General features: G+C 59.8%; 34 protein-coding genes and 1 tRNA gene (1 of these 35 running past the window's edge). 25 read left to right on the forward strand and 10 right to left on the reverse strand.

The genetic code is table 11. The features are described 5' to 3' along the window. From AACZ65_RS10900 to AACZ65_RS10915, 4 genes are all read right to left on the reverse strand, one after another. Nucleotides 1-701 carry the beginning of an acetolactate synthase 3 large subunit gene (locus AACZ65_RS10900; RefSeq protein WP_037270901.1) on the reverse strand. It extends 1,054 nt beyond the left edge of the window, so the window shows 701 of its 1,755 coding nt (coding positions 1-701); its start codon is at nucleotides 699-701; its stop codon lies off the left edge, out of view. Nucleotides 702-1,109: 408 nt separating this feature from the next. Then, complete coding sequence (locus AACZ65_RS10905) at nucleotides 1,110-1,757, reverse strand: response regulator transcription factor (RefSeq protein ID WP_339670734.1); 648 nt, start codon at nucleotides 1,755-1,757, stop codon at nucleotides 1,110-1,112. Next, on the reverse strand, nucleotides 1,754-3,181 hold the full coding sequence (locus AACZ65_RS10910) for a cache domain-containing protein (protein ID WP_339670736.1): 1,428 nt from the start codon (nucleotides 3,179-3,181) through the stop codon (nucleotides 1,754-1,756). Before AACZ65_RS10910 ends, AACZ65_RS10905 begins: the two co-directional genes overlap by 4 nt. 47 nt (nucleotides 3,182-3,228) lie before the next feature. Next, nucleotides 3,229-4,491 (reverse strand): SulP family inorganic anion transporter, encoded by a 1,263-nt coding sequence (locus AACZ65_RS10915; protein WP_339670738.1) that lies wholly within the window; start codon nucleotides 4,489-4,491, stop codon nucleotides 3,229-3,231. Between the two features lie 245 nt (nucleotides 4,492-4,736). Between AACZ65_RS10915 and AACZ65_RS10920 the strand changes: the two genes are divergently transcribed. From AACZ65_RS10920 to AACZ65_RS10940, 5 genes are all read left to right on the forward strand, one after another. Then, nucleotides 4,737-5,822 carry a TRAP transporter substrate-binding protein gene (locus tag AACZ65_RS10920; protein ID WP_037270910.1) on the forward strand — a complete coding sequence of 362 codons (1,086 nt, stop codon included), beginning with the start codon at nucleotides 4,737-4,739 and terminating at the stop codon, nucleotides 5,820-5,822. 102 nt (nucleotides 5,823-5,924) lie between these two features. Beyond that, nucleotides 5,925-6,815, forward strand: coding sequence for a TRAP transporter small permease subunit (locus tag AACZ65_RS10925; RefSeq protein ID WP_339670740.1), 891 nt, complete (start codon nucleotides 5,925-5,927; stop codon nucleotides 6,813-6,815). A gap of 14 nt (nucleotides 6,816-6,829) precedes the next feature. Continuing rightward, nucleotides 6,830-9,187 carry a TRAP transporter large permease subunit gene (locus AACZ65_RS10930; protein WP_339670741.1) on the forward strand — a complete coding sequence of 786 codons (2,358 nt, stop codon included), beginning with the start codon at nucleotides 6,830-6,832 and terminating at the stop codon, nucleotides 9,185-9,187. 175 nt (nucleotides 9,188-9,362) lie between these two features. Next, nucleotides 9,363-9,452, forward strand: a tRNA-Ser gene (locus AACZ65_RS10935). 349 nt (nucleotides 9,453-9,801) lie between these two features. Beyond that, nucleotides 9,802-10,638 carry a DUF3883 domain-containing protein gene (locus AACZ65_RS10940; RefSeq protein WP_339670742.1) on the forward strand — a complete coding sequence of 279 codons (837 nt, stop codon included), beginning with the start codon at nucleotides 9,802-9,804 and terminating at the stop codon, nucleotides 10,636-10,638. A gap of 62 nt (nucleotides 10,639-10,700) precedes the next feature. Here AACZ65_RS10940 and AACZ65_RS10945 read toward each other — a convergent pair whose 3' ends face one another. After that, a complete protein-coding gene (locus AACZ65_RS10945) occupies nucleotides 10,701-11,909 on the reverse strand; it encodes an NAD(P)/FAD-dependent oxidoreductase (RefSeq protein ID WP_339670743.1) in 1,209 nt (402 codons plus the stop codon). Nucleotides 11,910-12,440: 531 nt separating this feature from the next. On the opposite strand from AACZ65_RS10945, the gene AACZ65_RS10950 reads away from it, so the two are divergent. The 7 genes from AACZ65_RS10950 (at nucleotide 12,441) to AACZ65_RS10980 (ending at nucleotide 21,830) form a co-directional block, all read left to right on the forward strand. Further along, nucleotides 12,441-14,636 (forward strand): VWD domain-containing protein, encoded by a 2,196-nt coding sequence (locus tag AACZ65_RS10950; protein WP_339670745.1) that lies wholly within the window; start codon nucleotides 12,441-12,443, stop codon nucleotides 14,634-14,636. Nucleotides 14,637-14,949: 313 nt separating this feature from the next. Next, nucleotides 14,950-15,837, forward strand: coding sequence for a LysR family transcriptional regulator (locus AACZ65_RS10955; protein ID WP_339670747.1), 888 nt, complete (start codon nucleotides 14,950-14,952; stop codon nucleotides 15,835-15,837). A gap of 91 nt (nucleotides 15,838-15,928) precedes the next feature. Next, nucleotides 15,929-16,393 (forward strand): formate dehydrogenase subunit gamma, encoded by a 465-nt coding sequence (locus AACZ65_RS10960; protein ID WP_037270920.1) that lies wholly within the window; start codon nucleotides 15,929-15,931, stop codon nucleotides 16,391-16,393. After that, nucleotides 16,390-17,898, forward strand: coding sequence for an NADH-ubiquinone oxidoreductase-F iron-sulfur binding region domain-containing protein (locus tag AACZ65_RS10965; RefSeq protein ID WP_339670750.1), 1,509 nt, complete (start codon nucleotides 16,390-16,392; stop codon nucleotides 17,896-17,898). The genes AACZ65_RS10960 and AACZ65_RS10965 overlap by 4 nt, the downstream gene beginning before the upstream one ends. Further along, entirely contained in the window at nucleotides 17,895-20,789 is a 2,895-nt protein-coding gene (gene fdhF, locus AACZ65_RS10970) for a formate dehydrogenase subunit alpha (protein WP_339670752.1), read from the forward strand. The genes AACZ65_RS10965 and fdhF overlap by 4 nt, the downstream gene beginning before the upstream one ends. 5 nt (nucleotides 20,790-20,794) lie before the next feature. Then, nucleotides 20,795-21,616: a formate dehydrogenase accessory sulfurtransferase FdhD gene (fdhD, locus tag AACZ65_RS10975; RefSeq protein ID WP_339670754.1), complete on the forward strand. Its 822-nt coding sequence runs from the start codon at nucleotides 20,795-20,797 to the stop codon at nucleotides 21,614-21,616. Continuing rightward, the gene (locus AACZ65_RS10980) at nucleotides 21,606-21,830 is read left to right on the forward strand and encodes a formate dehydrogenase subunit delta (protein WP_339670756.1); all 225 of its coding nucleotides are present in this window, start codon (nucleotides 21,606-21,608) and stop codon (nucleotides 21,828-21,830) included. Before fdhD ends, AACZ65_RS10980 begins: the two co-directional genes overlap by 11 nt. 144 nt (nucleotides 21,831-21,974) lie before the next feature. Here the strand turns inward: AACZ65_RS10980 and AACZ65_RS10985 are convergent, their stop codons facing one another. After that, nucleotides 21,975-22,127 carry a hypothetical protein gene (locus AACZ65_RS10985; RefSeq protein ID WP_339670758.1) on the reverse strand — a complete coding sequence of 51 codons (153 nt, stop codon included), beginning with the start codon at nucleotides 22,125-22,127 and terminating at the stop codon, nucleotides 21,975-21,977. Nucleotides 22,128-22,471: 344 nt separating this feature from the next. On the opposite strand from AACZ65_RS10985, the gene AACZ65_RS10990 reads away from it, so the two are divergent. From AACZ65_RS10990 to AACZ65_RS11050, 13 genes are all read left to right on the forward strand, one after another. Next, complete coding sequence (locus AACZ65_RS10990) at nucleotides 22,472-23,332, forward strand: putative selenate ABC transporter substrate-binding protein (protein WP_339670760.1); 861 nt, start codon at nucleotides 22,472-22,474, stop codon at nucleotides 23,330-23,332. Next, complete coding sequence (locus tag AACZ65_RS10995; protein WP_339670762.1) at nucleotides 23,329-23,991, forward strand: ATP-binding cassette domain-containing protein; 663 nt, start codon at nucleotides 23,329-23,331, stop codon at nucleotides 23,989-23,991. The genes AACZ65_RS10990 and AACZ65_RS10995 overlap by 4 nt, the downstream gene beginning before the upstream one ends. After that, nucleotides 23,984-25,495, forward strand: a complete 1,512-nt coding sequence (locus AACZ65_RS11000; RefSeq protein ID WP_339670764.1) for an ABC transporter permease — start codon at nucleotides 23,984-23,986, stop codon at nucleotides 25,493-25,495. Before AACZ65_RS10995 ends, AACZ65_RS11000 begins: the two co-directional genes overlap by 8 nt. Nucleotides 25,496-25,663: 168 nt before the next feature. After that, entirely contained in the window at nucleotides 25,664-25,789 is a 126-nt protein-coding gene (locus tag AACZ65_RS11005) for a hypothetical protein (protein WP_339670795.1), read from the forward strand. A gap of 491 nt (nucleotides 25,790-26,280) precedes the next feature. Beyond that, entirely contained in the window at nucleotides 26,281-27,366 is a 1,086-nt protein-coding gene (locus tag AACZ65_RS11010) for a hypothetical protein (RefSeq protein ID WP_339670766.1), read from the forward strand. Continuing rightward, nucleotides 27,363-28,667: a hypothetical protein gene (locus AACZ65_RS11015; RefSeq protein ID WP_339670768.1), complete on the forward strand. Its 1,305-nt coding sequence runs from the start codon at nucleotides 27,363-27,365 to the stop codon at nucleotides 28,665-28,667. Before AACZ65_RS11010 ends, AACZ65_RS11015 begins: the two co-directional genes overlap by 4 nt. After that, a complete protein-coding gene (locus AACZ65_RS11020; RefSeq protein WP_339670770.1) occupies nucleotides 28,664-32,497 on the forward strand; it encodes a hypothetical protein in 3,834 nt (1,277 codons plus the stop codon). The genes AACZ65_RS11015 and AACZ65_RS11020 overlap by 4 nt, the downstream gene beginning before the upstream one ends. Next, nucleotides 32,494-33,834 carry a hypothetical protein gene (locus AACZ65_RS11025; protein ID WP_339670772.1) on the forward strand — a complete coding sequence of 447 codons (1,341 nt, stop codon included), beginning with the start codon at nucleotides 32,494-32,496 and terminating at the stop codon, nucleotides 33,832-33,834. The genes AACZ65_RS11020 and AACZ65_RS11025 overlap by 4 nt, the downstream gene beginning before the upstream one ends. Next, on the forward strand, nucleotides 33,831-35,870 hold the full coding sequence (locus AACZ65_RS11030) for a hypothetical protein (RefSeq protein ID WP_339670774.1): 2,040 nt from the start codon (nucleotides 33,831-33,833) through the stop codon (nucleotides 35,868-35,870). The genes AACZ65_RS11025 and AACZ65_RS11030 overlap by 4 nt, the downstream gene beginning before the upstream one ends. Before the next feature lie 18 nt (nucleotides 35,871-35,888). Continuing rightward, nucleotides 35,889-38,687 (forward strand): leucine-rich repeat domain-containing protein, encoded by a 2,799-nt coding sequence (locus tag AACZ65_RS11035; RefSeq protein ID WP_339670776.1) that lies wholly within the window; start codon nucleotides 35,889-35,891, stop codon nucleotides 38,685-38,687. Between the two features lie 36 nt (nucleotides 38,688-38,723). Then, nucleotides 38,724-45,164: an RHS repeat-associated core domain-containing protein gene (locus tag AACZ65_RS11040; protein ID WP_339670778.1), complete on the forward strand. Its 6,441-nt coding sequence runs from the start codon at nucleotides 38,724-38,726 to the stop codon at nucleotides 45,162-45,164. A gap of 62 nt (nucleotides 45,165-45,226) precedes the next feature. Further along, nucleotides 45,227-45,883 carry a hypothetical protein gene (locus AACZ65_RS11045; protein WP_339670780.1) on the forward strand — a complete coding sequence of 219 codons (657 nt, stop codon included), beginning with the start codon at nucleotides 45,227-45,229 and terminating at the stop codon, nucleotides 45,881-45,883. Between the two features lie 249 nt (nucleotides 45,884-46,132). Continuing rightward, the gene (locus tag AACZ65_RS11050) at nucleotides 46,133-46,765 is read left to right on the forward strand and encodes a thermonuclease family protein (protein ID WP_339670782.1); all 633 of its coding nucleotides are present in this window, start codon (nucleotides 46,133-46,135) and stop codon (nucleotides 46,763-46,765) included. 154 nt (nucleotides 46,766-46,919) lie between these two features. Here AACZ65_RS11050 and AACZ65_RS11055 read toward each other — a convergent pair whose 3' ends face one another. The 4 genes from AACZ65_RS11055 to AACZ65_RS11070 all read right to left on the reverse strand — a co-directional run bounded on the left by AACZ65_RS11055 (nucleotide 46,920) and on the right by AACZ65_RS11070 (nucleotide 50,397). Next, nucleotides 46,920-48,905, reverse strand: coding sequence for an SEC-C metal-binding domain-containing protein (locus AACZ65_RS11055; protein WP_339670784.1), 1,986 nt, complete (start codon nucleotides 48,903-48,905; stop codon nucleotides 46,920-46,922). Between the two features lie 324 nt (nucleotides 48,906-49,229). Next, the gene (locus AACZ65_RS11060; protein WP_339670786.1) at nucleotides 49,230-49,532 is read right to left on the reverse strand and encodes a hypothetical protein; all 303 of its coding nucleotides are present in this window, start codon (nucleotides 49,530-49,532) and stop codon (nucleotides 49,230-49,232) included. Between the two features lie 24 nt (nucleotides 49,533-49,556). Then, nucleotides 49,557-50,237: a tyrosine-type recombinase/integrase gene (locus AACZ65_RS11065; protein ID WP_339670788.1), complete on the reverse strand. Its 681-nt coding sequence runs from the start codon at nucleotides 50,235-50,237 to the stop codon at nucleotides 49,557-49,559. Further along, nucleotides 50,224-50,397 (reverse strand): hypothetical protein, encoded by a 174-nt coding sequence (locus tag AACZ65_RS11070; RefSeq protein WP_339670790.1) that lies wholly within the window; start codon nucleotides 50,395-50,397, stop codon nucleotides 50,224-50,226. The genes AACZ65_RS11065 and AACZ65_RS11070 overlap by 14 nt, the downstream gene beginning before the upstream one ends. Between the last annotated feature and the right edge of the window lie 859 nt (nucleotides 50,398-51,256).

Here is a 51,256-nt window from a genome sequence, read left to right on the forward strand (position 1 = left end):
GTTGCCGCAACCAATTCGCGCAAGAGGCGTGTGGCCTCTGGTCCAGAGTTGATGACGCCGCCGCCGGTGTAAAAGATCGGGCGCTTGGCCTTTTCAAGCGCAGCCACCAGATCGGTGATACCTTCTATGTCGCCTTTGACTTGCGGTTGGTAATGCGAGACGCGCGCTTGCTTGGGGGCCGTATAGGTAGCCGAAGCGAATTGCACATCTTTGGGAATGTCGACCAGAACTGGGCCGGGGCGCCCGGTCGTGGCGACATGAAAGGCCTGATGCAGCGTATCGGCCAAGCGCGCGGTGTCGCTCACCAGCCAATTGTGCTTGGTGCAGGGGCGGGTGATGCCCACGGTATCGGCCTCTTGAAAGGCGTCATTGCCGATCATGAAGGTAGGCACCTGGCCTGTCAGAACCACCAGCGGAATTGAATCCATAAGGGCATCGGTGAGACCCGTGACCGCGTTGGTCGCACCGGGGCCGGAGGTGACAAGGACCACGCCCGGTTTGCCGGTCGAGCGCGCATAGCCTTCGGCCGCATGGACGGCGGCCTGTTCGTGGCGCACGAGGATGTGGCGAATGTCATTCTGCTGGAAGATCTCATCGTAGATAGGTAGCACGGCACCGCCGGGATACCCGAATACGACATCCACGCCCTGATCCTTGAGGGCCTGGACCACCATTCTCGCTCCGGTCATCTGACGTGTCATGTGCTCGTGCTCCGTATATGACGTCAACTCAGTTCGCATAAAAAAGCCCCCGGTTTTTCCGGGGGCGCATGGGGGACCCTACGGGTGTCCGTTACCGGCCCATGCGCCAATGACCTACAATGAATACTAGTGTGTCCACGTGGGCGACTCCGTTCTGCGTGGCGCGGACATTAGGTGCGGGGGCAGGGGGCGTCAAGCCGATTTGGTGGATAAAATGTCGCAAAACGGGATGAAATCTTTGCATTTATTGCGCAAAATGGGCTTTGGATGTGCGTTTCCCGTTTTGCGTGCCTCCGGGGACCCCGTTTTTGCGGGAATCGCCCCGTGATGCCGGGGCTGCGCGCGGCTTTCATCTGGCCGAAAATACCTCGGGGGTTTGGGGGCTGGCCCCCAATCTGGTCGCTCGGATCAGAGCCGGACGCCCGTGCCCTGCAACACGCCATGTTCCAGCGCATAGCGGGTAAGCCCCGCGGTCGAGGCGATGCCGAGTTTGCGCTTGATGTTCTTGCGGTGGGTCTCGACCGTCCGCACGGAAATATCGAGCGCTTGCGCCACGTCTTTATTGGATTTGCCTTGGGCCAGTTGCAGCAGGATCGTCTGTTCGCGGTTGGTGAGTTGTTCACGCTCGGGGTTCTCATAAGGCGCGAGCGAGCCCTTGGCCCCGGTGCAGAGATAGCGTTGACCGCTCATCACCGCGTCGATGGCGCGCTTGATCTCATCCGTCGGCACGTCCTTGAGCACATAGCCCGCCGCGCCATGGCTGAGCGCCGAAGAGATATATTCGGGGCTGTCATGCATGCTGAGGATCAGGATGCGGGTGTCAGGGCATTTTTCAAGGATGATTTCGGTTGTGGTCAGCCCGCCCAACCCCGGCATGTTGAGGTCGAGCAGGATCACATCGGGGGCAAGCGCTTCGACCCGGTCAATAATCGCCTGACCGTTGCCCAGCGTGGCCAGGATTTCCACGTCATCATAGCTTTCGAGAATGGACTGGATGCCTTCGGCCACCATCGGGTGGTCGTCCACGATCACGATCCGGATGGGTTTGGGGCTCATGCGCGGGCCTTTTCCTTGGGGTTTGGCCGCTCTTGTGGCGGCAAAAGGTGGGTGAGCGGCACGGTGGCCTCGATCGTTGTGCCGGTCTTGCCCGAGATCACGGTGAGGGTCCCGTCGAGTTGTTCGACCCGTTCCTGCATATTGCGCAGGCCAAGCCCGCCACCGGGCGTGCCCGAAGGTTTGGCGCGGTCGAGGCCACAACCGTTATCAGCGATACGCAAGGTAGCCCCGCGCGCATGGCCGCGCACATCAACGGTGACGCGGGTGGCACCAGAGTGACGCTCGATATTGGTAAAGGCCTCTTGCGCCACGCGGTAGAGCGCGATCTTGGCCTCGTCATCCAGCCGGTTGCGAAACACCACTGTACTGAACTCGGTCACAATGCCGGTGCGTTTGCCAAATTCTTCGGCCAGCGTCTTGAGCGCGGGGCCAAGGCCCAGATCATCGAGGACACCGGGACGCAGGTCACGGCTGATGCGGCGCACCTCCTGGATGGCACCCGAGAGGTGCGTGATACCACGCTCCAGCGTATCGGCGGCGCGTGCGTCCCCCGCCGCCAATCGTCGCTTGGCAGTGTCGAGGGCGTAGCGGACGCCAACGAGGATTTGGCTGATGCCGTCATGCAGCTCGCGTGCGACGCGGCCGCGTTCCTCTTCTTGTGCGTCAAACACGCGTTGGGTCAGTTTCTTGAGCTTGGCGTCGGCAAGGCGGCGCTCGCGGATATTGATGAACAGGCCCGAGACGAACACGAGCAATAGCGCCGCCAGCATCGCCGCGCCGATGTAAAAGAAGGTGCGTTCCACCCGCGCCTCGACCTGTCGGCGCGAGGCGGTAACAGTGGCCACAACATCGTCGATGAAAACACCGGTGCCAACAGCCCAGCGCCAATCCTGAAGCCCGATCACATATGTCACCATCTGCGCGCGCTCGCCGGTTGAAGGCTTGGGCCACTCATAGCTGTGATAGCCGCCGCCGCTGCGCGCAAGGCGGATCAATTCATCTGTGATGGGTTGGCCGCCATCATCCTCAAGCCCCGTCCAGTTGCGGCCAATGAGTTCGGTGCGGCGCGGGCTGACGAGATTGGTGCCGTCATAGTCGAACACAAAGAAATAGCCGTCCTGTCCGTAGAGCATGCCCGCGAGGATCTGGGTGACCTGTTCCATCGCGGTTTCGTCATTGGGGGCCGCACGCCCATAGATGTTCACAAAGGCGGTGCGGGCGATGGAGAGGTAATTCTTGAGTTCGGCGCGCTTGGCCTCGATCAGTTGCGCCTCGAGTGTTTCGATCTCGCGTTCCGCCAATTGGCGCGACTGCAGCGTGACCACGACTGAAATCGCCACTGCCGTGAGGATCAGCGGCAGGGTGGCGACCAGAAAGAGCTTTTGGCCGTAATTCAGCCGGATGCGAGCGAGCAAGCGTTGCATGGATCAGCGATAGGGCCAAATGCGCGCCATTTCCAGCGTCTCGTGTTTCAATGCTCTGGCGGGTGCCAATCGGCGGGCGGCACATCCCGGCGACGCAGGCGTAGTGCCAGGCCCAAGGCCACACCGACCCCGATGGCGACCGTCAGGTCGGCCAGCACGGTGAGAATGAGGGTGAGCAAGAGCAGAACCCGATCCGAGGGGTGGTCGGCCATATAGCTACGCCATTTGTGCGGCTCAGACATATTCCACGCGATCAGCATCAAGAGACCGGCAAGGGCGGGCATGGCAAAATAGCCTGCGAGCGGGGCCGCGAGCAGCATCACCAGCAGGATCACGAGCGCATGAACCATACCCGCCACCGGCGTGCGCCCGCCTGCGCGCACATTGGTAGCGGTGCGGGCAATTGCGCCGGTGGCTGGCAGCCCGCCAAAGAGCGCCGAGCCGATATTTGCCACGCCATTGCCGATCACCTCGGCGTTGGGTTGGGATTTGTCGCCGATCATCCGGTCTGCAACGGCCGCAGAGAGCAGCGATTCCACCCCCGCCAGAAAGGCGATGATGAGGGCCGACGGCAGCAGGTCGATCATCCGCTCAAGGCTGAGATGCGGGATGCTGGGCAAGTTGGGTGTGTTGGGCAGAGGCCCAAAGCGCGACAGGAGCGTGTCAACCGGCAGGTGCCACAGCGCCACGGCGGCGGAGGTGAGGCCAACCGCCACGATCAGGCCCGGATAGCGCGGGGCTGCGCGGCGCAGAACCACGATGAGCACCATGGTTGTCAGGCCGATCACCAGCGCTTGCGGGTTGAACGTGTCTCGGGCGTGCCAGAGCGCTTCGATCTTCTCAAGAAATTCAGCCGGCAGGCTTTCGGTGCTGAGGCCGAGAAAGTCCTTGATCTGGCTGGTGGCGATGATGATGGCGATGCCTATGGTAAAGCCGTTGATCACCGCCTCGGGGATATGGCGCACCAGGCTTCCCGCACGCAATCGGCCCGCGACCACCAGGATCACGCCGGCCATAAGTGTGGCGATGATCAGCCCGTCCTGCCCGTGTTCGGAAATGACGCCGTAAACCACGACGATGAAAGCACCGGTCGGGCCGCCGATCTGCACCCGGCTGCCACCCAAGGCCGAAATGAGAAAGCCGGCAATGATCGCCGTTGTCAGCCCCGAGGCTGGGTCTGCGCCCGACGCGATGGCGATGGCGATGCTGAGCGGCAGCGCCACCATGGCCACGCTGATACCTGCGAAGAGGTCCGCACGAAACAGGGCGCCGGTGTAGCCCGGGAGGGTGGAAAAGATTTTGGGTGTCATGCGCGAATCTCAACACCCGCGCCGATCCGGTTTCAAGCACAAAGCGCGGGCTGCGTGCACAATTGCATGCAAAGACCTGTCTAGACCCCGAAAATCATCACGAAAAGTTTGCACCTCGCCCCGGTTTCTACGCAGTAGTCGGTATTTGCAGATGCAGAACCCGTCGTTAAGGTCTGCCCACTACACAGGATCCGGGTGCTGTCAGAGAGGTGGCGGCACTGTCACAATAATGGGGAGGAAACCACATGGATCGTCGCTCTTTTCTGAAAAACACCGCTTTGGGTGGCGGGGCTGCTGTTGCCGCGTCGACGCTGGCGGCACCGCTCTATGCGCAGGGCGTGCGCAATCTGACCATGGTCACGACATGGGGTCGGGGCCTTGCGGGCGTGTTTGACGCCGCACAGCGCGCCGCCGACAACATCAACGGCATGGCCGATGGCAGCATCGTGATCGACGTCAAGGGTGCCGGTGAACTGGTGGGCGCGTTCGAGGTGTTCGACGCCGTAACCGCCGGGCAGGCAGATATGTATCACGGGGCCGATTACTATTTCGTCGGTCAGCATCCCGCCTATGCGTTCTTTACATCGGTGCCCTTCGGCATGACCGCGCAGGAACTGGTGAATTGGTACTACCACGACGGCGGTGCTGCGTTCCATGACGAGCTGGGTCAGATCTTTGGTCTCAAGTCTTTCCTCGCAGGTAACACGGGCGCGCAGGCCGGTGGCTGGTTCTCGAAAGAGATCAACGGTCCCGAGGATTTCAACGGTCTCAAATTCCGCATGCCCGGTCTGGGCGGCAAAGCGCTGGGCAAACTGGGCGCATCGGTTCAGAACATTCCGGGTGCCGAAGTCTATCAGGCGCTTGCATCCGGCGCGATTGACGGCACCGAGTGGATCGGTCCCTGGGCCGATGAAAAGGCCGGGTTCCAGGAGATCACCAAGTTCTATTACACCGCCGGTTTCCACGAGCCGGGTGCGGGTCTGTCGATCGGCATGAACCGCGAAGTGTTCGAGAGCCTGACCCCTGCCCAGCAGAAGATGGTCGAGATCGGCTGCGCCGAGGCGCATCAGTGGAACCTCGCCCAGTTCCTGTCCAACAACTCGTCGGCCCTGCAGCGTCTGCAATCCAACGGCGTCAAGACGCTGGAATTCCCCGACAGCGTCTGGGATGCGTTCGGGCAGGCGTCCGATGCCGTGCATCAGGAGAACATGGGCGACGAGATCTACAAGCGCGTCTATGACAGCTACATGGCGTCGCTGAAATCGTCTTCGGCTTGGATCAACAAGTCGGACGGTGCCTACACCGCGCAACGCGACCGCGTTCTGGGCTGATCCCCGGCGAATGGTTTGATTGGCAGGTCCCGTATGCCGGGGCCTGCCGCTACCGAATGACGGGCCGCGCGGGCCCGCAGCACCGCGCGTGAGGGGGACAGGATGCTGGACGCAATTCTCTGGATTTTCCAGAATATCGGCATGGCCTTTTACAATCTGGCCTATGCCCTCAGCCATCCCGCAAGCTGGCTGAATTGGTCCGACAAAGAGGCGATCATGCGGGTCGTTTATTATGGCGGCTCGGTTGAATTCTTTTTTGTGGTCTTCACGGTGTTTCTGGTGGTTACCGCCGTGGGCATCTGGAAAAACGAATTCATGTGGGGCTGTGTGCGCGGGTTGGAGGGAATGGCCAACACGGTCGGCCGTTTTGCTGCTTGGGCCGGGCTGATCATGGTGATCCAACAGATACTAATTGTATTTATTCAGCGTATCTTTGCCCGTCCCGATATGGTGTTCGGCATCGGTATTCCGCTACAGTTCGACATCAGTTGGTATTCCGAAGAACTCAAGCTCTACAACGCGCTGATCGTCACTCTCTGCGCTACATACACCTTTGTCCAAGGCGGGCATGTGCGGGTGGACCTGATCTATGCCCCTGTGAGCCATGCCACCAAAAAGATCATCGACATGGCGGGCAGTCTGATTTTCATGATGCCGATGGCGGTGTTGACGTGGATGTATGGCTGGTTCTTCATGTGGCGGCACCTGATCGTGCCGAACCCTTCGGCCAGCGAACCGCTGGAACGTCTTTTGATGAAGTCCCGCGCGTTGCGCTGGAATGTGGAAACCATCGGGTTCAGCCCCAACGGGTTCAACGGGTACTTTCTGTTCAAGGTGTTGCTAGTGCTCTTTGCAGGCATGGTGTTCCTGCATGCCATGGCGTTTTTCTGGCGCTCTTATCTGGAATTCAAGGAAGGCCCCGACAGTCTGGGCAAATACCTCGACCGCGACACGCTGGGCGAGGGTGAAGAAGCCTTTGAAGGCACACATTAAAGGGGCAGGGACCAATGCTATTCGGACTGGACGGCGTCGAGATCGGGCTGATCATCGTATTCTTGTGCCTCTTTGGGGGTATTCTATCAGGCTTTCCCGTGGCCTTTGCCATTGGCGGCGCGGGGGTTGTGGCATTTGGCATTATTGCCGGGTTGGACAGCGCGGGTCTGCTCATCCATCAGGCGATCGACACAACGAGCGAAGCCTATAATTCCGTTCTGGCGAGCGGTGTGCGGCCCGATGCCATTTCGATCTTTCGCTATCCGGATTTGCCGCGCGCGGCGCAGCCGGTATTCCCGCTGGGCTGGGAGGTGGCGCTGGATCGCAATGTGTCCTTTCTTGTGAACCGCATCAACGAGCGGGTACTGGCGGGCGCGTCGATCGAGACGCTGCTGGCGGTTCTGATGTTCGTGATGATGGGGATCACCCTGGAGCGCTCCAAGATCGCCAATGATCTCTTGACCACCATGGCGCGGGTTTTTGGCCCGCTGCCGGGCGGTCTGGCGGTGTCGGTCGTGGTGGTTGGAACCTTCCTTGCGGCCTCGACAGGGATCGTGGGGGCCACGGTGGTAACAATGGGCCTTTTGAGCCTGCCCACGATGCTGCGCGCCGGCTATAGTCCGCAACTGGCGACTGGCGTCATCGCGGCGTCGGGCACGCTAGGCCAGATCATTCCGCCCTCGATTGTGATCGTGCTCTTGGGGACTTTGGCGGGCGATCTCTATTCCGTGGCGCAGGAAAACCGGGCGCTGGCGGTGGGGTGCTCGGACGCACTGACCTATTTGGGAGAGCCGGCGGTGGTGTCGGTGGGCACGCTCTTTCAGGCGGCGCTGTTGCCGGGCGTGATGCTGGCGTTGCTCTATGGGCTTTATGCATTCGGGTATGCCTTGGTGAACCCGTCCAAGGCCCCGGCTGTGCAGATCGCCGGGGGCGGGCGCGGTGAGGTGATCACCCGTGGTGAGGGGTTCACGTGGTTTCTGGGTGTACCGACTGCGCTGATTGCCGGAGTGATGTTGCTCTCGACCTTGGGTATGGTCGGCAGTCAAAACCTGATCGTGGACAGCTTCAGCGATCAGGGTAAATCCGCGTCATTGCGCACCAATGTAAGCGCCGAATGTCAGGCGGCCATGATCGAGTTGCACGGGCAGTCGAAATGGGATGCGGCCGTGGCTGAACAACAGACGATTGACGCAGCAGGTGGCGTCACCGCGAGTGTGCGCCTGACGCCAGAAGAGATCGATGCGTTGCGCCTGCAAAAAGAGGCAGACGCAGCCCCGATCGGCACTGGTGTGGCCACGCTGATGGTGATGCTGGGCATGACGCTGGCCGTGGCGCGGGGCGTTTCCCCGTCCGCAAATCCGGCGCCGCTCTTGATCGGGGCGCTTGGGATCGTGTTGGGGATATTGGTTGATATTACGCTCATCCGTCCCTCAACCTCGTCTGGGGTGACGGTCTTGCTCTTGGCCATACCTCTGGCCATGGCCTGCTATGGCTGCGCCCACGGCGCAGCGCGGATGGCCAAGAACGAACTGATCCGCGTGGTCTTTCCGCCCCTCGTGCTGATTGTCGCGGTCCTGGGGTCGATCCTGGGCGGGATAACCAACCCGACCCCGGCAGCGGCACTGGGCGCTGGTGGGGCCATAATGCTCGCGGCCTATCGCAAGCTGCGCGATCAGGATCGGTCCCCCAAGATCATCATCCTGGCCACGCTGGCGGTGGTGCTGTCGATCCTGATCGGTATCAACTTTGATCTTCGGATCAATCAGGACGGGGTCAGCTTTGAATCCTGGGTTGCGTTCTTCTTTGCCTATGCCGCCTATCTTTACGCTGTTTTTGGCCTCTTGTTTGCGTGTTGGGTGCTTTATTCCGGTGGCGTTCTGACGCCCGTGGTGCGTGAAACGGCAAAGGTCACGAGCATGGTGTTTACCATCCTGATCGGCTCGCAGCTTCTCAACCTCGTGGTCATCAGTTTTGGGGGCGAGCATTACATCCAGGAATTTCTCAAGAGCTTTGACAACGAGCTCAAGGTTTTCCTGATTGTGATGCTGGTGCTTTTCGTGCTGGGTTTCGTGCTCGATTTCCTAGAGATCATCTATATCGTGATCCCCATCGTGGGGCCGGTGATCTATGGCGGAACGTTTGATCCGAAATGGGTGACGATCATGATCGCGGTCAATCTTCAGACCTCGTTTCTGACGCCGCCTTTTGGGTTCGCGCTGTTCTACCTGCGCGGGGTGGCCCCCAAAGAGGTTACAACCGGCCATATCTATCGCGGCGTGATCCCTTTCGTGCTGATCCAGCTTGGGGCACTTGGCCTTTTGTGGTTCGTCCCATCGATTGTCACGATTGTGCCCGCCTTGATGGCAAACTGAGGCTGCGCCGTGCCCTGCGGAGATGATCCGCAGGCCCCGGCGCCGGATGTGCATAGGTCTGGCCGCCCCCGGTTTGGGGCGGCTTTGACCTTTTTCGGTACAGGCACAAAGGATCGGATAAACAGTCGAAATTTTGCCTTGTAACTCTCCCACAGGGGCGGCTATACGCGTCAACGGAGCTGTGGCCGAGTGGTCGAAGGCGCTCCCCTGCTAAGGGAGTAGGCCCGGAAGGGTCTCGTGGGTTCGAATCCCATCGGCTCCGCCACTTGCACATTGCAAACCCGAAAACAGGTCCCTCGCGGGGCCTTTTTCTTTATGTGCCAATGGGGTTTGCGAAGGCCATCCGCGCGTCGGAGACTGGCCAGCTGCGTGAGATCGGTCTCCGAACGCCCACCGTCCCTTTCCACCCGCCCTCAGCTCTCGGCGAGACGGGTTCAAAACCCCCATAGATTTCAAAGAACTGACCGGATCGCGCTGCGCCCGTGTCTCGCTGGTCCCGGCTTGTCTCAAAGCAGATGGAGACGCGACACGGGCGGCGTAGTCGTTGGTATGTCTTGGGAGTTTTGCGCGAAGTCTCTGATGACAAACGAAGTTTCAGCCACTAGCCTGGCGCAATGTCGAACGGGCCTTGGACAGATCACGAGAACGACCTGATCGTCGCGGATTACTTCGCGATGTTGGCCGACGACGTCTCTGGTCGCCGCTACAACAAGGCCGAGCATCGACGGGCGCTACTGCCGTTGTTGAACGATCGGTCCGAGGGATCGGTCGAATTCAAGCACCAGAACATCAGCGCCGTGCTGAAGGGGCTGGGTGAGGACTGGATCTCGGGCTACAAGCCCGCCTTCAATTTTCAGATGACGCTGGTGGATGCCGTGGCACGATGGCTGGCGCTAAACCCGGCATGGCTCGGACGCCATTCGGGTACCAGAACGCCGACAGGCCTCGCGGAGGCGCGGCCGATCTGGATCGGGCCGCCGCCCACGTTGTCGAACCAGCCGCCTCCGCAGGAGCTGGAGCAGATGCAGCATATCGCCCGCAAATTCGATGTCGCGGCGAGAGACGAGCGAAACCGCGCCCTCGGCCGTGCCGGAGAGGAGTGCGTCCTAGCGCATGAGCGTGCATCCCTGAAATCAGCGGGCCGCGACGATCTTGCGCGCAAGGTCAGGTGGGTATCGGAGGAGGACGGCGATGGTGCGGGCTACGATATCGCCAGCTTCGCGCCGGATGGCCGCCCACGTCTGATCGAGGTGAAGACGACGAATGGCTGGGAGCGCACGCCTTTCCATATCAGCCGCAATGAGCTGGCTGTGGCCGAGGAACGGCGTTCGGAATGGTCGCTGTTTAGGCTTTGGAACTTCGCGCGCGAGCCGAAGGCGTTCGAGCTGCATCCGCCGCTGGACGCGCATGTCTCGCTGACCGCGACGTCCTTTCAGGCGAGTTTTCATTGAATACTATAGCAGTTCCTTTGCGCCGCTTGATCGTCTTCAAAGGTTTATAAAGCTTCACGGTCCTATCCATGGCTATTCTTGCCGGAAATCTCGGTTAAGAATCTGCGAGGCAGTAGAGGCAAATCTGCGCCGCGTATTGGTGGCAGCAGGTCACCTCGAACCAGCGAGGTCAGCGTCCATGAGATCGGTGGCAGTATGCTTGCCGGGAAGAGGAGTGTGTCGCGCAGCCAGGGCAGCAGACGGCTCTCACTCTGATAGAGCGGTGTGAACACCCGGCTGGCAAGCTGATAAAGACCCACATGCCGGTGGCGGGAAGCCGCGTAGCGCTCCAATGCGGTCGTGGGCGGTTCGTGCTCAAGCCAATGGGCCAAGGCAAAGGCGTCGAGCAGGGCCATGTTGGCCCCTTGGCCCAACTGTGGGCTCGCGCGATGCGCGGCATCCCCGATAAAGGCTGTGCCGGGCCCAATCGGGCGCGTCAGGGTGCCGTGGCTATAGCGGGCCATTGTCATTCGCTCGGGTGCGTCGATCTGTGCAACAAACGGGGCCAAGGCTGGCCAGAGGTCGCAGGCTTCGGCTTTCCAGGCCGCGAGACCCCGGTCGAGCCATTCGGCGTGCCCATCATGGGGCAAAAGCCAGAACAGCGCGGCCTTGGGGATGTCATCGCCGGGCATGCGCCCGACGGGTAGTATGCCGGTCATGCGATTGGCCTGCCGATAGCGTTGGGTCAGCATGTCGGAGGGCAGAGCGCCGTCAACCCAATCCACGGTTCCCCAAATTGCGCCAAAAGCCAGAGGGCGGGCGGCAAGCGGTGAAAGCAATGAGCCGGCACCGGAGGAATCTATGATGAGATCAAACACCTCCGACCGCCCACCGTTTTCGAAGTGAAGCTGTCCATCCTTCTGCGCGATGACCTTGCGATCCGTATGCAGGGTTGGCCCGCTTGTCATCGCCGCCTTGAACAGCAGGTCGAACACAGCGGCCCGGTGTATTCCGAGCCCGGGTTGCGCGCCGTAGCGTGTGTCAAGCACGCGACGTCCACTGCGCGCAGAATGTCCAAGCAGCCTTGATATCGGGGCGCCCATGTCTCGCGCCGCGTCTCCAAGCCCCATGTGATCGAGAACCGCCAGCCCGACGGGTTGAAGCATGAGCCCAGAGCCGACAGGCGCCGGTTCTGTGAATTGATCAAAGATGGAGACGGAATGATTTTGTCGGCGCAGCAATAGTGTGCATGCCAAACCGCCAATGCCCGCGCCGACGACTGCGATCTGCATAGAGCTTTCTCCTGAATGTCGGGGACACCAATCATTAGAAAGGAAAAGGATCAATGGTTTAACACCAAAAATTCAACTGGCGTGACGTCTGTGGCCCCGCGTTCCGGCACGGCGCGTCGGATCACTACCCGGCAAGCCTCAGGGGCGGTGGTTACGATGGGCTTGCTCTCGCCAAGGGTCTCTGGTGCGAAAGTCCCGCTTGCCCGGAGCATGCCTGATAGTGTCATGCAACAGCGCTGCGCACCTGTGGCAAACGGCGGAATTTTCCCACGCGGTCATCTCACGCGCCGCTTGATTTCACGGTTTCGTGATGTCTATGCTTTTGCATAGTATCAGCCAGCAGAGCACCCGGGTTCTCAGTGAGTGGTTCACATCATCCATCCCACTGTGTGCATTGCATTTTGGCGCGCAGGGGGCGGTGTCGGGTGTTTGTCGGTTGAGTGGTGGAGTGTGTCGGTCCGGCGTGCCTCAGTCATTGGCCTGTGCGGACAAGATTTATGAGAATACCCTATTATTGAAATGGAGCCCTGAATGTTTCCCGACTCATTTGACGTGACCAGCCTCGATGATCTGACCGCACTGAATGGTCAATTGCTGACGGCACTGACCTTTCTCAACGATCAGGATCTGAGCAATGCGCTTGCTGTCGATCCCGAGACCATCACGGTTGGAGAATACCTTGCCTTGCTCGACGCGGCAGAGGCGAGCCTGCTGAACACGGACTTCAGCTTTCTGCTCAGCGTGATCCCCACGATCCGCGCCCAACTCTCGGCGATACTGACGCCGGATCTCATACCGGACGGGCTGAGTGTGCAGGAGGTCATCGATCAGTCGATCGGTGTTCTGGAAGACATTGCCGCGGGCGATGTCAGCATCCTGACCGTTGGTTTTGCCGCGATCCGGGCCGTGTTTGAGGGGGTGCCCGCGGATACCTTGCTGCTGGATGCTTTCGATTTTACAGGGCCGGGCAATCCTGACATCGTCGACGCCTTTCTTGACCTCTTGCCGCAGTTTTCGACCGATGCCCTGCCGGGATGGGTCTCTGGTGATCCGCATCTCAAGACCCTGGATGGGGTGGATTACGATTTCCAGGCGGCGGGTGAGTTCGTTCTGTTGCAATCCACCGATGCGCAGGGCTTTGCCTTGCAGGCGCGGATGGTTCCGGTGGGCGAGAATGTCAGCGTCAATCAGGCGATTGCCACCAATCTCGATGGCACGCCGGTGATGATCGACGCGGCGGATGCGGAACCGCTGCACGTGAATGGCGTGGCGGTTGCTCTGGCGGATGGATCGGCGCTTGATGTGGGCGAGGGGCGCATTTACCGGCGCGGAGATGTTTACACCATTGTCTATCCCGGCGCGGATGGTGTGATCGGCAATGGCGACAGTCAGGTTGTCGTGCGGGTACGGGATGATCGCCTCGACCTCGACGTGCGTCTGAACGCCGAGCTGCTCGGATCGCTTGAGGGGTTGCTTGGCGATGGTGACGGCAACCCCGACAATGACATTGCGCAGGCTGATGGCACCGTTCTCGCACGGCCCTTGGTCTTCTCGGAGCTTTATGGCGCTTATCGCGACGATTGGCGGGTCAGCAATCTTGGGGACAGCCTCTTTACCTACGACGCGGGCGAGAGCCCGGATGGGTTCTTTCAGTCGGATTTCCCCGGTGCGATTGTCTCGCTTGACACGCTTGATCCCGGAGTTCTTGCCGCTGCGCGCGATGCAGCGCTTGCCGCGGGATTGCAAGAGGACAGCGCGGCCTTCGACAATGCGGTGCTGGATTTTGCCCTTACCAATGACGAGAGTTTCCTGACCTCGGCGCTTGAGGTGCCTCTGGCCAGTGTCGGCACCGAATTGGCCGATACATTGATTGGCAACGCAGGCGATGACGTGCTGCGTGGTCTGGGGGGTGATGATGGTGTGTTCGGTCAGTCTGGCAATGATATTCTCGACGGAGGAGATGGGAATGACTCGATTGCCGGGGCGGATGGCAATGACCTGATCTCCGGGGGGACCGGTAACGACAACATCGGCGGCGGTCTGGGGAATGACACCATCGACGGTGGCGATGGGGATGACATCATCGGCGGTGGCTTTGGCGCGGACAGCATCACGGGCGGCGCGGGCAATGACGTGGTGGCAGGCGGCGCCGATAATGACACGCTCTCGGGCGGCGACGGCAATGACAGCATGTCGGGCAGTTTCGGCACTGACCTGATCGACGCGGGCGATGGCAATGACGACATCGGCGGCGGCACCGGGCGCGACACGATTGATGCAGGGGCCGGTAACGATAGCGTCGGTGGCGGCGAAGGCGATGACGATATCTTTGGCGGCGATGGCAATGATTTCCTTGCGGGCGGTGGCCGGGATGACCTGATCGACGGCGGGGCTGGCAATGACACGATCAATGCAGGCGCGGGCAATGACCAGATCACCGGCGGCAGCGGCGCGGATCAATTCGTTTTCGCCTCCTTCTTTGACGGCGAGGCGGATGTCATCACCGATTTCGAGGATGGTATCGACAGCTTCTTCATCCGCCGCGTAGACCCGGATACGGGCGAGACCAATATCACCAACGGTGGCAACGGCCTTGCCGGGTTCGTGGCGGCGATGAACATCATCGACACGGAGGCTGGCGCGCAGATGACCGTGAACGGCAATACGATCCTTGTCGAGGGCATCACGGCGGCGCAGCTGACCGTGGATGATTTCCAGTTCCTGTGAGACCTTTTGAACCCGCCAGCGCAGCCTGGCGGGTTCTTTCTGCAACGGTGGTGGGGGGCAGTTTGAAAGGTGTACTGTCGGAAATCACGTTCCGCTCCAGAGAAAATCTTGGAAAATTGAGTACCTCTTTAAATCGAAATCTTTCTGAATCAAATAGTTGGAGAAGTTTGGCGCTCTGTCCGAAGCGGATAGGTTTCAGGCACTGCTTGGTGCTGTGCGGGCAGGGAATCGACGCTCGATCAAGCAGGCTTGCAAGGGGGGATTCATTTGTGATTTCTATTGAATCTCGTAAAATTCATTTGCTGAGGCCATCATGATCGACAAGCTGGAGATGTTCATCGCGGTGGCGCAAGAGGGGCATTTTGGCCGTGCGGCGGTGCGGGTCGGGATCACGCAACCCTCACTCTCGGCGGGGATCAAACAGCTTGAGGAGCAGTTGGGCGTGCAGCTCATTTTTCGGGGCTCGCGCTATGGTGGCCTGACACCCGAAGGGCAGGCAACACTGGTCTGGGCGCGACGGATCGTCGGGGACGCGCGGCAATTACGGGAGGAAATGCGCGCTAAACGGCATGGCTTGTCCGGCCAGTTGCGCATTGCGGCCATTCCCACTGCGCTGACATGGGCGGCGCGACTCTGCCATCGTTTCAACGCCAAGCATCCCAAGGTGCGGTTCACGATCCTGTCGCGGACCTCTATCGAGATCCTGTCGATGCTCGACAATCTCGAGATTGATGCGGGCATTTCCTATCTCGACAACGAGCCGATGGGTCGCGTCAGCATGGAGCCGCTTTATGAAGAACGTTATATGCTGGTCTGCGCCAAGGGTGCGCGTTTTGCCGGGTGCGAGAGCGTGGGGTGGGATGAACTGTCCGGGGAGCGGCTCTGTTTGCTGACGCCCGACATGCAAAATCGCCGGATCATCAATCGTAATTTTGCTGCCGTCGAGGTGACGCCAGAGGCGTGGATCGAATCGAATTCGACCGTCGTTCTGATGGCCACGGTCGAGGCCGGGGGCTGGGTTACGGTTCTGCCCGAGGATGCCGCTCGGTTCCATGCCAGCGGCAAGAATGTGGACCTGATTCCGTTGATTGGGTCTGAACCCGCGCATTCGGTGGGCTTGGTGGCCCCCTGGCGCGAGCCGCATACGCCTGTGTTGGAGAGCCTCTTGCGCGAGGCGCGGCGACTTGGTGCTGACGTTTGATAGGTGATGCCTATCGAGTGACCGTATTGCGATATTGATAGGACATGATAAACTCTGTTTGACTGGCTGCAGCAACCGCGAGAGGCCAGCCATGACAACACCCACCTCGGATGACATCGACGCTATCCTGAAAGAGCATACCCACCTTGAAGGGCCGCTCTTGCCGATACTGCATGCTTTGCAGGAGACGTTCGGATATGTACCGACGCAGGCGCATGCCCCAATCTGTGAAGCGCTGAACATCAGCCGGGCAGAACTGCATGGTGTCATCACCTTTTACCACGATTTCCGAGCCAATCCCGCTGGTCGCCATGTCCTCAGGATTTGCCGGGCCGAAGCCTGTCAAGCGGTGGGTGGGGCCGCGCTGGCCGAGGCGACGCTAAAGAAATTGGGGCTGGACTGGCACGGCACCACCGCCAATGGCGCGGTGACGGTCGAGCCGGTCTATTGCCTTGGCCTCTGTGCCTGCGCCCCTGCGGCGATGCTGGATGATCGTGTGGTTGGCCGGATGGACGGCGTCCGGATGGACGCTCTCTTGGCGGAGGCGGGCGCATGAAGATTTATGTTCCCATGGACAGCGCCGCCAAAGCGCTAGGCGCTGAAGAGGTCGTGGCTGCGATTCGCGCCGCCGCACCTGCGGCCGAGATCATCCGCACCGGCACGCGCGGCATGATCTGGCTGGAGCCGTTGGTGGAAGTTGAGATTGACGGGGTGCGCCATGGCTATGGTCCGGTGACGGTGGGCGATGTCGCGGAGATTCTCGATGGCAGCAGCGCCAAGGCGCTAGGTCCGGTCGAAGACCTTGACTGGATGAAGCGCCAGACCCGCCTTACCTTTGCGCGCGTCGGCGTGATCGATCCTTTGTCGCTCTCGGACTATTCTGCCCATGGCGGGCTGATCGGCCTGCGCCGGGCCATTGGCATGAGTGGGGCCGAGATCGTCGCAGAAGTCACCAATTCGGGCCTGCGCGGCCGAGGTGGCGCAGGCTTTCCCACCGGCATCAAGTGGAAGACGGTGCATGAGGCTGAGGCCCCGCAAAAATACATCGTCTGCAACGCCGATGAGGGCGACAGCGGCACCTTTGCCGACAGGATGATCATGGAGGGCGATCCCTTTACCCTGATCGAAGGCATGGCGATTGCGGGCCTTGGCGTTGGGGCGACGCGCGGTTATGTCTATCTGCGCTCGGAATATCCTGACGCCATCGCGATAATGCGGCGCGCGGTCGAGATCGCGCGCGGGGCAGGCGTGCTTGGTTCGGATGTGCTCGGTTCCGGTCGCGCGTTTCACATGGAAATCCGCGTGGGTGCGGGGGCCTATGTCTGCGGCGAGGAAACGTCACTTTTGAACTCGCTCGAAGGCAAACGCGGCGTTGTACGTGCCAAGCCGCCGCTGCCCGCGCTCGAAGGGTTTCTCGGGCGCCCGACGGTGGTGAACAACGTAATCAGCCTTGCCACCGTGCCGGTGATTTTCGAGAAGGGCGCGCAGACCTATGCCGATTTCGGTCTTGGCCGGTCGCGCGGCACCGTGACCTTGCAAATTGCGGGCAATGTGGCGCGTGGAGGCCTGTTCGAGACGGCCTTTGGCATCACCTTGGGCGAGGTAGTCAATGATCTGGGTGGCGGTACCTTGACCGGCCGCCCGGTCAAGGCGGTGCAGGTGGGCGGACCCTTGGGGGCCTATGTGCCGGTCGGTAATTTCGATGTGCCGCTTGGCTATGAAGAGCTTGACGCCAAGGGCGGGCTCTTGGGTCATGCCGGGCTGGTGGTCTTTGACGATCATGCCGACATGCTGCAAATGGCGCGCTTCGCGATGGAATTCTGCGCGGTGGAAAGCTGTGGAAAGTGCACACCTTGCCGGATCGGCGCGGTGCGCGGAGTCGAGACAATCGACCGCATCGCGGCAGGCGACGGGGCGGCAATTCCGCTTTTGACGGACCTTTGTGAGACGATGAAAGAGGGCTCGCTCTGTGCTCTTGGCGGGTTCACGCCCTTTCCGGTCATGTCCGCGCTCACCCATTTCCCAAATGATTTCGCCACCCAAAAGGAGGCTGCCGAATGAAAGATTTCATCATTCCCAATGACCGCGACATGGGCACGCCCGCCAAGATAGGCGTGCCGGTGACGCTAGAGATTGATGGTGTCGCGGTGATTGTGCCCGAGGGCACATCGGTGTTGCGTGCGGCGGCGGAGGCGGGGATTTCCATCCCCAAACTTTGCGCCTCCGACAATCTCGAAGCCTTCGGTTCGTGCCGCCTCTGCGTTGTGGAAATCGAGGGGCGGCGCGGCACGCCCGCATCCTGCACCACGCCTGTGACGCCGGGCATGGTTGTGCACACCGGGTCGGCCAAGGTGCGCAAGATCCGCCGCGGCGTGATGGAGCTTTACATCTCCGACCACCCGCTTGATTGCCTGACCTGTTCTGCCAATGGCGATTGCGAGTTGCAGGACATGGCGGGCGCGGTCGGCCTGCGCGATGTGCGCTATGAGGCTCCGATAGATGGCGGCATGGTCAATCATTTCGAGGCCCGCAATACGAGCGGCGAGGCCAATCCGGAATGGTTGCCAAAAGACGACAGCAACCCGTATTTCAGCTATGACCCCAGCAAATGCATTGTCTGCAACCGCTGCGTTCGCGCCTGCGAAGAGGTGCAGGGCACCTTTGCGCTGACGATTCAAGGCCGTGGTTTTGAGAGCCGCGTTGCCGCAGGTGGCCCCGCTGACGATTTCCTGAGTTCCGATTGCGTGAGTTGCGGTGCCTGCGTGCAGGCCTGCCCGACTGCGACCTTGCAAGAAAAGTCGATCATCGAAATGGGCACGCCCGATCGGTCGGTCGTGACCACCTGCGCCTATTGCGGTGTGGGCTGCTCTTTCAAGGCAGAGATGAACGGCGACACGCTGGTGCGTATGGTGCCCTACAAACACGGCAAGGCCAATCGCGGGCATAGCTGCGTCAAGGGCCGGTTCGCTTATGGATATGCGCATCACAAGGACCGCATTCTCAAGCCGATGATCCGCGAGCGCATCTCCGATCCCTGGCGTGAGGTCGACTGGGACGAGGCGCTGAACTTTGCCGCCACCCGGATGCGCGGGCTTCAGGAGAAATACGGTAAGAAATCTATCGGCGTGATTACCTCAAGCCGCTGCACCAACGAAGAAACCTACCTGGTGCAGAAACTGGCGCGCGCAGTTTTTGGCAACAACAACACCGATACCTGCGCGCGCGTTTGTCATTCGCCCACGGGCTATGGTCTGGGTCAGACCTTTGGCACAAGTGCTGGCACGCAGGATTTCGATTCTGTTGAGCATACAGATGTGGTTGTGGTGATCGGGGCCAATCCCACGGATGGCCACCCGGTCTTTGCAAGCCGCCTTAAGAAGCGATTGCGCGCGGGCGCGAAGCTGATCGTGATCGACCCGCGGCGGATTGATCTGGTGAAATCGCCGCATATTGCGGCGGCGCATCATCTGCCCCTGCGCCCCGGCACGAATGTCGCCGTGGTCAGCGCCCTTGCGCATGTGATTGTGACCGAGGGGCTGATGGATGAGGAATTCATACGCGAGCGCTGCGATTGGGACGAATTCCAGCATTACGCTGAATTCATCAGCAACCCCCGCCACTCGCCTGAGGCCACAGCGCTGTTGACCGGCGTCGATCCTGCGGAACTGCGCGCCGCTGCTCGTCTTTTTGCCACGGGCGGCAATGGTGCGATCTATTACGGGCTGGGCGTGACCGAACATTCCCAAGGCTCGACGACCGTGATGGGCATCGCCAACCTCGCTATGCTGACCGGCAATATCGGTCGGCCCGGCGTGGGGGTGAACCCGCTGCGCGGCCAGAACAACGTACAGGGGTCGTGTGATATGGGGTCTTTCCCGCATGAACTGCCAGGTTATCGCCATGTCAAAGGCCCTGAGGTGCGCGCAATCTTTGAAGAGGCCTGGGGCGTCCAGATCGACGCGGAACCGGGCCTGCGCATCCCCAACATGCTGGATGCTGCTGTGGATGGCACGTTCAAGGGGCTCTATTGTCAGGGTGAGGACATTCTGCAATCGGACCCTGATACCAAACATGTGGCGGCAGGCCTAGCCGCGATGGAATGCGTGATCGTGCACGATCTCTTCCTGAACGAGACTGCGAATTACGCCCATGTCTTCCTGCCGGGATCAACCTTCCTCGAGAAGGACGGTACTTTCACCAATGCCGAGCGCCGCATCAACCGTGTGCGCAAGGTGATGCCGCCCCTCAATGGCTATGCGGATTGGGAAATCACCCAGATGCTCGCCAATGCCATGGGGGCGGGGTGGAGTTATAGCCATCCAGCGCGGATCATGGAGGAAATCGCCGCCACCACGCCCTCTTTCGCAGGGGTGGACTATGCACTGCTTGAAGAAAGAGGCAGCGTGCAATGGCCCTGCAACAAAGCGCATCCCGAGGGCACGCCGCTGATGCATGTGGACGGGTTTATGCGCGGCAAGGGGCGGTTCATTGTCACCGAATATGTGGCGACAGATGAAAAGACCGGTCCGCGCTTTCCGCTTTTGCTGACCACAGGACGGATCTTGAGCCAGTATAACGTGGGGGCGCAGACCCGGCGCACCGCGAATGTGGTATGGCATGAGGAGGACCTGTTGGAGATCCATCCGCATGATGCCGAGGTGCGGGGCCTGAAGGAGGGTGACTGGGTGCGGCTGGCCAGCCGTGCTGGCGAAACGACCTTGCGTGCCAAGCTGACCGACCGGGTCAGTCCCGGCGTGGTTTACACCACCTTTCACCACCCCGATACGCAAGCCAATGTGATCACCACCGACTATTCGGACTGGGCCACAAATTGCCCAGAATACAAGGTGACAGCGGTGCAAGTCAGCCTGTCGAACGGGCCGACCGACTGGCAAGAGGATTATGCCGCGCAGGCCGCGCAGGCGCGGCGTATCCTGCCAGCGGCAGAGTGACGGCGATGGGCTTTTCTCCCACCCAGAGTCGTCCGGGCCTCTCGGTGCAGGGCGAGGGGGTGCGCCGCATCACCCGTGCTCTGCCCGATGAGGTGCCGGTGGCCTTTGTCTTTGATGGCACGACGCAGGCGGTGATGATGGCGACGCCCGCTGATATTGGCGATTTTGCGCATGGTTTTGCACTGACGGAGGGAATCGTGACCGATCTGGCACAGATCGAAGGCTTCGAGATCGCGGAACACGGCGAGGGCATCGAGGCGCGGTTCTGGCTGCGGGGCGACCGCCAAGAGGCACTTGTGGCGCGGCGGCGCTATATGGCCGGGCCGGTGGGCTGCGGTCTCTGCGGTATCGACAGTCTGGCAGAGGCAGTGCGTCCGGTGCCCTCCGTGGCCCATGCCGCGCCGGTGTTTGCCGCTCAAGAGATTGCCCGCGCGACCGACGCGCTCAGGACGTGCCAACCGTTACATGATCTGACCCGCGCCACACATGCCGCCGGCTTCATTCTCCCCGGCGCTGGCCTGTTTCTGGCGCGCGAAGATGTCGGGCGGCACAATGCGCTCGACAAGCTTATCGGCGCGCTTTGGCAGGCCGGTATTGATCCGGCGAGCGGTGCCATTGTGATGACCAGCCGCCTCTCGGTCGAACTGGTGCAGAAATGCGCCATGGCGGGCTGCGGCATGCTTGCCGCTGTTTCTGCCCCTACCGCCCATGCGCTCCGCTTGGCCGAGGAGGCGGGCATCACCCTTGCCGCCTTTGCGCGCGGCGGCGGCTTCGATCTCTATTCCCATCCCCATCGCATTCCCCATGAGGTTCCCGATGTCGCCTGAGAAAATGGTCCATATGGCCAACCAGATCGCTACTTTCTTCAAAACCCAGCCCGGCACCAATCAAGCCACCCGCGTTGCAGCACATCTGAGTGATTACTGGGAGCCGAGGATGCGTCAGCAATTGCACGATTTCGTGGATGCAGGGGGGGAGGGGCTCGATGCCCTGGTGATCGCCGCCGAGGCTGAAATCGCGCAAAGCCGCGAGAGCAACTGACAGAGAGGAGTTGCACCGGGCTTTGTGCTGGCGTTAAGGCGTGGCATGGGCTCTGGGGGACAGGGTGTGGTTTCCGTCAAGGGCTGCGAGTTTTTGACGGACCGATACTACGTCATCGATCACCATGTCTGTTATCTGCCGATGTCAGAGGGTCGATCGAGGATCGGTCTGGCGCAGGTTGGTATTGACCACAAGCACCTGAGGGGGGTGGTCCACACCCAGCTCGCCGTGCATGGACTGGGCCAGGCCGATCTGCACCTTAGGCAGAAAGTCTAGGAACCGCAGCGTATCGGGCACGCGGTCTGCCTCGTAAAAGTCAGTCAGCGCTGCCTATAGGCGATCTGGCTGCGGCCATCGGCCAGGGCACCTCGATATCAGGCAGGTCGCGCTTGAGCCGCGCAATGGTGGGTCAGTAGTAGGCACAGGGATTTTCTTGCGTCAGTTCGAGCCGACGGAGCGCAGGAAGCCTTGCAGGCGCCGCGTTTTGGCGTTGCGTCCTGCGCGCTTCGCCCCATTCCTAGGATGGTTTTCGCCCTGCGTGAAGCGGACGAGAGACCTGGCCGGGGGCCGATGGTCCCGGACCTGCCTTGTCGCCGCAACTCACTGCGATATAAGAGCGTTTTTGCGAAGAAGAGGATGACATGCGAGTCTTACACAGAATTGGTGCGATCTGCGCCGCTTTGGTGCTGGCCGGAACAGCCAGTGCTCAAACACTATATTTTTCTGCCATTCCAGACGAGGACGAGACCGCGCTGATGACGCGGTTTTCCAAGGTGGCGGATTATCTGGAGCAGGAGTTGGGGGTCGAGGTGGAATTCGTGCCGGTCAAGAGCTATCCGGCTGCGGTGACCGCGTTCCGTAACGATCAGGTGCAGCTTGCGTGGTTCGGCGGGTTGTCGGGCGTGCAGGCACGGCAATTGGTGCCGGGGGCGCGGGCGATCGCGCAGGGGGCCGAGGACCCGACCTTCATCACCTATTTCATCGCCCACAAGGACACCGGATTGGTACCGGATGAGGCGTTTCCGATGGCCGCCGAGGGGATGAGCTTTACCTTCGGGGCCAAAACTTCGACGTCAGGCCGATTGATGCCAGAGTTCAACATCCGGGAGAACACCGGCAAGGCGCCAGAGGATTTCTTTGGTCGTGTCGGGTATTCGGGTGATCACAGCCAGACCCTGCGGTTGGTAGCCTCTGGGGCTTGGCAATTGGGTGCGCTCAATTACGCCGTCTACGACAAGGCGCTGGCCGAGGGTGCCCCCGAGACCGAGAGCGCCAAGGTGATTTGGCAAACGCCGCCTTATCCCGATTACAACTGGACGATCCGGGGCGATGTTGATGCACGCTTTGGCGAAGGCTTCGCGGACAGGGTGCAGGCGGCACTTGTGGGGATGACCGATCCCGACCTGCTGGCGAGTTTCCCGCGCGATGCCTTCATTCCGGCACAGAACTCCGACTTCGAGCCGATCGCCGAGACCGCGCGCGCACTGGGCCTGATGGAGTGAGCCAGGTGCTGTTGGACCGGCAATCGCTGGGCTATGGGGCCGCGCCTATCCTTACGGGGGTGAGCTTTGCGCTCGCCCCCGGTGAGCGCGTGGCACTTTTGGGTTGTAGCGGTGCGGGAAAAACAACGCTTTTGGGCGCGCTCTACGATGCTCTTCTGGCCGAGGGCAACCGGGTGGCACTGGTGCCGCAAGAGCAGGGATTGGTGCCGCAACTGAGTGTGTTGCGCAATGCGCTGATGGGGCGGCTCGACGATCATGGGGCGCTTTACAACCTGACCAACCTTGTGCGCCCGCGCGCGAAGGATCGCGCCGGGGTGGGCGAGGTTCTGAGCACCTTGGGGCTATCTCCGCAAATGGATCGCACGGTCGAGGGGCTGTCGGGCGGTCAGAAACAACGCGTCGCGCTTGCGCGGGCGCTTTGGCGGGGCGGCGATGTCCTGCTGGGGGACGAGCCGGTCTCGGCGCTGGACGAGACCCAAGGTTCCGAGATTCTGAACCATATCGCCGCACGGTTCGACCGTGTGGTGCTGGCACTGCACGATGTCGATCAGGCGCTTGGGTTTGCGACGCGCGTGGTCGGCCTCAAGGATGGGCGCGTGGTCATGGACGCCGCCCCCGCCGAGATTGAGCGCGCGCGGATCGAGGCCCTTTATGCCTGAGCGCCTGAGCCGCCTGCAGGTCACGGCAGGACTGTTTGTTCTGGCGCTGTTGGTGCTCCCCTTCGCCGATCTCACGCTGGCGGGGCACGATCCGCGCGGCGTGCTCTGGCGCATGGTGCAAGGGTTTCTTGCCCCTGATTTCACAGCGGTAGAGCATATCGGCCGTGCCCTAGTGCTGACAGTGATGTTCGCGGTGGCCGGGGTTGCGGCGGGCGGTGTCGCGGGGCTGATCATGGCACCTTTCTACGATCATCCCTGGCTGCGCGCCTTTTGCATCGCGTTGCGATCGGTGCACGAGCTTTTCTGGGCGCTATTGCTGTTGCAGGTGTTGGGCGTCAGTGCGCTGACCGGTGTTCTGGCCATCGCGCTGCCCTATGCCGGTATCTTCGCCAAGGTGTTCGCCGAGCATCTCGAGGAGGCTGATCAGCGCCCCTCCCGCGCCTTGCCAAGGGGGACGGACGGGCTGTCGCGGTTCCTTTATTCCCGTGCGCCGCTGGCGCTGGCGCCGATGCGAATCTATGCGCTCTACCGGCTCGAATGTGGGTTGCGGTCCTCGGCCGTGCTGGGGTTCATCGGCTTGCCGACCCTGGGCTTCCAACTCGACAGTTTTTTTCGTCAGGGCGAGTATGACGCGGCCTCGGCGATCATGATCCTCTATGTGGCGCTTATTGCGTCCATTCGGCTCTGGATGCGCTGGCGGCTGGTGCCGGTCTGGATCTTGGCTGCGGTGGTGGTGCTGACGACGTTGCAAAGCCCACCGATGGGGCAGGGCGCGCTTTGGCGTTTTCTGAGTGAAGACATCGTGCCCGCACCGTTGCGCGATGGCTGGGACGGCGCAGCACTGGCCGAGTGGCTGGGGCACATCCTCTCAGCCGAGGCGCTGCCGGGCCTCATCGCCACCTTGATTTGCGCGCAGATTGCACTGGTGCTGACCGGCGCCGTCGCGTTCTTCAGCTTCGGCTTGATCGTGCCACGGGTGAGCGGGCGCTTCGGTGCGGTTGCGGGTCATTTTATGCTGGTGGTCTTGCGATCTTTTCCCGAATACATGCTGGCTTATCTCTTCGTGCAGGTCTTCGGCCCTTCGATGCTGCCCGCAATCCTTGCCTTGTCGTTGCACAACGGCGCGATCATCGGTCATCTGCTGGGGCGGCAGGCCGAGGCGCTTTGCCCCGAGTTGCGTGCGGATGCGCCGCGAGGTGTCACGCTCTGGGCATGGGAACTGATGCCGCGGCTATACGGTTCGTTTCTGGCGCTTTGCCTTTATCGCTGGGAGATCATCTTGAGGGAAACGGCGGTCATGGGTCTGCTCGGAGTGATGACGCTGGGGTTTTACATCGACAGTGCCATGGCCGAGTTGCGGCTCGACCGTGCGGTCGTTCTGCTGGTCATGGCCGGAGGGTTGACGGCAGCCATCGATTCGATGTCGCGTGCAATTCGGCGACGTCTCGGGACGGGGGCGCTGCGGCGGATGCCGCAAGAGACCTTGCTTGGAGAGCGCGCATGACCTTTGGTCCGAAACGAACAACGGCGGATTTTCTGGTTTTGCATCCGTAGTGCCTCTGATTTCAAAGGGTAAATCAGATCACACGATGCGGATGCTTGCACGCAGCCGATGGTGCCCTTGCGGGGACCGCGATCGCCACAAGGCGGTTTAAAGGTGCCGTAGAGACGTTTGCCCCTGAAGGGCGACCGCGATACCAATTTCATCGAGCGCGATGGCGATGGCACGACGGTCAATCGCTGGCTTTCAACCGGCTTTCATGCCGCTGTGCGACCTAGAATGAAACCGGCTGGTTGACTTGGAAATCAGGGCGCGGTCTGGGCCTTGTTCAAGTCGATAACCAAGCGCGTATTTGACACGTCCCCATCATTCAAGTCACCGAACGTGGAGAGACAACGGCCATGTCAAAACCTCCTGAATTAGAGACAGCGCTACAGTCGCATTCAGGATGGAGACCCTGTTTGACGTTTCAGGCCCGGAGCAGCTGGAGGATGCGGGAGTTGAGGCAGTAGAACACCGTCAAGTGTCGTTACCCCGCAAACAGGCCGCTTGGATGAGCCTGGGAATGGCTGTATCGGTCGCTTCTTTTGGTTGTGCGAATCGGCGCGAAAGACTACTCTAGATTGATAATTTTTCGGCAACTTCCGGTTTTTTTGGGGGGTAACTGCGCTTTCACAATGAAGACTTTCCCGTAAATACGTGAATTTTGCAGTCCCCTGCCATTTGCAGGCATGGGGTTAATGTTACGAAGAATAATACATAGTCAGACAGCCACAGCAGCTGTTCGCATGATCGCGGTGCTTGCCGCGATGGTGCTGACAACGATCTGGTCAGATCGGGCGATGGCGCAGGCCTTTTGTGGGCCGTCGATCACCGCTTGCGATCTCCAACAGGATCAGCTGTGCCTCGAACGGGTGCTGGCCTGTGGAGAGTACGACACGATCATCGCGACTCTTTTCGCAGAGGATGTCGCGCCGAGTCTGGACCAGAAATTTGCTCTCGGCGCGGCGTATTTTGGCAACCATGTTCGCGCAAGGGCGACGGGCGTGCAGTGCCGGGCCGTCGTGAAAGGGCGTGAATGGCTGCGTGATTACCTAGGCACGGTGGACACCGAGTTCAGGCAAAGCGCCAGTTTTGGCACCTTGGCGCAGATGCGCCAGATTTACCACGCGACGCAAATGCTGGGCGAACTCGACCAGGTGGGCGGCTGCCCGGAAAGTGCGCTGACCCGGGCAAGGGTGCAGGCCATCGCAGCGGCGGAGGCGACGCAGTTCGCAAGGGCGATCTTTCTGACGCCACCTGATGCCGTGGCCGATGTCATGGGTACCCTCAACATCGCGCTGCGGACCTTCGTGTCCCAAGCCTCGGATCTGGAGACAGGGATCGCATTGCGCCGGATCGAAATCGAGGCGGCAGGCCGAGTGCTGGGCAATGTGCGCGGCCTTTTCGATGAGGTGTTCGGCGGGGTGTCTGGCGAGGGCGCGGCGTTGCGTGTCGATAGCGCGGTTCTGGAGCAGCTCATGGCCGATGGACGCCCAAGGCTACGCCGGGTGGAGAACCGTGAGGATGCTTTTCGGGTGGCGCTAGGGGGATTCGGGCCTGCGGATTATGCGGAGGTCAGGACCGAGACGGTACGCACGGCGCAGGGATTCCTGAAAGAATCTGCGTTTCACATCAACATGATCGGAGTGCTGATGCCGACCGATCCGGCGCGGCCGTTTCCACAGCTTGAGGGAATATTAGGTGCGGACAGCCCCGCCAATGCAGCGCGCGATGCGCTGTCGTTGATCCGGGCGGATTGGCGGGCGTTGGGGGATGCGAATGGCAATTGCATGCTGCCAAACGCCACGGAACGGGTGTGGTACTGCAGATGAGACAGCTTTTGTGGATCACGCTCTTAGGAAGCCTTTCGGCGCCGGTGGAGGCGCAGAACGCGGTGCTAGACCGTGCCTATGGCATCAACAAGCTCGACGGGTTCTGGCGGGCGACGTTGGGACGCGAAGCGCCTGACACGGCCGCGTTCGCGATGTTTGAAACTGCGGCAGCTGTGCCCGAGCCGGTGCGCGAGCCGGCAGTTGATTTCGGCGTGCCGATCATTGGCGAGGTGGTTGGAGAGACCGCTCCCGGCACGGGTGGCCAAGGGGCCAGGCTGGCCTTTCCGGTGATCCCCTTAAGAGAGGAAGAGGCGGGGCCGCTGATGCGGCGGCTGGCCTGGGCAGAACTCTATCTGACGCGTGTGGGTTATTACGCGGAGGACCAAGAGGACCCATCGGAGATGGTGGCGGCGCTGGCAGCAAGGCAGAAGGCGGCGGCGCTCGAGGCTTATCTCATCACTGCGCGTCTCTACTTTGCAGCGCCGGATCTGACTGAGAAATGCACAAGACTTACCCGGATGGCGGCGCTCGAGGACAGCGCGCTGGACACGGGCGTGGAGGTCACACCGGCAGAGGGCTGGGCGGTGCTGGAGCCGTTGAGAGCGGCGGCGGCGGAGCGGCTGGGGGGATCGGCGCTTTCCGATCTGGTCTGCGCGTTCGAGCCGGTGCGGGGACGGGCCGAAACCGTTCGGCTGATCGAGGTGCAGGTAAGGGAACGGATCGCACTGGAGGCGCGGGCAAAGGTGGAGGACAGCCTGACGCTGCTCAACGCTGCGGCAGAAGAATTTCAGAGCCTCGTCAACGCGATGGACGTAGAGATCCTGACCGCGGAGATCCTCGAATTGGAGCGTGTTTTCGGCAATGCGGCGGCGAATATCCGTTTGGTGCAGAACGACCAGTTGAAGGCTGAAGAGACCATTTCAGAGCTTGAGGCAGTGGACCTTTCGGCTTTGAACCAGCCGGGCGAGATGTCGGAATACCAGGCGGCTCAGGGTCAGATGGCGGCGATGGTCGCGCTCATGGACGGAGTGCTGACGGAGCTGGCAGCGCTGGCCGAACTACGACCGGATGACGGATTGGCGGATTGCAGGGGACTCGGGTCAGTCTATGACGCGTTGGATATGAACCGCGATTCCTTCGTATTGACGACCGAAATCGAAGGACCTTATGTCGCCTGCCTCGCCCGCGCCCGGGCGTTGGTGGAAGCGGGCACCACCCCAAGCCTTGAGACAGAATTGATGGCCGAACTTGCCCGGCATGTCGGCCAGATCAGCGCCAATTTGCTGGAGGAATTGCAATGATCCGGCGCTTCTTCCTGATCCTTGTCCTGGCTCTCGCCGCCGCCCTGCCGGGGCGGGGGGCAGAGGCGCAGCAATGCCTCGACGTGTCGGCGGAGGAGGCGCAGCTGCACGCGGCCGAACTGGTCACTTTGCTCCAGATCGCCACGTTCCGGGGTGACCTGAAATATATGTCAGACGTGGCGCCGGAGTTGGAATCCTATCTTGATAGCTGCGGGTCCGATCCAGGCGGGCGGCTGGCGCAGGTCTGTGGGTTTGACTGCCATCTGCAACTGGCGCGCTACCGACTTTTTCTGGCCTCTGACCTGCCATTCCTTTCCACCGCAGGTGTTCTGAGCCGCGATAGCACGCTGCTGTCGCCACAGAACGCGCAACAACATGCGGAAGACGGGATTGCAGTGGTCGAAAGGGGGCTGAAACTTCTTGCCCGGCAACAAGGGAGTGGTGAGGAGGAAGACGCGTTTCGCACCTATACGCGGCAGCTCGTGGGGCTGAGCAGCGTCAAGATCAGGCTGCGCATGACCGTGGGCGATACGTGGTACCAGACGATGAGCGAAGCGCGCGTCAAATCGTTGGGTTTTGCCGTCAGCGAGGCGTTAGAGGTAATCCCGGGCGCGGCGCTGGAGGATCAGCCAAACCTGCACAAGGCGCACACGCAATATGAGTTTGCGCTCTGGACCCTGATCGAGACCAAGACCGACATCCCTGCGGAACAGTCCTATGATGATCTGCGCGCCGATCTCGCGATCCTCGAAGGCGAATTGCAGGCAAGAATGGAGAGCCTGCGGCGGGGGATGATCTTTCTCAATATCGACCCGGTGGCGTTTACCACGATCCCCTTCGAGGAACTGCAACAGGCGCTCGACCGGACAAAACGCGATCTGGAGGCGGTCGAGGCGCGGATGGAGGCCATTGTGCGCGAATGGTCGGCTGCTTCCGAGGGGCAGGCGACGCGCGCCATTGATGAACGCCGCGTGGTACGGGGGCAAAAGGTCAATCTTCTTGCGCACCAGATCGGCAAACTGGAAACCGAGGCGCAGATTCTGACCGGCGAAGTGCAGCAAGAGATAAGCGCGCTGGACGCGGAGCTGGACACGTTCAGCCGACGGCAACAAATCAGAAATCTGGAGATCGCGCTGTCCACCAAAATTGCGGAATTTGAGAACCGCCGCCAGCAATTGCAGGAGCGTCAGGCGCTCGATCTTATCGCGATTACAAAGGAAGCAGAGATCGAGCGACGAGCGGAACTGCGTTGGATGCTGAGTTTCGAGATGACGCGAATGAACCTCGATCTACAGGTGTCGTCGCTGGAAAGTCAGATCGGGGAGTATGACCGGCAGCTGGCGCGCAACCGGACGCAGTTGGAAACGTTGGCGCGGCAGCGGGCGATTTTGGAAACGCGGATTGTCGATGCGCAGAATTCCATCGAGGGCGCGCAGCAACGGATCGAACGGATCGACCTGACACAGGTGGAGGTGCACGCGCTGCGCCGTAGTGTGATCCGGGAGGACATTTGCGGCGTTGAAAACCAGCTCGCCTTCATTGGTGAAACGCTGGACTCGCCCTTTACCCCCGCTTTGCCAGGCGAGGAACCCTGCGACGTGGTCAGCCCGTCTTTCACTCGTGTGGAATACCAAGAAACGATGTGCGGCACTGACAGCGAGCCGGGACTGCGAGCCAAGCTTAACGATGCTAGGATTCTTGGCCGAGCCTTCGTGCTGAAATGTGTGATCGGCGACCCGGTGGAACTGGCCGAGCTTGAGCCGATGGCTGAGGCCTCGACCCTGATCGACAGCGGGATGAGCCTTGAGGACGAGCTGGACACCGTGTCTTGCAATGGCTTTTCGCAAACCGAGGTGGATTTCGCCAAGGGCATCTATGACGCCGAAAAGGCGCTGTTGGAGAAACAGCGGTTTGGGCTGGAGCAACAACGCGACAAGGTGAACGAGCAGCTTGATTTCGTGTCGGGCTGGGCGAGTGATTTTCAGAACACGATCCTGGGCCTGCAGACTGGTTTGGCCGTCGTGCAAGGTGCCTATGCGGCACTTGCCGGGGTGCCGGAAACCACGGTTGCCGCTGCCGGCATGGCGAGCGGCGTCTACACCACGATCAAGGTGGACAAGCCCGCCTATGCGGTGATGGAAGCCGCGCGCGTGGCGCTCAATACCGCGCTGGCATTCGGCAAGATCAACATCCAGACCGAAAGTCAGGTCCGTGCCTTTGCCACGCAGCTGACCAATATCCGTGAGGCAAATGAGCGGATCGATTTCGAGAAGGCCGTGAAGGCACTGGCGCTTCATCGCGCACATTTCCAGTTGGCCGGGAAGCGGGCCGAGGGGCTGCAGGCCATCAAGGACCTGGAGCTTCAGGGCTCGATGGCTGCGGTGGATTGCGACAATGCCCAGCTTGGCATTGATGAACAGGTCGCAAGGCTCACGGCGCAGCACACCCGGATGTTGGCGACGATGGAGTTGCAGGCGGAGGAAAATGCGCTTCTGGATTTCGATCGGTTGCAGCAGGAGGGGCTCATCGAGCGGTATTTCAACGAAATCGACATTCTGCGGCTTGAGTTGGAAAAGCTGGCGCTGAACGAGGCGCAACTGACTGAGGATAACGCGCAGCTGGGCGCGCTTGTGGGTGCCGCTCAGGGACGGATCAATCGGATCGAGTTGACCCGTGCGACAGTCGAGGGGTTGGCCGAGGAAAGCCAGCAGGTGACAACAGTGATTGCCGAACTGCGGCAGAGACAAGCTGATCAACAGTTGGCGATTTCCAATTCCGAACTGGCCTTTGTCGAGGCACGCATTCGTGGCGAAGAGGGCAATACCGAGCAATTGGTGAACGCACTTCAGGGTTCCATTGAGCTTGTGGGCCAGCGGGCAGAGCTCAAGGCGCAGATCGAGCAGGTGCAGGCGGATATGCTGGGGCAGGTGGCCGAGCAGCGCGAGCAGATGGTCAACCTTGCCAGTGAGATCGACGATCCGGACGAGCGCAGGCAGCTCTTCATCGCGAGCCAAGAGACGCTGAGCGAACTCTTGCGTGGGATTCCCGATTACATCTCGGCCAAGCGAACCAGCCTGACCACGGCGAACCGGCTGCTACACCTGATGCGTCAACGGTATTCATTGGTGTTGGGCATCACCGGTCGACGCGAGGATTACCCGCTGACCTACGTCAAGGATGCGGCGCAATTGACGGCACTGGTCTCAGAGATCGAAGGGCAGAGGTTCTTTGACGAAACCGAGATCCCGATCGAGGTGGCGCGTGTGGTGGTGCCGTCGCAATCGGGATTCGTCAAGAAACTTGCGCTCGACGAGGAAGTGACCTTTGAAATCTCGCCCTTTGCAGGCAGTGACGACGCCATGCGCGAAGCCGGGTTCTTTGTTATCTGGGACGACAAGTTTCGCGAACGCAAGACGATGACGCTGATCGATGTGCTGATCGGGGCGCAATACACATGCACCGGTGCGCAGTGGAATACCTATACGCTGAGACATCTGGGGTCCGGCACGGTGTTCCGACCGCTGGCCGAAGGATCCCCCGTGACGGTGCCGGAACGGATCATCGGGCCAAGCAGGGGGGGCCAGCACACCTTCTACAACATGGCCGCAAACGAGGCCGATCTGAACAGGGTACTGAGCTACTGGCAGTTCAACCGCTTTGCCGCGCGGAAGTTCCCGCGCATGCCCGGGCCGCCGAACGATCAGGACGCGATTCTGCCGTTCCTCGGCGCGCCAGTTTACGGGACCTACAAGCTGGCCGTGAACCCATCCGATTGCCCGTTTGAAGGCGCGGTTTTCACGCTTCTCTTTCTGTTTGCGAGCACGCCATGAGCCGGATTGCCCCCCTGACGGCCCTGGCCGTTTTGATCGCTGCACCAGTTGCCGAGGCAAGGGATACCGCACGCAATTCGATCGACGACTATGTGATCGAACGTGCCGTGATTGAGGCACCGAATTGTGAGGGTCCTGCGTTTGACGATGTGCGGATCGAGGCGTTTGAAAAAGGCGTCTGTCAGTTCCATCAGCCCGCCCGGTCGGGAGCACAGCTGGACCGCGTCCTGAAGCTTCTCAACCGGGCGCAGGTGCAGGGATTGCCGGTGGTGCATCAGCAATTGGCGGGGTTGCTGACCGGGCTGGCGCATTGCGCGAATGCAGAACGCCACCTCGAGACTTTTCGTGGATCAGGCAATGCCGACCTGACCGCGCGGGACAATTTCTGCGCTGCGAGGATGCAGAGTCAGGCCGAGTTGAACGCGATGCGCTGGGACTTTGCGCTCTTTGACTATGCCGAGGATCTAAGCGTGCCCAATACGCTGGACACGCGGCTGGGCGAAATGGCTTCGTGCTATTCCGGCGTCCTTGCGCCTGGGTTCGACGCGGAATGCGGGCTGATCACCAACATCACGGAAACCGAGCTGAACGTTTTTGTCGATGAAGCCACTGACGCCGTTGTCCAGACCTATTTCACCGGCGTCGAAAGCCCCATCACGGCCATGTTCCAACGCAAGCGCGAGCGTGCCGAAGGCGTGCTCGAAATGGCGGAGGCGTCAATCGAGGGGCTCAAGGACGGCGCATCTGCGGTGAATGCGGAATACACGGCCTACCTCAGCGCCTACGAGACAGAGCGTGACGCCAAGATGACGCCAATCTACGAGAATTACCGCGAAAGCATCCTGCGGGCGACGGCCATCCTTGATGAGTTCAACCGCTGGAAAGAAGGGCTCTTCATGACCAGCGACAACGTCAACTTGTTACCCAAGATCGTGGAACGAGGCGTGGAACTGACCGAAGAACTGGCCCGCGTCGAGACCGATGATTATGCGGCCCGGGCGGGAAAACTGGTGAACGATGTGCGCGCGGTCGTGCAGTCCGAGGAAGAGCATCGGGCGCTGATAGGCCAGCTTTGCCGCGTGTATTTCTGCGAACTTGCCAGCCGCCGCCGGATGATTGCGACCCAGCATGTCTGCCGCCAGCCTGCGCTGACCAATAATCCCCTCTGCCTGAATGCGCAGGGCCAGATGAAGAGCGGCGATTTACAAGTGAACTTTGACGGCGAGCAGAGGATCGGAGTTGCCGATTTCTGCCGCGCTGCAGGGATTGACGATGTGTTCCTGACAGTGGGCTTGTCGCCGTCGACGGCCCTGACCTGCATGGGCCAGATGCCATGAGACGGGGGATGCTCATCATGCTGCTCGGCCTTGTGGCAGGTGCCGCGCGGGCAGAGGAGCCGGCGCTAGCGCGATATGTGACCGACGACAATGTGGATGTTTACGTGGCGCTTTTTGACGGGCAGGCGGTGGAACTTGCCGGTTGCGCAAACGAGGGCGCAGCGAGAGCGCTGATCGAGATGCCGAATGACCGGCCCATTTCGGACCGAACGCAGGTCGATCTGACGGACAGCGCGGCACTTGGCGCTCATCCCTCTATTCCCTGCAACCCGCCGCCTTTGGCCGAGGCCGCCTGGCCCGAGACCGTACCGATTTGGGCCGATCTGGCGGCGAACGGGCGTTATCTGCTGGCCGCGCCGAACGGGGCGGGGTTCTACGCGTTGGATGCGAAATGCGAGGCGATCAAGACCGCTTTGAGCATTCGCAAACGCACACAAGGCCCTGGGTTTCAAGGCTTCGGCCAGCCTGATCCACTTGAGCTACGTTTGACGATCAATTGCGGGCCGGGGGCGGATGCTGAGGGCCCGCTGATCACCGATCCCGAGAGCGGTGAAGAGGGCTGGACCTTGCATAGTGCAGAGCTTTTCATGAGCGAGGCGGGGCTGCCCGATACGCTCTTGGTTGCCAGCGCTCCGATGGGCGAGGGACGGGGATACTTGCCAATCCGGAGACTCGATGGGGTCGAGATTGCGCCCGTCTTCCTCGAAGGTGGCGCGAGGTTGGAGGCCGCAAAAACCGCATTGCGGGAGCTCTTTTCGGTGCCAGAAGATGCCGAGGTGTCGCCGTTGGGTTTCGAGGCGCTGGAGGCGGTGCAATCGGCGCTCTTTGCCGACATTTGCACGATGGATTGTGATGGATATGACCACGCGCATGGCTTCTTTGCCGTTCCGGGGATTGACGTCGCGCTCAGCTTTGAGGGCGTGGAACAGACGCCTGCCGCGCTAGACATTCTGGGACGAGACCTGTCTGGCCTGCGTTTTGGTGACGGGCGGGCGCTGTGGCTGCAGGGCTGTGCAGCGGTGGCCAGTGCTCTGGGTATCGTTCCGGGCGAGGGCGATTGGAAATTCATGGTCCGAGCGGCACACTCGGGGTCCAGTCAGGCCGAGGCGATGCGTTGTAGCGCGGCACGCGCGGCGACCTGCATTCGGGTGATCGGGCCAGACCTGCCGCTGGTGCCGGAAGTATTCGAGGCCAGCGGATCCTGTGTTGGCAAGACGCGGCTCGTTGTGCGTCTGCCCGAGGCGGTAACAGCGACAGCACCATTACTGATCGACGCTGAACAGGGTTTTGCCGAGGTCGAGATTGCCCCGATGCCGGGGCTTGAGCGGGCTGTCTTGACGGTTCCCGCGGACGCTTCCGGGGCGGCGTCGCCCTGCCTTTTGTCCTCGCCTCGGGTGATGATCCATGGCCGAGGCGATCTCAGGTTGATGCTGCGCGACGTCACGCTCCGACGGCGCGTGGCAGAGGTGCCACAAGAGGCGATCGGACTACATGTCGATACCGGCACACTGGTCACCGATGGGGTGATCATGGTGGCCGATGGCGATGCCGGGCTGCCGCCGGAACGCGGAATTTCACTCTGTTCCGGCGAATATTTCGCGCGCGCAACGCGGGTTCAGGCGGGCACCATCGCGGTGCAGGGGTCCAACAGTCGGCTGGCGATCAGTGGGGCACCGGGCGCGCCAACAACGCTGGGATCGACAAGGTATGCGATTTCGGTCTCTGCCAAGACGGAAATGATTTTGAGCAATGTAACACTGACCGGCCGGGTGGGCGCGTCGCTTTTCAATGCGAGCCTCGACGCCACGAACGTGAGGCTGGTCAGTACCGATGCGCAAAGCGGGTCATCCACAGCGCTGCAGTTCCGCGGCATCTCGGAGGCGCAGCTGATGCAATCGACGGCGCAGGGATTTGCCTGTGTCGGCACATTTTGGACCGCGGGCAGCGCAGCCGTATTCACTCTGCCTGGTAACGATCTGGTCGCGGATAATACCCGACCCTCCTGCGGAGCGGGAGTCGTTCAGATCATTGAATAGAATGAAGGGATTAGGACCATGACGCTACGCTTTATCGCCCCTGTACTCATCGTGTTGGCGCTGGCCCTTCCCGCAAAGGCGCAAGACGTCAGCGTGGTGTTGGTCACGGATATTCTGGGCGATCGACTGCATTACCCAGTGGTGATTTCTGAAGGGCGGGGATACCGGGTGCGCTGCGAGAGCCAGTCCGATGAAGAGACGATAATTGCCGCGTTGGGGTTCCTGATCCCTTCCAGCCAGATCGTCGATCCGTCCGAGCAAAGCATCGTCGATGCGGCCCCGGCGGAGAATCCGCTGCTTTGCCCAAGCTCGGAGAATTACCCAATCACGGTCTTTGCCGCGAACACGTCGCAGGGGCTGATCCATTACCTGCAATTCAAGGCTGATATCGGCAGTGAGGCGGCGCATGACCGGATCTATATCCCCGGCTGTGCGGCGTTGGTGGAGGCACTGAACCTTGATCTCGCCAATGCCACGCCGGGCGACCCGACATTGTTTTTTGCGGGCCGGATTCATGAGATTGCATGCCGGCCGGGGTCTGCCCCGATTGAGACGGCACCCCAGACCTTTGCCGCCTGGTGCACCAAGGGAGACCTGACGCCGGAAGAGGAGGCGACAATGCGCGCGATCCTCAATGGCACACCGGGTGGACCTGGCGCGTTGGGCAATGCGGTGGCCTGCAGGCAAGCGCAGGACTTCCTGACCGCGGTGACAAGCCGGAACCTCGACAATAGCGGCGCTCAGTCGCTGGCACCGCTAGCGACACTGTCGCATCTGAACTCGCTGTCGCTCGCTGGCAACCAGATTTCGGATGTTTCGCCACTGGCGGGGCTGACGGCATTGCAGTTCCTGGATCTCAGCAACAACCGGATCGAAAACGTGGCCGCGCTGGCCACTTTGGTGAACCTCACCTCGCTCAATTTGGGCGGCAATGCTATCGGGGACCTGCGGCCGATTTCGTCGCTGCCGCTGCTGCAACAACTGTCACTACCGGGTAATGTACCCGACACCATTGCGCCGCTGCAATTTCTGACTCAGCTGACCGAGTTGAATTTGGCGCGGAACGAGCTGACCTCGGACGATATAGGTGTGCTGATTGGGCTGTCGCAGCTAACGCTGCTTGACCTTTCCAACAACGAGATCGACGACTTCAGCGCGTTGGCCAATTTCGGAAGCGAGGTGGAATTCAAGCTCTCGGGCAATCCGGCTTCCACGGGCGGACCCACAGATTTCATCACCTTCTGCGTGCAGCTGCGCGATGAGCCCACCCAGACCGGCGCCACAATCCGCGCGATGATCGAAGTCACCGGACAAAGCACCTGTTCGGGCGCGGCAACCGCGCTTAATTCCTCGAACGCGCTGACCATCACTGGCAAGACCCTGTCGGAGCTTGGACCACTCGCGACGCTCAGCCATCTGACATCGCTGAACCTTGCCGACAACACGATCACCGATGTCTCGGCGCTCGCCGCGCTGACGCAAATCATCACGCTTGATTTATCGAACAACGCGATCACCGATGTGCGGCCCTTGGCTGCGCTGGAACGGCTGACCACTCTGAGCATGGCGGGAAATCCGGTGACCTTCGGCGACTACCTTTCGGCCTGTATCCTGCGCAATGAGCCGGAAACGCTGAGTGAGGCGCATCGCGCCGAGATCGGCGCGCTTTTGACAGTATCGCAGGCGCAAACATGCAAGTCGTCGGAAAGTCGGCTGAAGACTATGTCGACAATCAACCTGCGCGACCGCGGACTGAGCACGCTGGATTACATACGCGTGGCTGAAAGCGCGACGAACGTTCTGTTGGACAACAACCCCGTTGGCGAAGTGAGTAGCCTGCGGTTTCTGCAACGACTGCAATTTCTCGATGCCTCAAACACCGGGCTGGATGATGACGACAGCCTGTTGAATTTGCGCGCGCTGCGCAATCTCGACATCTCTTCGAACCCGATTCAAGAGCTTTGGGCCCTGCGCAACATGTCGGAGTTGCAATCGGTCAATTTTCGCGACACCCAGATTCGCGACATCCGCGTTCTCGACGAATTGCCAAACCTGCAAAACGCGACGATGTGGAACGCGCCGGTCGTGATGAATTCGATGCTCACCTACTGCCTCGTGCACCGGTTTCAGATCGGGATGCTAGGCGACGCAAGGCGTACGGTGGATGCGATCATGGCGGTGGCCGAGGGCGCAGGCCAGAGCAGCCAGAATTGCCGGGGTGTCAACGATTGGGCGCGTAGCGTCACATCCTTGAACCTCAATGCCAAGCAGATCACCAACGTCACTCCCATCGCCGGGATGCCGGAACTGACAAGCCTGCTTCTCTACAACAACAACATCAGGGATGTGCAGCCGATGCGGAACCTGCGCAAGCTCAAGACGCTGAACCTGGGCAAGAACCAGCTCAGCAGCATTCCGATCGTCTTTTCGCAGGACCTCGAGAACCTCTATGTGACGGAAAACCAGATCGTGAACCCAAGCGCGGTCACCCGGTACTCCAAACTCAAGAGTCTCAATCTTCGCAAGAATCGCCTGACCGTGACCAGCGGGATTTCCGGGCTGCCGCAACTGACGTTCCTCGACCTGCGGGACAACAGGATCGCGCAGGTCAATCAGGTCACCCCGGTGTTGGGCAAGAACCCCTACATCAAGGGCAACCCGGTCTGTGGGTTGCAAAACACCATTTTGTTATTGGTGCAGCCCTGCCAGCGAGAGCCGCAATTCATCGTCAATTCGAATTTGTTCGATCCCAACTTGGTGATCCGACGCGAACTATTACAGCCGGTGCCGATCATCATCACGCCGTCAAACCCCTGATTGTCGATCCTACGTCCCAACCGAAAGGACCATGTCATGACACGATTTTCCACAGCGATTTCTGTCGCCGCCATGTTCGCAATCCTACCTGCGGGCGGGTTCGCCGCTGATGACAAATCGGCCTCTTCGGTGATCCAGCTTCCATCTGCGGGCGGTACGGTCAGTCAGGAGGAAGGGGCTTTCCAGCTCAATGCCAATACCGGGTCGGCCAACTTCTCGTTGCCGCTGCCGGAGCTGCCGCAGCGCGGCAAGTTCGGTCCGGGCCTGTTCCTGAGCTACAACCAGTTCGCGGGGGACAGCGGGTCGGGGCTGGGGGTGGGATGGTCCTTTACCGCGTCGTCAGTGATCGTGAACCAGGATTTCGGCACCGCGATTCCGGGCAAGAAACCGGATGGCGATTTCTTTCACAGGCTGAGCTATCAGGGCGCGCGGCTGGTCTATCTGGGCGAAGTGGACGGATTGCCGACCTATCGCCCGGAAGTGGCCGAGGAACAAATGGTTTTCGTACGCCGTGATTCACCTTTCGAGGTGGTCGTGCTGGATCGCACCGGCGCGCAGGAGGTAATGACGCTCCCCGCCGGGTTCGAGCTGCGCATGGCGGATGGCAGCCGGATGTATTTCTCTGGGGCCGAGGGTGTGGCCGAGGGCAATTTTGAAATTGCCGAGCCCACAATAACCCGCTGGCCGCTGGTGATGAGCGTCAACACCAACCGCAACGCAGTGCACTATGAATATGAAAAGCACGCAGAACGGTCTTACCTGACCGGGGTGGCCTTTGCCGGGGGGCAAAGCCGCTATGATTTCGATCTGATCGACACGCGCGCGAGCCTTGTCAGCCATGTTGCCGGGGTACGGCAGCAGAACCCAAAGCTCTATGGCAAAGTGACAGCCAGTTTCGCGGGTGATGTCTATGACCAGTGGTGCATGGCCTTTATCGGCCGGTCGCTGAATGACAATACCGAATTTACAGTGCGCACCCATCCCGATTGCCAGGCTGTGGCCGAGGCTGACCTTGCAGGCGAGATCGATCCCAATTCGGTCAATGTGCTCGATCAGCTGCGGGCGGTCTATCGCTTTGGCAATACTGATGGTGCTGTGCTTGCCGAAGATACGCTGCGCTACCCCGACCTGCGGTTCGACTATTCGAACTGGACGGCGGCGGAACTTGCTGAGCGGGAGCTTGTCTTTCCCGCGCCAAATCTGGCCTTTGCGGGCGATATTTCGCCGCAAAACTTGGAACTTGCCGATCTGAACATGGATGCGCTGCTCGACGTGGTGCAGACCAGCGATACCGAAGTGACCCAGGTGCACCTCGGCGACGGGGCACTGGAATCGGCGTTCGAGACCTCGATCCCGCTGGAGTTGACGCGGACGACAGCCTCTGGCCTGACGCGCGAGATCACTCCGAGGTTGGTTGAAAACAGGTTCCATTTCGCCGACATAACCGGTGACACCTATGCCGATATTCTGGAGATCGAGGACGGTCTGCTTCATGTCTTCAACGGCAATGCGGCGGGCGATTTCCCTTATATCGGGCGGGCCGTTCCAATTGACGGGATTTCGCCGTCTCTGTTCTCGGACGGCAATGGTCGGTTCGTGGATGTGAACCTTGATGGTCTCAGCGACATTGTTGCGACACGGCTCGATGCCAATGGCCGGACCGAGGCGCTGATTTATCTCAACCTCACCCGACGCCAGCCAGACGGGGGCCATGCGATCAACTTCGCCCGGGTTTCCAAGGTGTTGCCGATGGACAGCCAGGATGGGGGCCTCTTGGGCCGCCAGTCGACACGGCTGACGGATGTGAATGGCGACCGATTGCCCGATCTGGTGACGATCAACGTCGCCGATCAGGGTTTTTGCATCTACGAGAACCAGGGCAACATTTTCAGCCGTGAGACGGGTGCGCTGCTCTGGGGGGATGCGCGCTTGACTGACCCAAAATGCGGGGCAGGGCGGTTCACCGCGATTCAGGGCATGAGCCCGTCCGACAACGTTCAGTCGATGTGGTACGTGGATGCCAATGGCGATGGGGTGCGCGATTTTGCCTCGATGGGAAGCCGCACCGACGAGATTCAGATCTGGCTTGGCTTCGGTGACGGCACTTTTGCGGATGAGAGCCTGCGGCTGTCGCTCAACGCCCGGGTGCAGGTGGGCAATGCGCCGAATTCCTTTCGCTCGCGCGTGGCCGATCTGGATGCGGACGGGCAGGCGGAAATTATCGTGTTCCAACAGGCCAGTGGACCTGAGATCGCGCCGGTCGTTGTGATCGATTTCAACCGCACCACAGAGCTGCAACTGGTCAAGGCCAACCTGCTGACGGTGGTGAGTTTCGAGAGTGGGCGGCGGCACGACATCCGCTACGCGACATCCACAGACGAGATGCTGCGCGACCGCGCAGCGGGACGCGAAACCGCGACGCTGCACTTTCCGGTGGTGGTGGCAAAACAGATGGTCACTTCGGAAGGTGTGGCAAACGCAGCACGGCGGGATGTGCAGGTGGAGGAGTATTTCTACCACAAGCCATTTTATGACGTGATCAACCGTCGCTTCATCGGTTTTTCCGAGGTCGAGCGCGTCACCTATGGCGACGAATTCGCGGGCGGGGCAGATACTCAGAAATCTTCGATCGCTTTCGAGCAATACTACGCCTTTGCTGATGTAACAGCCGATCTGCACCTCGCTGGCAAGCTGCGTATCCGTCAGACATACGCAGTCGATGCCGATCCCGTGCTGCTTGCCGCAGCCGCCGGGTCCGCATCGCTTGATCCGAGTGCGGTGGGGCTGCATTCGCTGTCCACCGCGACGCGGGCACAGAAATTGCCCACACCCGGCGCGATGCTGTCGTGTGAAAGCAATACATGGAAGACAGCGCCGACCGGGATTGCCAATGTCAGCTGGCTGCGCAAGACCGAGGAAAGGCTGACCGCCGCAGCGGGGCCACAGCACGTCCAGGATCCGAGCGACACGGAGTGCGTGAACCCAGTTAAGACGCGCAGCTTCGCGGAATTCGACGAATTCAACTATGCGGGCCGCGAAACGGAAATCGTGGTCGAATTGACCGGCCCAGAGGGCCAGGTCATGCCCGGCTATGCCCGAGTGACGGAAACCGATTACTCAGAGGCGCGCGCAACGCTGGCGACACTTGGCATCGTGAACGCCGCATCGGCGCGGCGAACCGTGGCGGGCACGCGCCTTCTGTCGCGGGAGCGCTTCTCCTATCTTCCGGAAAATGGCGGGCGGCTCGGGATGCGGGCAATCGACGTATTTTCCAGCCTGTCGGATGTTCCGGCAGAGATCGCCGACCGGCACAGCGCCACCCATACGCTGCTAAAGAACATGGCCTATGACAGGTTTGGCAATGTCGTGGAAATGTCCGACAATCTGTCGAAAATCGAAAGCGTGACCTTTGACGAAACCGGCACCTTGCCAACGGCGCATACCAAGTTCCACGGATCAGACGACAACCTCAACCAGATTACCACGATGGCCTATGATGGCGGGGTTGCCGGACGGTTGTCTGGGCAGACCACGCCGATGGGCATGGAAATCAACTACGACTATGACTCGCTGGGCCGCAAGCTGCGCGAAGTGAGCGCAGATGGTTCGGAAAAACGTTATGCCTACCGTTTTGGGTTGGATGGCGCGCCTTCGATGATCCTGACCTCGCTGCGGCGTTACCCCTCGGCCGCCGACACGCCGGAGGGCGAAAGCGAATTCGTGCGCTCACTGGCCGCGTATAACGCGCGTGGCAACCAGTTGGCCGAGATGGAGGATGTAGCCGAAGGCGGTGTTCGGGTTTTCAAATACTCGGAATTCAACCGCAATGAGCTGCTGACCTTCCGCTGGACGCCTTACCTGACAGAATCCATGCCGGATGTCGAAGCAGCCTTTGCCTCTGAACAGGTGCCGGAACCCGAACGTCGTCACGGCAATGCCTATCGCTATGACGGGCTGGGCCGGATGATCGAGGAGACGCACCCGTCAGGCAAACATTCCACCCAGAGTTATGCGCCTTGGGGCATGACGACCATCACCACCTACGAGGACCAGCACCGGGGAGCCATGGAGATAAGAGAGCACCGGCTGTTCAACGATGTTGGCGTCCACGCAGTGATGATCGGCGATGCACATGGCACCACGCTTGTAACCCGGTTCGACCGCGATGGCTTTGGCTATCTGACCGCGATCCGGCTGGCAGGAGAGGAAACGCCGCGGCGGTTCCGCTTCAATTCCGTGGGAGATATGGAATTCCAGCAGATCCCGGGGCTAGGTACGCATTACTACTTCTACGATGAGCGAGGCAGACAATGGTCCAAGGCACGGATAGCCGAAGATGGCACCACTGATGTGATCGTCTTTGAGTACGACCTTATGAACCGCAAGTTGGTTGAGAAGGTCAATGGCGAGGACCGAATTCGGTACGCCTATGACATAACCGAGCCGTTGCAGGTTGCGGCGGTCTTCGAAACGCCGATCCCGTTGCCTCTGGGTAAACACACCCGGATTGAGGTCATCGACCCCAACGGGCGCCATGACAGCGTCCAGCGCTTTGGCTGGGATGCCAATGGCCGCATGGTCCAGAACGAGATCGAGATCGCGGGCGAGGTGTTTGCCGAAAGCTTTCACCAGACGCTTGACGGGCGGATCAATCGGGCCACGGGACCTGGCGGTCTGGGCTATGACTTTGCCCTTGGGCCGGACCGGAACCTGCGGCGGGTTGCAATCACCCATCCCGATTTCAACGGGCCGGAAACGGTGATCGAGGAAATCACTTACAATCCCGAGAGTCGGATTGACCAGATTGCCTATCGCGCCGGGGCAGTGACCGAGCTGACCTATAACCGCGAAACGCTCTTCCTCGAAGAAATCGTGACTAGGACAGGTGACGGCGCCGCGTTGCAGGACATCTCCATGACCTTCAACGGCAATGGCTCGATTACCGAGATCGTGGATCGCCTGGCGGCTGGGCCTGCGCCCGCACATGGCCATGTCGACCGGTCGGGCACTTTCCACTACGACTTTCGAAACCAACTGGTGCGGTATGTGCGTTACGGCGAGGATGCGGCGTTTGAATACACCGATGCCGGGGCCTTTTCGCGGAATGACGAAATGGCGGCGGGAGAAACCTTGGTGCCGCCCTCGGACGCCGATACGGACCTGATCCCGATCGGTGCCTCTGCTGCGCCCTACAGCTTTGACGGTTTTGGCCAGCTGGCCGCGAGTCCGAAGGTGACCGCGACGGTATTCGATGCCTACGGGCGGCTGATCCGGGCGCAGACCTTGGAGCATGACGTGTTCTTTGGCTACGACCAGACTGGACGGAGAACGTACAAGGAGGTGGTGCCGCTCGACGAAGTGGGGACCGGAGAGCTTTACCTCTTTCCCACAGAGACATTCCATCGCGGGCCTAAGGGGGACGAGAGCTTTGTCAATATCGGCTCCACCCGTTTGGTTCGGATGGAACACGAGACGGGGCGCTGGTTCTACTACCTCAAGGACCATCTGGATTCCTCGGATTACGTCATGACGAGTGCTGGCGTTCCTGTGGAACAGATGCTCTACCGCGCCTATGGCACAGAGCATCAGCCCCAGATTCTGTCATCCGATTGGGCCAGCCACGAAGAGACCGTCGCCGACCAAAAGCCGCGTGAAAAGACACATCACCGCTTTACGGGCAAATATCTCGATGATGCGACGGGGCTCTATTACTACGGGGCGCGCTACTATGATCCGACGCTGGGGCGTTTCATCTCTCCCGATCCGCTCTATCTTAGCGACCCCGAACGCTGCGTAGGCAACACCATCGGCTGCACTCTTTTTGCATATGCCAACAACAACCCGATGTCGTTCATCGATCCCACAGGGCTGGAAGGCATCGTGCAGGGGGATGAGGCCTATAGGCGACAAGTTGAGGAAAGCCTGCAGCGCGTCGATCCCACTGCGCGGGTGGATATGGAGACTGGTGAGATCAGCCAAAGCTGGCTCCACGGGCTTTGGCTCGACATAAAGAGCTTTTTTACTGGTGAAACCAATTTCGACACCGGCCGAGAGCTTGTGAGCCGGATCGTAGAGGACCCGCAGACCACCACCATCAGCTTTCAGGCCAATGCGGCTGGGGGGCAGCGAGCAGATGGTCAGCCCTTCACGTCGAGCACGCCGGGTGATATAAACTTGGTGTATGATCCATCCTATCTGCCTGCGTTGCCAGAGTATGACGCGGCCACCGGCACAGTGTCTTACGAGACGCCCGATCCGGGCGTGGTGTTGGGCCATGAGTTGATCCACGCCACTCATGGGATGCGCGGCGATGTCGGGTCGGCAATCGTGAACTACACTGGTCTGGACGGATCGCCGCAGACTGAATGGCACGAGGAGATCCGGACCACAGGTGTGGGCGGCGTGAACAGCCCTGACGACATCACCGAAAATGACCTGCGCGAGATGCTTGGGATCAACCCGCGCAATCACTACTAGCAGGCCGGGCGCCGGAATTGGAGGAGCGGCGCTTGTGCCTCTCCCGGAAAAGGAGTTAGACGATGTCGAGAACCTCAACCAAAGGTCGAAATTGGGCCGCGGCGGCACTGATCGGCGCGCTCGCGCTCGGGCCTGGCACGGGAGGCATGGTCATGGCGACCCCACTTGCCGAACCATTGGACATTTCCGCGGAATTTCTGTCGGACATCGAAGGTGCGCCTGATTGGCTCCGCGGTGCGATGGCGGGCCTGGGGGCGCCCGAGGGCTGGTCGATGACCCGAGACGCCATCGTCGTGAGCGAGGTCGAGGCGCTGCGCGCCCTTAACCGCATCCGTGCGTTTCGCAAGGCAGTCAGGGGCGGCACCGGAGCGATCTGGCTGTCACTGCCGGTGGCCGACGAGATGGGCGCAATGCGTGACTGCGTGACGCCTTGGGCGACGCAACTGATCCCCGACCTAGATGCCAATGACTTCGGCCAGAGCTTTGCCCTGTCGATGCTGCGCACTGATCAACCCGAAGCTTGTCTGATCGACCTGGGTGCCGATAATCCTTGGACAGGGTTAGATCGCGCCGCTCTGCGTGGCTATTTCGATGATTCCGGCGATCTCGCGGTCGACCATGTGAACCTCAACGAAAACGCGGTGTTCGTCCGCGCCCTGATCGAGGCAGGCTATCTCGTCACAAAAGGCAGCGTGTCTGGACGGCTGCGCGTGGAATAGCGCGCAGCATAATGGAGGCGAGTAGGAGAATCGAACTCCTGTACACGGATTTGCAAAACTCTGTATGTTTATGATTTCAAATATATTTATGCTTAGAAATCGACCTTTTTAGGACGGAACATAGCAGGAATGTTTAGACGCTGTTCGCACGGTTTGACCTTAGCTTAAGCTGGGCTTTAACGCGCGCGGAATGCTGTAGCTTTCGCGTGCTGCTATTGACCTGATTGTCATCAGGCACTCGCCATATAATTGACCAATTTTGAAGCGAACAACGTTGTGTTGTTCAGCTTTGAGGTATTAAATTTGCTCAGATTGATTTTACGGGCTTTGTTTTTCAGCCGTCCTGCGACACGGCGGCGCAAATCGCGATCTGTCGGTATTGCCACTCCTGTTACGCGACCCGCGTTTAGGCTGATAACGCCACCGCCTTCTGTGCCTCAAACTGAGGTGGCAGAAGAGGAGGTCATGCCGGGCGAGGTGCTGATCGTTCCGTGCGAGACCACGCTCACAGGCCCCTGCTATGTGGTCGATGGCGACACGATCCGGATCGGGAAGGTTAGTATACGCTTGGCGGGAATTGATGCGCCAGAGCTTGAGCATCCTTGGGGTATCAAGGCGAAATGGGCGTTGGTCAACCTATGCAAAGGCCAGACCATCACCGCCGAGATCGAGCCGGAACTGTCCTATGACCGGCTTGTCGCAACGTGCTTTCTGCCGGACGGTCGCGATTTGGGCGCGGAGATGGTCAGTCAGGGAATGGCGCTGGACTGGCCGAAGTTTTCCGGTGGCAAGTACAAACATTTAGAGCCGGAAGGTGCGCGCAAGAAGCACTGGAAAGCGGCTGCTAGGCAGCGCGGACATATGCACGTTTTCAATAAGTGAGGGGGGGCTCTAAGCGGACAGTCAGGCCGAGGAAGACGAATGGCCGCTCTCAGAACTCCTACAGTTCGCGCTCCCACAACAGCACCGCCATTTTCTCAGGTTGCGAAGAAACCAGTAGTTGCTTTTCTTCGTATACCTTGTCGTAATCCAGAGCTTAGCCCTTGCCACAACAATGCTTATATTTCTTGCCGCTGCCGCAAGGACATTTCTCGTTACGCCCAACTTTTCGTTGTGCGGACCGCCGCAAGAAATCCTCGATTTTGACCATAGGTGGCGCTGAAGCCATCAGTGCTTCAAGCTCATAGTCAAAAACATGTTTCTGCCGAACATATGCGCCGAAACGGACCAACTTGGTCGAAGGGTCAACGTTCAGACCCAACCATTTGTCAGCCCTCTGAGAATACTTGCGACGTATCATGTGCTGTCGCAAGGACGGCTCTGCAAGGAACTGGGGATCAGAGTTGCAGTGGATAGTCAGACCGGAAGAGCGATTTTCCATAGGTAGAGTGACGTCACCTCTTCCTTTCGCGGCCATTCGTGAGACCAACGTCTCAATTTGGTTGATACCGTCTTCTCCCATTTCCAGAAAAGACAGCCCTAATTCAACGCAGAGAGCGTTGGGGTCTCGATCGATATCGTCGATTACACGACCGACGAATGTACCTTTGAAACGCGTCAGAAGCCCGTCCGGAGTATCTTTTCCCGGAAGACCTTCCCTACGCACAATCATGGCGGCATCGATATCGCTGGCCAGGCTGTCATCAAGATTTAAGAAGTCATTTTCGCCTTCAAGCCAGAGGTTTGCTTTCAGGAAATAACCAAGAACGCCCAATTCGTTTGTCGTCATAATCCTATCATAGTAAAGAGCGCGGCGTTCTAAGTAGGCTAGGACCCGAATAGGAGAGGGAACCAGTTCCGTGAGAACATCTAAGGTAAATAGATCGACACAAAGCGGGTTTTGAAATCCTTCAGCAGAATCGGTCTTCAGGAATTGTCGAACTTGAATGCTCAGTGCTGGATAGTGATCCGAGATAACCGTAATCGGAAACACTCGTTCGGGCTTTTTCAACTCCACCGCATTTCCGGCTGCGTCCCGTGCAACTACGTTCTCAGTTTTCAACCCATCAAAACACGCACGGCACTGATTGTACGCCTCCTGAATTGCTAGTTGGAAGTCTTCCTGAATTTTCACCAAATTTCCGCTCCGAGAAGCCACAGTCAGCTTTTGTGACTTGCACTGAAAAACGATCCCAATTTCACCAAAAGAAACGTAGACATCAATTTCACCTATTTTTTTTCGGCCATCAAAAAGGTCCAAATTTTGGAAGACGTGTTCGTCACCGAAGACCCTTTTTAAGAAGTGAAAGGTCATTGCCTCTGTGAAGTGGCCTTTGTTAGTGGATGCAGTCGCTCTGTATGCCGTGTTTTGGTACATCCAATGGGCTGGAGACTCATAAATAGCTTCCGTCAAGCTGACGTATTGAAATAAAAAGTGCCGCCCCTCCAAGAGGACGATGGGTCTTGCGGAGGTAACATTGAAGTCTGTTACCGATTTGAAAGACGCATTCTCGGAACTGACTTCACAGGTGAAAGCATCGAAGAAAGCCTCAACTGTTTTCTCTGGCAAACCTGAAGCACTGACTATCTCTCCTTGCTCTAGCTCGAACGCGGGAAGCATTGTCCAAAGTGTTGGGTCAGTCGCCCTCAGACTTTCAAGTTGTCGCATCGCCTTTTGGGACTGGATATCAACAATCGCGCCTAAAATGATTTTGGAATCTTTGGGAGTGAATCCCACGTTTTCTGCAAGCCATTGCTCATCTCGCTGGTAACGCAATTCCGCAAACTCAATGTATTGAAACGCGTAAGCGCTTTCTGTCGCATAAAAGGCTGCTTCTCTTATCGCCTCGCCTGTGGAAAGAGGGGAGGTATCTGCATCCCAATCGAAGAAGGCGTCTTTGATCATGCATTCATGAATTTCTTCAAGAGTGCGCTCTGCTCGCTCTAGATACTTCGCGATCACGCCTTGATCGGGAAGTTCAATCGACCCGCTGCCTCCAAGCAACCCACCGATCAACGATGCAATCTCGGTACGTATAAGGCGTTGCGGTGTTTTCTTGTCCGCAATTAGCTTGCCTGTCATTTGATCTTTGAAGCCGATCCAATTGTCTCGAAAGCAGAACATCGCGATTGCGTGTGCAAAACCCGGGCTTCGGCATAGTTCGATAAGTTCCTGAAAGCACTTTTCCTCAGTTCGCACTCGCGACAACTCCTTGCAGACAACTCACCAACAATAAAATTACAATGAATAGTAATCACGCTGTTACGGTGTGATGCTCTTGCAACCATAATCCAGCGTTTTGCTTTACAGCACAACTGCAAGATTGCAGCCCAGCGAGATCAGATTATCCCAGCGACCGATCGCTGACATTCGCGTCCAGCGCAGAGAACGACCGTTTTCGGCCCATCAAGACGAATGCTGCGCATTACGCATCTGCTGCGCCTGAACCGCCCGAATGCGCTGACGGACCTTCTTTGTGTAGTGCTGGACCATCGCGGGGCTTTGGCCGGTCACAGCTGCGATCAGGTCGTCACCGCAGCCCGCTTCTAGAAGCTCACAGGCGGCGTTGTAGCGCCAGCTGTGAATATCGTAGGCAACGGCTCCGATTTGCTCTCTGACCTTCCTGACTGCGGCTGACGCGCCTCTGTAGGACCAGCGGTTGGTGCCTTGCTCGTTTGTCAGGATATATACCGAGTGGCGGCTGGCCACGTCGAGCGCGGCCTGTAGCTCTGGCTAGATCGGCACCCAAAGCTCTTTTGAGGTTTTGCTTTGCCGGACCCAGACAGCGCCGTTCTCGATGTTCGACCAGCGCATTGTGAGGACGTCGCCGATCCTCTGGCCCGTGCCAACGCATAATTCCATAACAAGGCGTTCTCGCGTGCCAAGAGCGCAGTGCGCCCGGTAGACGTCGAGAAGCTCGCGCGGCCAAGGCTCGCGCTCTGTCTTGGCCGTTTTGATTTCTGGCACACCCCGCGCCGGGTTGGTTTCCCGCCAGCCCAAGTCAACGCAATGTTCCATGAGAACACGCAACACGCGGAGCGAATAGTTGGCGAAATAGGCTTTCTCGGCGTTTGCATCGCGAAGGCGGATCACGTCCTTGCGCTGCATCTTGGCGGGGTTTGCCTCGCCCATAATCTCGCGGAAGAAATCGAGATACTTGTCGTAATCCAGACCAGTGCGCGGCTTGAGGTTCTTGTATCGTGGCGACTTTCTATAGTGGTCGATCAAAGCGCCGAAATTGCGCGCGACGACTTTGCGGGGCGCGTCCTTTTGAGAGAGGATGCCAGCGTATTCGGTCCAGAATTCCGCCGTTCCAAAGTCATTCTGGAACTTTTGCGAGGGCCAGCCGCGACGCTGGAAGTAAATTCCATTGCTTTGCCTGTAGACGTGCTTTGGAAGCTCACGTTTTGCCATGGCGCATGTCTATCCTGTCGAAATCATCGGAATCATGCTCTGTGGAAAGAACAATCTCAATCCTTTTTCCTTCCACGATGACCCGGCTGACGGACTTGCCCGCATTCTCGAAGGCAGCGAGCAGGCTAAGAGCCGATTGTTCAAACTTGTTGTGGGCCATGGTCATAGCCCCTTTGAGCCGCGCAGCGCTGTCGCGGTGCGCATGAACAAGTTGATGATCCAGTCAAAGCCCATAGCCGTTACCCTTCACGTTCAGTTCGCGCGCCGGTTCCGGACGAATGGGAAACCCATGCAAACTGTTCTGAGGTTCAAGCTATGATGGAAAGGGCAGGGGCGGCAAATCAGTGATCACGACTTGGGACCACTAGAGGTATATAGAAACCTGTAACAATTGAAACATTTTGTTACCAAATTCTCGTGTTCTTAGCCAGCCCGGTAGATCTGAAGGCCTACGCCTAATCCCTTACATCAGGTCGCTTTTCGCTTTGGGACCACTAAAAGGATATACGATCAAGAATGTATAACCAGCCACGCCCCCCTTAAAAATGATGGGGCGTGGCACGTCAATAGCCTTGGGACATGCTCGCAAGCTGCGCGTGTCCCAGGGCGATTGCCTGATGCGAGTTTGTGTGACGCTGGGAGAGCGATTTGACCGACACCCCCGCGCAAGCGCGGAGACCCCCGTCAGTCAAGCGCCTCTGGCGCGGCTCTTACCGTCAGAGGTCGAGCAGCCGCCAGCGGCCTTCGACGTGGTGCCAGTTTCCGCCCTGCAATTGCTTAGAGTGGTAGCGCGCGCAAGCGAACGCCGAGGCGTGCTAACTACCCATGACCAGCTAATTTCAGAGCTACCAACATGGCTGTTCCCCTGCTTTCTGAGGAAGCATTTGAGAACGGAACAAAAACAGAATGTTTAGACAAATGTTTAGACGCGCTTGCGCGCGTTGACTGTAACTTCGCTAAGTGATTGATTTTAAATGGAGGCGAGTAGGAGAATCGAACTCCTGTACACGGATTTGCAA

The sequence above is a fragment of the uncultured Roseovarius sp. genome (genome assembly GCF_963972555.1).
GTDB lineage: Bacteria > Pseudomonadota > Alphaproteobacteria > Rhodobacterales > Rhodobacteraceae > Roseovarius > Roseovarius mucosus.

Bases quoted from the DNA above. Each gene is read 5' to 3' on its own strand.
- AACZ65_RS10905 (WP_339670734.1), bottom strand. From the start codon at position 1,757: ATGAGCCCCAAACCCATCCGGATCGTGATCGTGGACGACCACCCGATG.
- AACZ65_RS10910 (WP_339670736.1), bottom strand. From the start codon at position 3,181: ATGCAACGCTTGCTCGCTCGCATCCGGCTGAATTACGGCCAAAAGCTC.
- AACZ65_RS10915 (WP_339670738.1), bottom strand. From the start codon at position 4,491: ATGACACCCAAAATCTTTTCCACCCTCCCGGGCTACACCGGCGCCCTG.
- AACZ65_RS10920 (WP_037270910.1), top strand. From the start codon at position 4,737: ATGGATCGTCGCTCTTTTCTGAAAAACACCGCTTTGGGTGGCGGGGCT.
- AACZ65_RS10925 (WP_339670740.1), top strand. From the start codon at position 5,925: ATGCTGGACGCAATTCTCTGGATTTTCCAGAATATCGGCATGGCCTTT.
- AACZ65_RS10930 (WP_339670741.1), top strand. From the start codon at position 6,830: ATGCTATTCGGACTGGACGGCGTCGAGATCGGGCTGATCATCGTATTC.
- AACZ65_RS10940 (WP_339670742.1), top strand. From the start codon at position 9,802: ATGTCGAACGGGCCTTGGACAGATCACGAGAACGACCTGATCGTCGCG.
- AACZ65_RS10945 (WP_339670743.1), bottom strand. From the start codon at position 11,909: ATGCAGATCGCAGTCGTCGGCGCGGGCATTGGCGGTTTGGCATGCACA.
- AACZ65_RS10950 (WP_339670745.1), top strand. From the start codon at position 12,441: ATGTTTCCCGACTCATTTGACGTGACCAGCCTCGATGATCTGACCGCA.
- AACZ65_RS10955 (WP_339670747.1), top strand. From the start codon at position 14,950: ATGATCGACAAGCTGGAGATGTTCATCGCGGTGGCGCAAGAGGGGCAT.
- AACZ65_RS10960 (WP_037270920.1), top strand. From the start codon at position 15,929: ATGACAACACCCACCTCGGATGACATCGACGCTATCCTGAAAGAGCAT.
- AACZ65_RS10965 (WP_339670750.1), top strand. From the start codon at position 16,390: ATGAAGATTTATGTTCCCATGGACAGCGCCGCCAAAGCGCTAGGCGCT.
- fdhF (WP_339670752.1), top strand. From the start codon at position 17,895: ATGAAAGATTTCATCATTCCCAATGACCGCGACATGGGCACGCCCGCC.
- fdhD (WP_339670754.1), top strand. From the start codon at position 20,795: ATGGGCTTTTCTCCCACCCAGAGTCGTCCGGGCCTCTCGGTGCAGGGC.
- AACZ65_RS10980 (WP_339670756.1), top strand. From the start codon at position 21,606: ATGTCGCCTGAGAAAATGGTCCATATGGCCAACCAGATCGCTACTTTC.
- AACZ65_RS10990 (WP_339670760.1), top strand. From the start codon at position 22,472: ATGCGAGTCTTACACAGAATTGGTGCGATCTGCGCCGCTTTGGTGCTG.
- AACZ65_RS11000 (WP_339670764.1), top strand. From the start codon at position 23,984: ATGCCTGAGCGCCTGAGCCGCCTGCAGGTCACGGCAGGACTGTTTGTT.
- AACZ65_RS11010 (WP_339670766.1), top strand. From the start codon at position 26,281: ATGATCGCGGTGCTTGCCGCGATGGTGCTGACAACGATCTGGTCAGAT.
- AACZ65_RS11015 (WP_339670768.1), top strand. From the start codon at position 27,363: ATGAGACAGCTTTTGTGGATCACGCTCTTAGGAAGCCTTTCGGCGCCG.
- AACZ65_RS11020 (WP_339670770.1), top strand. From the start codon at position 28,664: ATGATCCGGCGCTTCTTCCTGATCCTTGTCCTGGCTCTCGCCGCCGCC.
- AACZ65_RS11025 (WP_339670772.1), top strand. From the start codon at position 32,494: ATGAGCCGGATTGCCCCCCTGACGGCCCTGGCCGTTTTGATCGCTGCA.
- AACZ65_RS11030 (WP_339670774.1), top strand. From the start codon at position 33,831: ATGAGACGGGGGATGCTCATCATGCTGCTCGGCCTTGTGGCAGGTGCC.
- AACZ65_RS11035 (WP_339670776.1), top strand. From the start codon at position 35,889: ATGACGCTACGCTTTATCGCCCCTGTACTCATCGTGTTGGCGCTGGCC.
- AACZ65_RS11040 (WP_339670778.1), top strand. From the start codon at position 38,724: ATGACACGATTTTCCACAGCGATTTCTGTCGCCGCCATGTTCGCAATC.
- AACZ65_RS11045 (WP_339670780.1), top strand. From the start codon at position 45,227: ATGTCGAGAACCTCAACCAAAGGTCGAAATTGGGCCGCGGCGGCACTG.
- AACZ65_RS11055 (WP_339670784.1), bottom strand. From the start codon at position 48,905: ATGACAGGCAAGCTAATTGCGGACAAGAAAACACCGCAACGCCTTATA.
- AACZ65_RS11065 (WP_339670788.1), bottom strand. From the start codon at position 50,237: ATGGCAAAACGTGAGCTTCCAAAGCACGTCTACAGGCAAAGCAATGGA.
- AACZ65_RS11070 (WP_339670790.1), bottom strand. From the start codon at position 50,397: ATGGCCCACAACAAGTTTGAACAATCGGCTCTTAGCCTGCTCGCTGCC.